This is a genomic window from Verrucomicrobiaceae bacterium (assembly GCA_016713035.1).
Classification (GTDB): Bacteria; Verrucomicrobiota; Verrucomicrobiia; order Verrucomicrobiales; family Verrucomicrobiaceae; genus Prosthecobacter.
The window spans coordinates 173,015-229,731 of the sequence record JADJPW010000007.1 but is presented as its reverse complement, the minus strand read 5'-3'; the positions used below and the strand labels follow the sequence as shown (position 1 = coordinate 229,731).

Annotated in this window: 51 protein-coding genes and 9 pseudogenes (2 of these 60 running past the window's edge); 24 read left to right on the top strand and 36 right to left on the bottom strand. The window is 60.0% G+C overall.

Annotated elements, in window-relative coordinates; translation table 11 throughout:
- From IPK32_20415 to IPK32_20400, 4 genes and pseudogenes are all read right to left on the bottom strand, one after another.
- A pseudogene (locus IPK32_20415) lies at positions 1-329 on the bottom strand (RidA family protein); it reaches 132 nt to the left of the window's first position.
- 6 nt (positions 330-335) lie between these two features.
- A complete protein-coding gene (gene pgsA / locus IPK32_20410; GenBank protein ID MBK8094255.1) occupies positions 336-929 on the bottom strand; it encodes a CDP-diacylglycerol--glycerol-3-phosphate 3-phosphatidyltransferase in 594 nt (197 codons plus the stop codon).
- Positions 926-1,156, bottom strand: coding sequence for a DUF1802 family protein (locus IPK32_20405; GenBank protein MBK8094254.1), 231 nt, complete (start codon positions 1,154-1,156; stop codon positions 926-928). The genes pgsA and IPK32_20405 overlap by 4 nt, the downstream gene beginning before the upstream one ends.
- Positions 1,153-1,499: pseudogene (locus IPK32_20400) on the bottom strand (DUF1802 family protein). The gene IPK32_20405 and the pseudogene IPK32_20400 overlap by 4 nt, the downstream one beginning before the upstream one ends.
- Positions 1,500-1,604: 105 nt before the next feature.
- Between IPK32_20400 and IPK32_20395 the strand changes: the two are divergent.
- Both IPK32_20395 and IPK32_20390 read left to right on the top strand, forming a co-directional pair.
- Positions 1,605-1,883, top strand: coding sequence for a hypothetical protein (locus tag IPK32_20395; protein MBK8094253.1), 279 nt, complete (start codon positions 1,605-1,607; stop codon positions 1,881-1,883).
- A 73-nt stretch (positions 1,884-1,956) separates the two neighbouring features.
- A pseudogene (locus IPK32_20390) lies at positions 1,957-2,509 on the top strand (hypothetical protein).
- Between the two features lie 616 nt (positions 2,510-3,125).
- Here IPK32_20390 and alr read toward each other — a convergent pair.
- The 4 genes and pseudogenes from alr to IPK32_20370 form a co-directional block, all read right to left on the bottom strand.
- Positions 3,126-3,926 carry an alanine racemase gene (gene alr, locus IPK32_20385; protein MBK8094252.1) on the bottom strand — a complete coding sequence of 267 codons (801 nt, stop codon included), beginning with the start codon at positions 3,924-3,926 and terminating at the stop codon, positions 3,126-3,128.
- Between the two features lie 53 nt (positions 3,927-3,979).
- Positions 3,980-4,204, bottom strand: coding sequence for an alanine racemase (locus tag IPK32_20380; protein ID MBK8094251.1), 225 nt, complete (start codon positions 4,202-4,204; stop codon positions 3,980-3,982).
- 155 nt (positions 4,205-4,359) lie between these two features.
- A pseudogene (locus IPK32_20375) lies at positions 4,360-6,525 on the bottom strand (heavy metal translocating P-type ATPase).
- 196 nt (positions 6,526-6,721) lie between these two features.
- Positions 6,722-6,949, bottom strand: a complete 228-nt coding sequence (locus IPK32_20370) for a hypothetical protein (protein MBK8094250.1) — start codon at positions 6,947-6,949, stop codon at positions 6,722-6,724.
- Positions 6,950-7,448: 499 nt separating this feature from the next.
- Here IPK32_20370 and IPK32_20365 point away from each other — a divergent pair.
- Positions 7,449-9,513: pseudogene (locus IPK32_20365) on the top strand (ATP-dependent RecD-like DNA helicase).
- A 20-nt stretch (positions 9,514-9,533) separates the two neighbouring features.
- On the opposite strand, the pseudogene pdxH reads toward IPK32_20365, so the two are convergent.
- Positions 9,534-10,182, bottom strand: a pseudogene (gene pdxH / locus IPK32_20360) (pyridoxamine 5'-phosphate oxidase).
- Between the two features lie 21 nt (positions 10,183-10,203).
- Here pdxH and IPK32_20355 point away from each other — a divergent pair.
- The 4 genes and pseudogenes from IPK32_20355 (at position 10,204) to IPK32_20340 (ending at position 12,778) form a co-directional block, all read left to right on the top strand.
- Positions 10,204-10,368 carry a hypothetical protein gene (locus IPK32_20355; GenBank protein MBK8094249.1) on the top strand — a complete coding sequence of 55 codons (165 nt, stop codon included), beginning with the start codon at positions 10,204-10,206 and terminating at the stop codon, positions 10,366-10,368.
- 29 nt (positions 10,369-10,397) lie between these two features.
- Positions 10,398-10,715 carry a hypothetical protein gene (locus tag IPK32_20350; protein MBK8094248.1) on the top strand — a complete coding sequence of 106 codons (318 nt, stop codon included), beginning with the start codon at positions 10,398-10,400 and terminating at the stop codon, positions 10,713-10,715.
- 94 nt (positions 10,716-10,809) lie between these two features.
- Positions 10,810-10,998 (top strand): MoaD/ThiS family protein, encoded by a 189-nt coding sequence (locus tag IPK32_20345; protein ID MBK8094247.1) that lies wholly within the window; start codon positions 10,810-10,812, stop codon positions 10,996-10,998.
- Positions 10,999-11,339: 341 nt separating this feature from the next.
- Positions 11,340-12,778: pseudogene (locus IPK32_20340) on the top strand (DUF1501 domain-containing protein).
- Here IPK32_20340 and IPK32_20335 read toward each other — a convergent pair.
- The 11 genes and pseudogenes from IPK32_20335 to IPK32_20285 all read right to left on the bottom strand — a co-directional run bounded on the left by IPK32_20335 (position 12,759) and on the right by IPK32_20285 (position 22,532).
- Positions 12,759-13,379, bottom strand: a complete 621-nt coding sequence (locus tag IPK32_20335) for a hypothetical protein (GenBank protein MBK8094246.1) — start codon at positions 13,377-13,379, stop codon at positions 12,759-12,761. The pseudogene IPK32_20340 and the gene IPK32_20335 overlap by 20 nt on opposite strands.
- A gap of 210 nt (positions 13,380-13,589) precedes the next feature.
- Positions 13,590-15,048 (bottom strand): annotated as a pseudogene (locus tag IPK32_20330) (sulfatase).
- Between the two features lie 10 nt (positions 15,049-15,058).
- A pseudogene (locus tag IPK32_20325) lies at positions 15,059-16,466 on the bottom strand (sulfatase-like hydrolase/transferase).
- Positions 16,467-16,520: 54 nt separating this feature from the next.
- Positions 16,521-16,685, bottom strand: a complete 165-nt coding sequence (locus IPK32_20320; protein MBK8094245.1) for a hypothetical protein — start codon at positions 16,683-16,685, stop codon at positions 16,521-16,523.
- On the bottom strand, positions 16,663-17,277 hold the full coding sequence (locus IPK32_20315) for a phytanoyl-CoA dioxygenase family protein (GenBank protein MBK8094244.1): 615 nt from the start codon (positions 17,275-17,277) through the stop codon (positions 16,663-16,665). Before IPK32_20315 ends, IPK32_20320 begins: the two co-directional genes overlap by 23 nt.
- Positions 17,278-17,410: 133 nt before the next feature.
- Positions 17,411-17,572, bottom strand: coding sequence for a hypothetical protein (locus IPK32_20310; protein MBK8094243.1), 162 nt, complete (start codon positions 17,570-17,572; stop codon positions 17,411-17,413).
- A 33-nt stretch (positions 17,573-17,605) separates the two neighbouring features.
- The gene (locus tag IPK32_20305) at positions 17,606-18,067 is read right to left on the bottom strand and encodes a PIN domain-containing protein (GenBank protein ID MBK8094242.1); all 462 of its coding nucleotides are present in this window, start codon (positions 18,065-18,067) and stop codon (positions 17,606-17,608) included.
- Entirely contained in the window at positions 18,064-18,312 is a 249-nt protein-coding gene (locus IPK32_20300) for an AbrB/MazE/SpoVT family DNA-binding domain-containing protein (protein ID MBK8094241.1), read from the bottom strand. The genes IPK32_20305 and IPK32_20300 overlap by 4 nt, the downstream gene beginning before the upstream one ends.
- A 66-nt stretch (positions 18,313-18,378) precedes the next feature.
- The gene (locus IPK32_20295) at positions 18,379-21,477 is read right to left on the bottom strand and encodes a DUF4838 domain-containing protein (GenBank protein ID MBK8094240.1); all 3,099 of its coding nucleotides are present in this window, start codon (positions 21,475-21,477) and stop codon (positions 18,379-18,381) included.
- 340 nt (positions 21,478-21,817) lie between these two features.
- Complete coding sequence (locus IPK32_20290) at positions 21,818-22,051, bottom strand: hypothetical protein (protein ID MBK8094239.1); 234 nt, start codon at positions 22,049-22,051, stop codon at positions 21,818-21,820.
- A gap of 55 nt (positions 22,052-22,106) precedes the next feature.
- Positions 22,107-22,532: a hypothetical protein gene (locus IPK32_20285; protein ID MBK8094238.1), complete on the bottom strand. Its 426-nt coding sequence runs from the start codon at positions 22,530-22,532 to the stop codon at positions 22,107-22,109.
- A gap of 80 nt (positions 22,533-22,612) precedes the next feature.
- Between IPK32_20285 and IPK32_20280 the strand changes: the two genes are divergently transcribed.
- The 4 genes from IPK32_20280 (at position 22,613) to IPK32_20265 (ending at position 25,054) form a co-directional block, all read left to right on the top strand.
- On the top strand, positions 22,613-22,891 hold the full coding sequence (locus IPK32_20280; protein MBK8094237.1) for a transposase family protein: 279 nt from the start codon (positions 22,613-22,615) through the stop codon (positions 22,889-22,891).
- Positions 22,816-23,844, top strand: a complete 1,029-nt coding sequence (locus IPK32_20275) for an ISL3 family transposase (GenBank protein ID MBK8094236.1) — start codon at positions 22,816-22,818, stop codon at positions 23,842-23,844. The genes IPK32_20280 and IPK32_20275 overlap by 76 nt, the downstream gene beginning before the upstream one ends.
- 611 nt (positions 23,845-24,455) lie before the next feature.
- Positions 24,456-24,671: a DUF2281 domain-containing protein gene (locus tag IPK32_20270; protein MBK8094235.1), complete on the top strand. Its 216-nt coding sequence runs from the start codon at positions 24,456-24,458 to the stop codon at positions 24,669-24,671.
- Positions 24,668-25,054, top strand: coding sequence for a type II toxin-antitoxin system VapC family toxin (locus tag IPK32_20265; GenBank protein ID MBK8094234.1), 387 nt, complete (start codon positions 24,668-24,670; stop codon positions 25,052-25,054). Before IPK32_20270 ends, IPK32_20265 begins: the two co-directional genes overlap by 4 nt.
- Before the next feature lie 117 nt (positions 25,055-25,171).
- Here the strand turns inward: IPK32_20265 and IPK32_20260 are convergent, their stop codons facing one another.
- From IPK32_20260 to IPK32_20245, 4 genes are read right to left on the bottom strand one after another with little or no spacing between them, the layout of a single operon-like run.
- Positions 25,172-25,966 carry an alpha/beta hydrolase gene (locus tag IPK32_20260; protein ID MBK8094233.1) on the bottom strand — a complete coding sequence of 265 codons (795 nt, stop codon included), beginning with the start codon at positions 25,964-25,966 and terminating at the stop codon, positions 25,172-25,174.
- A gap of 13 nt (positions 25,967-25,979) precedes the next feature.
- Positions 25,980-26,894, bottom strand: a complete 915-nt coding sequence (locus tag IPK32_20255) for a hypothetical protein (protein MBK8094232.1) — start codon at positions 26,892-26,894, stop codon at positions 25,980-25,982.
- 6 nt (positions 26,895-26,900) lie between these two features.
- The gene (locus IPK32_20250; protein ID MBK8094231.1) at positions 26,901-28,520 is read right to left on the bottom strand and encodes an exo-alpha-sialidase; all 1,620 of its coding nucleotides are present in this window, start codon (positions 28,518-28,520) and stop codon (positions 26,901-26,903) included.
- A gap of 5 nt (positions 28,521-28,525) precedes the next feature.
- On the bottom strand, positions 28,526-29,389 hold the full coding sequence (locus tag IPK32_20245) for a hypothetical protein (protein ID MBK8094230.1): 864 nt from the start codon (positions 29,387-29,389) through the stop codon (positions 28,526-28,528).
- Positions 29,390-29,525: 136 nt separating this feature from the next.
- Here IPK32_20245 and IPK32_20240 point away from each other — a divergent pair, with 136 nt between their 5' ends.
- From IPK32_20240 to IPK32_20215, 6 genes are all read left to right on the top strand, one after another.
- Complete coding sequence (locus IPK32_20240) at positions 29,526-30,314, top strand: SDR family NAD(P)-dependent oxidoreductase (GenBank protein ID MBK8094229.1); 789 nt, start codon at positions 29,526-29,528, stop codon at positions 30,312-30,314.
- A gap of 49 nt (positions 30,315-30,363) precedes the next feature.
- Positions 30,364-31,221 (top strand): fumarylacetoacetate hydrolase family protein, encoded by an 858-nt coding sequence (locus IPK32_20235; protein MBK8094228.1) that lies wholly within the window; start codon positions 30,364-30,366, stop codon positions 31,219-31,221.
- Between the two features lie 54 nt (positions 31,222-31,275).
- Positions 31,276-32,544 carry a hypothetical protein gene (locus tag IPK32_20230; GenBank protein ID MBK8094227.1) on the top strand — a complete coding sequence of 423 codons (1,269 nt, stop codon included), beginning with the start codon at positions 31,276-31,278 and terminating at the stop codon, positions 32,542-32,544.
- A 37-nt stretch (positions 32,545-32,581) separates the two neighbouring features.
- Positions 32,582-33,484 carry a PIG-L family deacetylase gene (locus IPK32_20225; protein ID MBK8094226.1) on the top strand — a complete coding sequence of 301 codons (903 nt, stop codon included), beginning with the start codon at positions 32,582-32,584 and terminating at the stop codon, positions 33,482-33,484.
- Positions 33,485-33,552: 68 nt separating this feature from the next.
- Positions 33,553-35,037: a lysine--tRNA ligase gene (lysS, locus tag IPK32_20220; GenBank protein ID MBK8094225.1), complete on the top strand. Its 1,485-nt coding sequence runs from the start codon at positions 33,553-33,555 to the stop codon at positions 35,035-35,037.
- Between the two features lie 255 nt (positions 35,038-35,292).
- Positions 35,293-36,549 carry a serpin family protein gene (locus tag IPK32_20215; protein MBK8094224.1) on the top strand — a complete coding sequence of 419 codons (1,257 nt, stop codon included), beginning with the start codon at positions 35,293-35,295 and terminating at the stop codon, positions 36,547-36,549.
- A gap of 10 nt (positions 36,550-36,559) precedes the next feature.
- On the opposite strand, the gene IPK32_20210 is transcribed toward IPK32_20215, so the two are convergent.
- Genes IPK32_20210 through IPK32_20195 form a run of 4 tightly spaced genes read right to left on the bottom strand, consistent with a single transcriptional unit; the run spans position 36,560 to position 40,096 of the window.
- A complete protein-coding gene (locus IPK32_20210) occupies positions 36,560-38,572 on the bottom strand; it encodes an arylsulfatase (GenBank protein ID MBK8094223.1) in 2,013 nt (670 codons plus the stop codon).
- 31 nt (positions 38,573-38,603) lie between these two features.
- Positions 38,604-39,296, bottom strand: a complete 693-nt coding sequence (locus IPK32_20205; protein MBK8094222.1) for a TrkA C-terminal domain-containing protein — start codon at positions 39,294-39,296, stop codon at positions 38,604-38,606.
- 24 nt (positions 39,297-39,320) lie between these two features.
- A complete protein-coding gene (locus tag IPK32_20200; protein ID MBK8094221.1) occupies positions 39,321-39,698 on the bottom strand; it encodes a hypothetical protein in 378 nt (125 codons plus the stop codon).
- A gap of 26 nt (positions 39,699-39,724) precedes the next feature.
- Positions 39,725-40,096 (bottom strand): metallopeptidase family protein, encoded by a 372-nt coding sequence (locus IPK32_20195; protein MBK8094220.1) that lies wholly within the window; start codon positions 40,094-40,096, stop codon positions 39,725-39,727.
- An 80-nt stretch (positions 40,097-40,176) separates the two neighbouring features.
- Between IPK32_20195 and IPK32_20190 the strand changes: the two genes are divergently transcribed.
- Together IPK32_20190 and IPK32_20185 are read left to right on the top strand one after the other, a co-directional pair.
- A complete protein-coding gene (locus IPK32_20190) occupies positions 40,177-42,123 on the top strand; it encodes a RecQ family ATP-dependent DNA helicase (protein ID MBK8094219.1) in 1,947 nt (648 codons plus the stop codon).
- Positions 42,124-42,180: 57 nt separating this feature from the next.
- Complete coding sequence (locus tag IPK32_20185) at positions 42,181-43,278, top strand: hypothetical protein (protein MBK8094218.1); 1,098 nt, start codon at positions 42,181-42,183, stop codon at positions 43,276-43,278.
- A 29-nt stretch (positions 43,279-43,307) separates the two neighbouring features.
- Here the strand turns inward: IPK32_20185 and IPK32_20180 are convergent, their stop codons facing one another.
- On the bottom strand, positions 43,308-43,823 hold the full coding sequence (locus tag IPK32_20180) for a VOC family protein (protein ID MBK8094217.1): 516 nt from the start codon (positions 43,821-43,823) through the stop codon (positions 43,308-43,310).
- Positions 43,824-44,191: 368 nt separating this feature from the next.
- Between IPK32_20180 and IPK32_20175 the strand changes: the two genes are divergently transcribed.
- A complete protein-coding gene (locus IPK32_20175; GenBank protein ID MBK8094216.1) occupies positions 44,192-45,034 on the top strand; it encodes a transposase in 843 nt (280 codons plus the stop codon).
- Positions 45,027-45,425 (top strand): transposase, encoded by a 399-nt coding sequence (locus tag IPK32_20170; protein MBK8094215.1) that lies wholly within the window; start codon positions 45,027-45,029, stop codon positions 45,423-45,425. The genes IPK32_20175 and IPK32_20170 overlap by 8 nt, the downstream gene beginning before the upstream one ends.
- A gap of 112 nt (positions 45,426-45,537) precedes the next feature.
- On the opposite strand, the gene IPK32_20165 is transcribed toward IPK32_20170, so the two are convergent.
- The 7 genes from IPK32_20165 to IPK32_20135 form a co-directional block, all read right to left on the bottom strand.
- Positions 45,538-46,701: a carboxypeptidase regulatory-like domain-containing protein gene (locus IPK32_20165; protein MBK8094214.1), complete on the bottom strand. Its 1,164-nt coding sequence runs from the start codon at positions 46,699-46,701 to the stop codon at positions 45,538-45,540.
- Between the two features lie 161 nt (positions 46,702-46,862).
- A complete protein-coding gene (locus tag IPK32_20160) occupies positions 46,863-48,200 on the bottom strand; it encodes a hypothetical protein (protein MBK8094213.1) in 1,338 nt (445 codons plus the stop codon).
- 120 nt (positions 48,201-48,320) lie between these two features.
- A complete protein-coding gene (locus IPK32_20155) occupies positions 48,321-49,388 on the bottom strand; it encodes an alkene reductase (GenBank protein ID MBK8094212.1) in 1,068 nt (355 codons plus the stop codon).
- 19 nt (positions 49,389-49,407) lie between these two features.
- A complete protein-coding gene (locus IPK32_20150; protein MBK8094211.1) occupies positions 49,408-50,304 on the bottom strand; it encodes a YceI family protein in 897 nt (298 codons plus the stop codon).
- Between the two features lie 22 nt (positions 50,305-50,326).
- On the bottom strand, positions 50,327-50,716 hold the full coding sequence (locus tag IPK32_20145) for a hypothetical protein (GenBank protein MBK8094210.1): 390 nt from the start codon (positions 50,714-50,716) through the stop codon (positions 50,327-50,329).
- 44 nt (positions 50,717-50,760) lie between these two features.
- Entirely contained in the window at positions 50,761-51,462 is a 702-nt protein-coding gene (locus tag IPK32_20140) for a pirin family protein (protein MBK8094209.1), read from the bottom strand.
- 168 nt (positions 51,463-51,630) lie between these two features.
- A complete protein-coding gene (locus IPK32_20135; GenBank protein MBK8094208.1) occupies positions 51,631-53,076 on the bottom strand; it encodes an ATPase in 1,446 nt (481 codons plus the stop codon).
- Between the two features lie 180 nt (positions 53,077-53,256).
- Here IPK32_20135 and IPK32_20130 point away from each other — a divergent pair, with 180 nt between their 5' ends.
- The 3 genes in view from IPK32_20130 to IPK32_20120 are tightly spaced (at most 29 nt apart) and all read left to right on the top strand, a layout consistent with a single transcriptional unit that may run on beyond the window.
- Entirely contained in the window at positions 53,257-54,156 is a 900-nt protein-coding gene (locus tag IPK32_20130; GenBank protein MBK8094207.1) for a LysR family transcriptional regulator, read from the top strand.
- 25 nt (positions 54,157-54,181) lie between these two features.
- Positions 54,182-55,615 carry a DUF1501 domain-containing protein gene (locus IPK32_20125; protein ID MBK8094206.1) on the top strand — a complete coding sequence of 478 codons (1,434 nt, stop codon included), beginning with the start codon at positions 54,182-54,184 and terminating at the stop codon, positions 55,613-55,615.
- A gap of 29 nt (positions 55,616-55,644) precedes the next feature.
- A protein-coding gene (locus IPK32_20120; GenBank protein ID MBK8094205.1) for a PSD1 domain-containing protein crosses the window boundary here: on the top strand, positions 55,645-56,717 show its beginning. It continues 1,783 nt past the right edge of the window; only the first 1,073 of its 2,856 coding nucleotides appear in the window; the start codon lies at positions 55,645-55,647; its stop codon lies off the right edge, out of view.

Sequence of the window (56,717 nt, the reverse complement as noted above, 5' to 3'; positions counted from 1 at the left end):
ATCACCTTCGGGTGATCGCCGAAGTCCGGCGTGCTATTGACCATGCCCAGCAGCTTCACCACACGCTTCACGCGGTCTAGGCTGCCTAGTTCCTTCTTCAGCGTTGCTAGCATTGCTAGGCCCACTTGCCGTGCGGCGGCCTTGCCCTCCTCCAGGCTCATATCAGCACCCACGCGGCCACAGATGTAGTCATCCGGGCCACGATACGGTCCATGACCCGAGACGTAGGCCACTTCGCCCACGATCACGACAGGCTTATACACACCCCCGCGCGGTGGTGCAGGTGGCAGAGTCAGACCGAGGGTGGAGATTTGCGATTCAGCATTCATGCGTCGTTAAAAGCGTGCGGTTTTTCCAAGTAGCTGAAGCCAGACACCAGCGTCAGCAGCGTGGTGAAATAAATCAGGAAGCTCGGCACCCAGGCCGGTGCATGCACATACAGCGGCTGCGCAAAGCCGAAGAGCGTCTCCTTCGATGCACGCTTCACCAGGAACCAGCTCACCGTGATGATCTGCCAGAGCATTTTGCTTCCCCCAGCCGCTCTGCGGCCAAAATCGCCCCTGACCCGCCGCGACGAGCCGGATGCCCGTCACACAAAACTCACGCGCCAGCACCACGATGGCGATCCACGCGGGCAGCTCGGCCTTTTCCACCAGCAGGATGAAAGCCGCCGCGATCAGCACCTTATCCGCCAGGGGATCGAAGAGCTTGCCGAAGTTCGTCACGATCCCGCGTTGCCGAGCGATCTTGCCATCAAAATAATCCGTGATCGAAGCCACACCGAAGATGAGCGCCGCGATGCTGATATGCTCTGGGAACGGCACACAAAAGCACACGACAAAAACCGCCGTGAGGATCAGGCGGGCGACGGTGAGCTTGTTCGGAGATTCATGCGCGGCGGTCTTTACGATGCTGGGGAGTAAAGTCAGCCCAAAATCGCTCGCAGTTTTGCTGCTGTTTCAGCAAAGGCCGCATCACTGAGTGCAGGCACTGCCTTCTCAGCCAGCGGCAGCCCCTCCTCCGGCAGCGTGATCCAGGAGCGGCAGCCGCCGTAGCTCTTCGCATAGGGGAAGTGCCAGCGCTGCGGCAGCTGGTAAGCACGCACTAGAGCCACATGCAGGCAACTTTCCTCATCATAGACGAAGCGTTCCTTCACCACGTCCTCATTCCAGATGTGCAGGGGGCTAGTGCGGCCACTTTTCCCCAATCCGTCACCTTCCACACCTGCTCCAGCGTCGCACAGCCATCGATGTCCACCGTCTGCCGCTGCTCCTCCGGCGGGAAATCACGCTGCGTGTTCTCCGGCGTCCAACTCAGCTTCTCCGCCTGATTGTGAAACCACGTCGGAAACAGCAAAAACTGCCGGTGCTTCCACTCAAAGCCGCCGCGCCCTCATGAATGCCGCCTTTGCGCAAAATGATGCTCCGCCGTCCCTGTGTCAGCGCATCGCAGACAAAGGACCATTCTTTAAAACCAATCGGGGCAGGGAGTGTGGGCATCTGCGCGGATACAACGCTGCGCCAGAGCCCGCAAGAGCGTGATGGAGCAGGCTAGCGCTAAAATCGCCCCACTTATTCACAAAATGCCATCATCCATCGCGAAGTGTGGCCCCGCGCTTGAATCCGCTGCATGCTGCGGTAACGGCAGACCACATGGAATGCCGCCAAACAGAAATCGTCACCAGCCTCATGGCCTCGTACTGCGAGGTAGGCGGCATCAATCACCTCGATTGCGGCGATTTGCCCTCCAAGCACGCCATCGCCACGCTGTGTGAGGACTTGCTCCACCTGCTCTTCCCGGCTTTTTCTCCGAAGAAGCCGTCTCCTCCAAGGAGCTCGGCCTCGTCACCAGTGAGCTCGTCGCCAGCATCCGTGAGCGGCTGAATGCAGAAGTCAGCCGCAGCATGCGGCTCAATGGCGGAGATGAATACAAAAACATCGACACCACCGCACTCGTCTGCCGCTTCATGCTCAGTCTGCCAGATGTCCGCGCCTTGCTCCCACCGATGTCGAGGCCGCTTTGCCGGAGATCCGCCGCACGCGGCTTGAGGAGATCATCCTGGCCTATCCGGGCCTGGAGGCCATCGCCATCCAGCGCACCGCGCATGTCTTGTACAAAGAAAACGTGCCGCTCATCCCCCGCATGATGACCGAGTGGGCCCATGGCCGCACCGGTATCGACATCCATCCTGGCGCAGAGATCGGCACCCACTTCTTCATCGACCACGGCACCGGCGTCGTCATCGGCGAGACCGCCCAGCTCGGCAACCATGTGAAACTCTACCAGGGCGTGGGCCTCGTCGCACGCTCACTCGCGGCTGGGCAGGCCCTGCGCGGGAAAAAGCGCCACCCCCACGCTCGAAGACCACGTCACCGTCTATGCCAATGCCACCATCGTCGGCGGTGACACCGTCATCGGAGCCCGCAGCACCATCGGCGCGAATGTTTTCATCCTCGAAAGCGTCCCGCCCGACATGCTCTACGCCCTCGGTCAGCAGGGCATCAGGTGAAGCCCAAAAGAAGCACTGACGCACCATGCCTCGGCCTCTCCCAGCTCTTTTTGACTTCACCGCCGCGCCGCAGTGGTCCCCGCTGCGCTCCCTGCGTGAAAACGCACCTCAGCCCGAGCCACCGGCCGAAACCAACGACGAACCCACCCGCGATGAGGCCCTGGAGGCAGCGCCCGTGGCTGGTTGGAAAACTCGAGCTCCCAGGCATGATGCGGCTGCTGCGCATCGAGTGGAATCCGCGCCTACGCAGCACCGCAGGCTACGCCCATTACGGCCAGTGCCGCATCGAGCTCAATCCACGCCTGCGAGTTCGATGGCCAGGTCGAGCGCACCCTGAAGCTGAGCTCGCCCATCCATCGCCCATCACCGCTGTGGACGCCGCCGCATCGAGCCCCACAGGCGCTGGCGTGCCGCCTGCGCAGATCTGGGCATCCCCGGCGAGCGGGCCCGCCACAGCCTGCCTTTCCCGCGCAACGAAGTCGAGCGCAAGCACTCTACGTCTGCCCCGGGTTGCCAATACACCGTGCGCAAAGTGCGGAAATTCCGTGGCCCCCCGCGCCTGCAACTGCTGCAAAGCCCACGCCGGCGGCAAATTCGACGCACGCTTCAAACTCCGCTACCTCAGCCCGAAAACTGAACTGAGAACAGCGAACCGAGAACCGCGAACAGGGAACAGGGAACCGAGAACCTCACCCCCCACATACACCCTCGGCACGCGTGCATGCACATTCGTCAGCACCTCGTAGGGGATCATACCGGCCCAGTCCGCCACATCTTGGGCGCTGATGCCATCACCGATCAGAGTCACGGCATCGCCATTGTAAGCGGTGCCCCATTCCAGGTTCACCATGAACTGGTCCATGCACACACGGCCCGCGATCGGGTGCCGCTCACCACGGATGACCACCTGGCCGCGATTCGATAGCGCACGGAAGTAGCCATCTCCGTAGCCCACGGGCACCGTCACCACCCGCACGGGGTGATCACTCTTCCAGGTGCCTCCATAGCTCACAGGATGCCCTGGCAGCACCACTTTGAAGAAAACCACCTGCGAGCGCCAACTCAGCACCGGCTGCACCTGCACCGACTGACGCGTCGCACGCGATGGATACACGCCGTAGAGCATGATTCCCGGCCTCACGAGATCCAGGTGACTCTGCGGCAAATTCAAAATACCGCCCGAATTCGCGATATGCCGCTGCGGCGTCGGTAGGCTGTGTTTGGGGTAAAAATCGAGTACCTCGTGAAATCGCGCCAACTGCTCCTCTGCGCGAAAAAGCTCCTCCGCGTCCGAAGTCGCGAAATGGGAGTAAATACCGGCCACATCGACGTTTTTCAGGCTCAGAGAGGCCTCCAGCAGCTTTTCGGCACTGTACCAATGCACGCCGATCCGCTCCATCCCGGTGTCGATTTTCAAATGCACGCGTGCGCGACTTCGCCGCTGCCGCAGCCTCATCGATCTGGCGCAGCTTATCGATGGAGGAGGCCGTCATCATCAGACCATGCGTGATGGATCGGGATCTGCCGCGTCGCCACACCGCCAAAAACCAGGATCGGCACCGTGATGCCCGCCTGCCGCAGCATCACCGCCTCCTCCAGCAGCGCCACGCCGCAGCATGTGGCACCCTGTTTCACCAGATGCTGCGCACACTCCACGATGCCATGCCCATACGCATTGGCCTTCACCACCGGCATCACCTACGACCTGCCCACATGCGCCTGTATCGCCGCAAAATTCTGCGCGAGCATGCTGAGATCGATTTCGACGTGGGTAGGGCGGATGGCATCCATGGAGAGCGCAGAACTGAGCACAGCCGCAGGAAAAATCACTCGGTCCGTGGAATGAATCGTCACTCCTTCTCAAACAGCAGGCGCAGGCTGTTCAGGCACACGATCACGGTGCTGCCCTCATGCGTCAGCACACCGAGCGTGAGCGGTACGATGCCGAATAAGGACGCCACCGCCATGATGATGACGCTGCCCAGTGAAATGACGACGTTTTGACGAATGATGCGCCGGGCGTGCTCACTGACGCGGCGGGCGGAGAGCAGTTTTTCGATCTTGTCCTGCATCAGCACCACATCGCTCTGCTCCAGTGCCGCATCACTGCCGCGTGCACCCATCGCCACACTGACGTAGGCGGCGGCGAGGCTGGGGCATCATTCACGCCATCACCGATCATGGCGACTTTTTTGCCTTCCAGCGTCAGCTCGCGGATGGCGGCCACTTTGTCCTCTGGGTGCAGCCCAGCGCGGACTTCTGCGATGCCGAGCTGTTTTGCGACCTCTGTGGCGGCGGCGCGGCGGTCTCCGGTGAGCATGATGGTGCGCACACCATCCGCCGCGAGGCGCTCCAGCACCGCACGGCTGCCTGGACGCACCTCATCTTTGAGCAAGATGCGGCCCACGATCTGCTCATGCAGCACCCACACCTCACTGAAGCCAAGTGGCGCATCTGGCACGCCTGCCAGTGCATCCCCGAGTGGGCTGCCCTGCACCAGCTCACGCCTACCGACGTAGCTGAGGCCCGCCTCAGTGCGGCCGCGTAGCCCCTGCCCGGCGATGGAGTGAAATTCCGCCAGCTTTCCGCTGCGATGCCCTGCGTCTGGCCAAACCGCGTGATGGCACGGGCGATGGGGTGGTTCGAGTTCGACTCCAGACTCACCGCGATGCGCAGCACGTCGCTCTCCGCGGCCTGCGGGAAGGATTCGATCTTCGTGACGCGCAGCTCCCCTTCGGTGAGCGTGCCGGTCTTATCCATCGCCACCACATCGACTTCTGCCAGCTTTTCGATGGCGGCACCTCCACGGAAGAGCACGCCGTGCCGCGCTCCCCATGCGATGGCAGCTAGAATGGCAGATGGGATCGACAAAACAGAGCGCACAGGGGGCTCATGACGACGAGCAGCGTCATCGCACGGTAAAAAGCCGATTTAGAGGCCTCCGTGTTCTCAAAGGGCGGAATGCCAAAACCCAGCCACCAGACAAAAACATCACCGCGACGATGCTGAGGGTCAAAAGCGTATCCGCGTGCCAAAGCGGTCTGTGAAGCGCTGGCTCGGTGCCCGCATTTTCTGAGCGCTCTGGATGAGGGAGATGATTTTTGCCAGGGAGCTCTGCGTCGCCAGTTTATCCACACGGACCTGCACGAGGCCCCAGAGATTCAGCGTGCCGCCGTGATCGCGGCACCTTTTTCTTTGGCTACGGGCAGTGATTCGCCCGTGAGGTGGATTCATCTGCGGCGGTGAGGCCAGTGAGCACGCTGCCATCGACTGGGAAGAGCTCATCCGGCTTTACGACGATGGTTTCACCCACGGAGCAACTGCACGGCACGGTCCTCCGTCGTCCATCCGCCAGCAGCACATGGGCGATTTTGGGAACGGTTTTCGTCAGCGCATTGATCTCCGGTGCGTGCGGTAGAGCACGAAATGCTCCAGCACCGCTGGTGGAGAAAAGGAACAGCAGCAGGGCACCCTCCTCCCACGCACCGATGGCCACAGCACCGAGAGCTACGGCGAGCATGAGGAAATGCACATCGAGCCGGCCCTCACGCAGGTTTTCCCACGCATCCTTCGCGGCATCCCAGCCACCCGCGACGAGTGAGATGATGAAAAGCGCCGGATGGCCGAAGAACCACCCCGCCGCGAGTGCCACGCCGCAGATCGCTGCCTGCACCGCGAGCATGCGCCACTCGTCCTCACTCTCTTGTTCGAGCTCATCCGACTCCGGCCACTCGAACTCGCGCCACTTCCAGAAAGTCAGCGCGGTGGGGCAGGTGGGTTTCTCGATCTGGGAGCACGCCGTTGCTCGGTTGGCTCACCCCCAGCATCGGTGTGTGGCCGGGGATGTCTTTGAGCCACTTCGCATCAATGCTACGCAGCACCTCGGCCAGCTTGGCCTGGAGTAAATCGCCATCCACGCGGCCGAGAGTGGCCATTTCGACCTTCCGGGACTGCGGATCGAGCCGAATGGCCTCTATGGAGGGCTCATCGAGCAAAAAAGACTCGATGGCGGTCATCCAGGCATTGTCGGAGGGCGCTGAGGTAGAAAAAGGCATTGATGCCATGCTTTACGGAGCCAGCGCATGGCTGACAAGCCGTTGTTCTCCCAGCGTGTGCGTCACTGGTTGCCGTCGTAAATGCTGCCAGGGTAGTTGGGCGTGGAAAGTGCCCCGCTACCATTATAGCTCCCGCCTGTATTGAGCTGGCTGCTGGTCATCGAGCTAGCGCCGCCGAGACCCGCTCGTGTTGTTGTATTGATTGAGCGAGGCGGTAGTTCGATGATCCGCCTGCACCGCCGCGCATGGCACTCGGAGCATTGAGCATCTGGGGTGCCGCTGGGGTGGGCACTCCCTGGGCGGCTCGCTCCAGCTCGGCCATCTGGTGTGACTCCCAGGCCAGGGTGTGCGCTTTCTGCACCACCCGCTCCTCCAGGCGGTTCACCTGCTCACTGTGTGTGCCTGTGTGAGAAAACCCGAGTCACGCTCGGTGATGAGGCGTGCATACTCACCCTGGAAGCTGCTGCGTGCGGCGTTCTTATACCGATTCCAGTTTTGCTTCATCAGGGACGGAGTCCATGGTGGAGGAGGTACATGCGCCCAGCAGCATGCAGGCAAGCAGGGCAGAGGTGGCGGAGCAAAGTGGACGATTTCATGATGGAGCGAGCGGGCGGCCGACAGAGTAACGTGCCGATTTCACTGTGGCAACGTCCGGTCTGTTCTGCTCCGCAGGGTCTTATCGTTCAAAATTTGCGGCGTATGCCGCGCCGTTCTGCTGCACGCGCGGTGCCGTGAGTCTTCTTGTTGCGAGCCCTTCATGGCACGGCCTATCTTTCCGCATATGCCGCCACCACGCCCCAACCACCAAATCCGAAGTCCTTCGCGGATTCGTGGAGCGCGTGGTGTTTCACAATGAGGACAACGGCTACTGCATCCTCAAAGTGATGCCGGAGGGCAAACGCGACACCGTCAGCCTGCTCGGCAAAGCACCGCGTGTCGTCACGGGCGAGGAATTTGAAGCACGCGGCACCTGGGAGCCGAATCGCGACTTCGGGCCGCAGTTCAAAGCGGATGAATTGAAGCTGAAAAGGCCCGATTCGCTCAACGGCATCGAGCGCTACCTCGGCAGCGGTTTGATCGACGGCATCGGCCCGGCGTATGCGAAGCGCATCGTCGAAAAATTCGGCCCGAAGGTGTTTGAGATCATCGAAAACGACTCGAAGCGGCTGGAGGACGTGGAAGGCGTGGGCCAAAAACGACGCGTCGAAATCCGCGAGTCGTGGATGACGCAAAAGGCCGTTCACGGCCTCATGCTCTTCCTCCACCAGCACGGCATCAGCTCCGCCCGTGCGCTGCGCATCTACAAGACTTACGGTGCTGAAGCGCAGGCCATCTTGAAGGAAAACCCGTATCGGCTGGCGCAGGACATTCGCGGCATCGGCTTCAAAACGGCGGATGACATCGCCTACCAGCTCGGAGTGGCCGCAGATGCCCCGCAGCGAATCAAAGCGGCCATTTTGCATGTTTTGGAAACAGCGGCCCAAAGTGGCCACTGCTGCTTCCCAGAGGCCAAATTGGCCGAAAAAGCCATCGCGCTGCTCCAGGCGGATGCGCTCGTCCCACCGCAGATCGAGGCCCTGATCGCCGAAAGCCAAATCGAGCGTCATGGCGACTTTTTACCTGCCCAAGCTCCGCGCCGCTGAGCAAAGCATCGCCGCGAATGTGAAGTCACTCGCCCCATTGCCCGCTGGACTATCCCCCGATCGACGTGGAGGCCGCTTTTACCTGGGTTATGAAAAAAACCGGCAAAGAACTCGCTCCCAGCCAGCAGCAGGCCGTGCGGGAGGCTTTGAAGCACCGCATGCTCATCATCACCGGCGGACCCGGCGTGGGCAAGACGACGATCCTGCGCAGCATCCTCATGATTTTGGACAGCAAAGGCGTGAAGCTCGTGCTCGCCGCGCCGACAGGCCGTGCGGCGAAGCGCCTCAGCGAAAGCACCGGCATGGAGGCGAAGACGATGCACCGCCTGCTCGAATTCCAAGGCGAAGGCCAATGGGGACGCCACCGTGGCAAGCCGCTCGTCGGCAACCTCTTCGTGCTCGATGAGGCCAGCATGATCGACGCACCGCTCATGGCGCAGTTCCTCGCCGCATTGCCGAGCGGAGCGCACTTGCTCATCGTGGGTGATGCCGATCAGCTCCCCTCCGTCGGCCCCGGCATGGTTTTGAATGACCTCATCGCCAGCGGCGCGGTGCCCTGCGTGAAACTCACGGAAATCTTCCGCCAGGCCGCCACCAGCCGCATCATCACCACCGCGCATGCCATCAATCGCGGTCAGGTGCCGGAGCTGTGGCCGGTGAAGAACAGCGACTTCTTTTTCCTCGAAGCCGCCACGCCCGACGACATCCGCGCCACCATCGTGCAGCTCGCCCACACACGACTGCCGAATCGCTATGGTTTTGACCCCATCCGCGACATCCAGGTGCTCACGCCGATGAATCGCCACCTGCTCGGCACGCAGTCGCTCAATGAAGCCCTGCAACTCGCCCTCAATCCGCCCAATGAGCTGAAATTCGAGATCGAGCGCTTTCAGACCACCTTCCGCGTCGGCGACAAAGTCATCCAAACCGCCAACAACTACGACAAAGACGTCTTCAACGGCGACATCGGCCACATCGCCTCCATCGACACCGACCCACTCCAAAGTGCAGGTGCGCTATGAAGCCGACCGCCTCGTCGCCTACGAACCCGGCGGCGAGCTCGATGGTTCAACCAACTCGCCTACGCTTTGACCATTCATAAGAGCCAAGGCAGCGAATTCCCCTGCGTCATCATCCCCGTGAGCACGCAGCACTACGTCCTGCTCGAGCGCAGCCTCATCTACACCGCCATCACCCGTGCGAAGCGCCTCTGCATCCTCGTCGGCGATGACAAAGCGCTCGCTTTGGCCGTCAGCCGCCAAGAAAGCCGCAAACGCCACACACCGGGCTGCGTGAGCTGCTGTGAGGCTACTTTTTTGCGGGGACTCATGGACTCACGCGCTTCTTCACCCAGGCTCCATTTTCACGGATGTAGAGAAGGCGATCATGCAGGCGGCTCGTGCGGCCTTGCCAGAACTCGATCTCACTCGGCAGCAGCGTGTATCCGCCCCAAAAAGGCGGGCAGGGCACCTCTTGGCCGAATTTGGCTGTGAACTCCGCAGCGCGGCCTCCAGCCACTGGCGGTCAGGATGATCTGGCTCTGCGCGGAGGCCCAGGCACCGATCTGGTGCCCCTGCGGTCGCGTGGCGAAGTAGGCCTGCGCCTCCTCATGCGGCAGCTTGCTCACAGTGCCGCGCACGATGGCCTGGCGGTGCCGCTCATTCCATAGGAAGCAGGCTGCGGCGCGGGGATTGGCGGCCAGCTCGCGGCCTTTGGCGCTTTCGTAGTTCGTGAAAAACTGAAAGCCTCGTGCGTCGATGCCTTTGAGCAAAACGGTGCGCACATTCGGCATGCCATCCGCTGTGGCGGTAGCGAGCTGCATGGCATTCGGCTCTGGGAGCTGGTGGGCTAGCGCATCATGAAACCAGAGCTGAAAAAGCTCCACGGGATCAGCAGGCGTGTTCTGTTCCGTCAGGGTATCCAGATCGTAGCTGACGCGGAGGTCTTGGAGGTTGAGTTTGTCAGGGGTGGACATCGCGTTATAAAGGAGCACACCATGCCATCGCCTGTCACCGGAGTTTTAGCGGATCTTGAACGTATTTTGCTCTCCGCAGAGCAAATCCAGACACGTGTCGCCGCGATGGCTGGGACGCTGAATGCCGCCTACGCGGGCAAAACCGTGAGCGTACTGGCGCTGATGGATGGCTCCCTGTTCTTGTAGCAGATCTGCTGCGGCATCTGGAGGTGCCTGTGCGGCTCTACACACTGAGCGCGAGCAGTTATCATGGTGGCACCTCCAGCAGCGGTGAGGTTCAGATGAACTGGCCACCGGGGCTCGATTTCCGTGACCAAGACGTGCTGCTGCTCGATGACATCCTCGATACCGGCCTCACACTGAGTGTGCTGCGGGGGAAAATCGCCGCGCAAAATCCCACGACGCTGCGCACAGCCGTGCTGCTGGCCAAAAAGCGCGAGCGTGTGTGTGAGGTCGCCGGAGGACATCGGCTTCGAGATCGAGGACGAGTTCGTCGTCGGATACGGCATGGATTACCAGGGCCGCTTCCGTAATCTGCCCTGCATCGGCATTCTGAACCCTGCGTGACCGACATGACTGTGCGAGTGCTGTTTTTTTCTGTCCTCGGGACATCACAATGTGGCTGAGATGCCGCTGGAGTGCCCCCAGGGCATGCGGATGGCCGATTTGCTGGAAAACCTCTATCAGCGCTGGCCGCGACTGCGTGAGTGGGATGGCAGCGTGCTCCTCGCTCTCGATCAAACGTATGTGAAGCGTGATGCCACACTGCATGAAGGCGCGGAGGTGGCGATCATGCCGCCCGTGCAGGGCGGGTGAGGTCCATCAGGCGCGGCGGCCCCGCTTTTGCGCACAGGTTCTGGTGCCAGCGTCATCTGCGGCGTGACGCGGATGCCCATGCGCTTGTAGTAATCCAACATCTTCGCCGTGGCGACTCGGCTGGCCTCGAGTCCGATACGGACCATCTCCGACATTTCGCGGGGCGGAGCTTCCTGGAGCGTGGATGGAGTGAGCATGGCTCGGAGTTGGTCTGAAGTGTAGGCGCTGCTGTCAGCGACCTGTCGCAGTGGCGGCACTGCATTTTCCCATAGGCCCCATTCATCTGCAAGTGGCAGGTAGTCATCCAGCAGATGACTGCGGCGAAGGACATACCAGCAAGGATGCCGAAGCGCTGGCGTTGTTCTACTGCAAACATGCACGCACTCACTCGACGTCAGATTTTACAGCAGGCCGGGGCCGGATTCGGTTCACTGGCGCTGCAATCCCTGCTGGGTGCAGAGGGAGTGCTCAGCCCAGCGAATCCGCTGGCACCACGGATGCCCCATTTCGCTCCCAAGGCGAAATCGGTGATCTTCCTCTTCATGTATGGCGGGCCGTCGCACGTCGATTTGTTCGATCCGAAACCCGAGCTGGCCAAATGGCACGGCAAAGCCATCCCCGTGTGGAAGCCCGAGGATGCCTTCATGGGCCGAAAGACTAAAAATGTCGCCATGCAGAGCTACTACCGCTTTGCGAAGCATGGACAGGCCGGCATCGACATGGCGGAGACGTTTCCGAATCTGGCGCGGCATGCCGATGATCTCTGCGTGATCCGCAGCATGCACGCAGAGCAGCAACCACGGCCCCGCCATCTTCCAGATGAATACCGGCTTCATCCTACCTGGCAGGCCGTGCATGGGCTCCTGGGTGACGTATGGCCTAGGCAGTGAAAGTGAGAATCTGCCTGCCTTTGTCGTGCTCCTGGATCATCAGGGTGCACCGGTGAATGGAGCGCTGAATTGGTCGAACGGCTTCATGCCAGCAGCGTATCAAGGCGTGCCCTTCCGCAGCACCGGTGAGCCCATCGCCTACCTCACGCGCCGAAAGGCGTCGCGTGCGCAGCAGCGTGCACGCCTGGACTTGCTGAAGCAGTGGAACACCGAATTCGCCGCTGCAAACCCGGCAGAGACACAGCTCGCCGCCCGCATCAACACCTACGAGCTCGCCTTTCGCATGCAGATGAGTGCCAGCGAGTGCACCGACCTCTCTAGTGAGCCAGAAAGCGTGCGCAAAATGTACGGCCTCGATCACCAGACCACCTCACACTTTGGGAAGAATTGCCTACTCGCACGGCGGCTGGTGGAGCGCGGTGTGCGCTTCGTCCAGGTCTATAGCGGTGGCAATGAGGGCCCGAAGGCCTGGGATGCCCATGATGATCTGAAAAAAAAACCACGACCTCCACTGCGCCGAGACGGATGGCCCCATCGCCGCGCTGCTCGATGATCTGAAAATCAGCGGCATGCTCGACAGCACGCTCGTGGTCTGGGGTGGTGAGTTCGGTCGCTCGCCCGTGGCGGAGAATGGCAAGGGCCGCGATCACCATCCGAAGGGCTTCACCATGTGGATGGCCGGTGGCGGCATCAAAGGTGGCCAAATGTACGGCGCGACAGATGAATTCGGCTACTCCGCCGTGGAGAATCGCGTCTCCGTGCAGGATCTGCACGCCACCATGCTCCACCAGCTCGGCTTTGATCACGAGCAGCTCACCTACCGCTTCCAGGGCCGTGATTACCGCCTTACCGATGTCAGTGGCGAGGTGGTCAAGGCGCTACTGGCGTGATGCGATTCACGGCATCCTCTGGACCTGAAAGCGGCTGAACTCTGCCCACATCGCGTGATGGGGCCCAGCTCGCATCACTGCCGCCGTGGAAGGTATTGAACAGCAGCGAATCGACGCCGTAGCTCGCGCTCTCACGCCATTGCAGGTTCTTTTTCTCCACCATGAGCTGATCATCGGCCCACACACGCAGGCTGCCATCACGCTGTCCGGCATGATTCATCACCACCTGCATGCGGATAGCGACCGGCTTTCCCGGCACAAAGCGGAATGCCTCTGGGAAGTCGAATTCATCCCCATACTTCGATGGCTGGTGCATGTGATACACATAGGCCTGCCCACGGCCATCACGCCGCCACATCACGCGTGCGGAGAAGCCATCACGCCCATTCACCGCATCTCCGCCGGTGATCGTTTTCGGGCCACCGCACAGCCCCGGTAGCTTGCCGCCTTTGACAAAGTCGAACGCTTCCTGGAACTGCACCGTGTAGCGCAGCTCGGCGGCCTCCACACGGCCAAAAGGGCAGCGCCAGCCTGCTCCACCCGCGTCTGAGCCGTGACTGCCGGCTGGATAGAGCACCCCGCAGCCAGGGCTCCTGCCCATGCCGTATCAGCGTCACGCGGCCTTCCTTCACGCCATCCTCGAATTCGCAGCCCGGCCAGTCCTTCTTCCACTGCGTCACGGAATAGACTTGGCCGGCTTTTCCGCCTAGATGGATGTCCAGCAGGCTCTGGGCCTGCAAAGTAACTGCGCAGAGAAGGAAACAAATCGCGTCACGGATCATGCTGCCCTTTGAGCGATGCGAGCCGCTTGTCAACGTGCCTCCGGGTGCCGTGCGAGGATGGCGCGGAGTGATTTCACCACCTCGGGCTGCTCTGCCGCGAGATTCCGCGTCTCCCAGCGGGTCCTGGGCATAGTCATAAAGCTCTAGCTCCGCTGTTTCAGGTGCCGCACCGGCTTTTTTCCACTCCACCAGCCGATAGCGCTCGGTGCGGATAGCGCGGCCCATTTTTTGCTTTGGGAAACAATGAAACGCGTGATCTCGCACTCGGGCCTGTGGATCACGCAGCACTGGCACCAGGCTCACTCCGTCGATGCGCTGTGCTCCAGCGGGCGCGGGCAGTCCAGCCAGCTCAGCGAGAGTGGGAAAGACATCCACACTCTCTGCCAGTTGCCGCGTGCTGCTCCCAGCCTGCGTCACACCAGGTGCGATGATCAGCAGTGGGATGCGGTTCGCTTGCTCATAGTTCGTGTGCTTCGTCCAGATGCCCAGATCACCCAGATGAAAGCCATGATCGCCCCACAGCACGATGATCGTGTCCTGCGCCAGTCCTAGTCGATCCAGCTTTCATCCAGCACACGGCCGATCTGCGTATCCACGTAGCTCGTGGCAAAGAGCAGTAGCCGTGGATGAGCTTCTGTTTCACGGTCGAAGGGCTCATCCAGCGCATACGCCACGATCTCGCCGCCGCGCTTCTTTGCCACGGTGGGCGATCCAGCGGGCATTTTTTCAAAAACGGGCATCGGTAGCGCTTTCGCATCGTGCAGGTCCCAATACTTCTTCGGAGCACAGAATGGCAGATGCGGCCGCACAAAGCCCGCTGCGATGAAAAACGGCTTTTGGGCCTTTTGCAGCCGTTTGATCGTCTCTGCCGCCACGCGACCATCCGCGTAGGCATCATCCGGTGCCTCAGGTGCCTCGAAGGCAGCTCCACGCGGCAGATCACGGATGCGGTCGAGCTTTTGATTCGTGAACAAGGCCTCCTCCCGCGTGAGCTGGCCGCCCTGCGTGCTCGCAGGGTCGAGATACTCGATCACCTTGTCTTTGAAGTGCGGGACGCTGAACGACTGCGGATCACCCCTGATTGCCATGGCCGATGTGGAAGACCTTGCCGATCGATTCGGTGATGTAGCCGCCGTGTTTCGCGAAGTGCTGCGGCAGCGTCACAGCATCTGGCAGTTTGGCCCTCAATCGACTGCTCAGGTCATACAGGCCCGTCGTGGTCGAGTGTGCACCCAGCATCAGCGTGAAGCGTGACGGCGCACACACCGCCTGATTGCAATACGCCATGTCAAAGCGCATCCCCCCGCGCCGCCAGCCGGTCGATGTGGGCGTCTTCGCCAGCGGATCGCCATAGCAGCCGAGCGCGGGCTTCAGATCATCGACGAGGATGAGCAGGACATCTGGCGCTGCGGCCTCACACAGCACCGTGCCGATGATGCAGAGCAGCAGTGTGAGCGTGCCGCGTGGGAAGAAGGAGAGAGTCTGCATGTGCCGTGGATTACTTCTTGGCTCCTGGGGCAGAGGTTGCACCCAGAGCGGCTCCATTGTCCGCAGGCATGGAGCGGTGCCAGGCGAGGAGCTGCTGCGTCATGCGCAGCACGGTGTCTGGCTGCTGAGTGGCCAGATTGGTCCTTTCGCCGCGATCTTTTGCCAAATCATAGAGCTGTGGCTGCGTGCCATCGTATTCGCACAGCAGCTTCCAGCGTCCATCACGCATCGCTAGATCCGGCAGACGCTCGGTGAGCTTCGCGGATGCGGTTTTGCGATCTGGTGGGCGTCGCCAGAAGATCGGCTTGGCACGCGAGACTTGCTTTTGCCCGAGCAGGGCAGGGGAGATGTCTTCACCATCAAAGTCCGTGTCTGTGGGCTCGATCTGCGCGATGGAGAGTAACGAAGGCGCGATGTCGAAGGCTGCAAAGACGGATTCTGCATTCACAGAGCCCGCGGCTGCCTTTTCATGGAGGCCCGGGCCCCAGACGATCAGCGGTGAACGCGTGCCGCCCTCGTAAAGCGTGGTCTTCGTGCCACGGAATGGCCCCGCACTGCCTGCGCCGGGCTCTGGGCCATTGTCCGAGCAGATCAGCAACAGCGTGTTTTCACGCAAGGCAGCATCCGAGCGCAGGTGATCGAAAAGTTTGCCAAACTGGCGATCCATGGCCTCCAGCACGGCGTGATACATCTCACGCTTTGTTTTGCCCCACTTCTCCACCGGCGGCCACCACGGGCTATGCGTCATCGGGCCAAGGTTCACAAAAATGGCTTTTCGCGGCCTGCGCTCGGTCGATGAATTTCAGCGCCGCATCCACAAAGCCCGTCGTGATCTCACTGCGCTGCATCCACGTCACGGGAGAGCCCAGATTCACCGCATCGCCCCAGATTTTCCCCGGTTCGGCATCGCCGGGTTTGAGCGTGAGTGGCAGCAGCTTCGCTCCCATGCCCTCAAAGTTCGTCAGGGACTCATCAAAGCCATACGCCGTGATCGGCGGCGCATCTGCGACATCACGCTGGCCACCGAGGTGCCACTTCCCGAAGTGGCCAGTCGCGTAGCCATGGCTCTGGAGCACACGGGCCAGTGTGGGAGCCTGTGGATCGAGCCAGTCTGCCACACCGCGCCGGGCATTGTCCGCACGATTGTTCAGATAGGAGTGGATGCGCCACCGCTGCGGATACTGCCCTGTCGTCAGCGCACAGCGTGAGGGCGAGCAGATGGGCGAGTTCACATGAAACTGCTCAAAGCGGATACCCTCGGCCGCGATGCGGTCGATGTTGGGTGTTTGCGCCTCTTGATTGCCAAAGCACGAGAAGTCGCCCCAGCCCATGTCATCAATGAATACCATGATGAAATTCGGAGGTGCTGCATGCAGCACCGGACAGAGAGCGAGGACGAGAAAGAGCCTTTTGAGCATCCCAAGCAAACGCGACGGCTTCACCAACCTAACACTCGGAATTGCGCCAGCGCATCACGCTGGCGGTGTCGCAGTGACAGCCGCCGCGTAGGCCGCTTTCAGTGCAGCATCCGTCTGCGTGTGCTTTCCACGATACACGAGCAGCAGCCCCAGGCGCGGGAAGTCACTCCGATTCGGCGCAGAGTGGTGAATCGTCTCACACCTGATGGATGAGCGCATCTCCCGGCTCCAGCAGGCCACAGAACTGCTCCTCCAGGGGCACGCTGGGTGCCTCTGCTAGACCGATGGAGTTCCCCTTCACGCCAGAGGGCTTGGTGGGCAGCATTCCATTCCTTTGAGAGCCACGCACATAGTACACAGGGCCATTCTCCATCGTCACGGGGTCCATCGCGATCCAGATGGTCAGCATATCCGGTGGAGTCTGGCAAAAGTAGGCATTGTCCTGGTGGTAGGGCACCCCAGAGCCGATCCGTGCGGGTTTATTGAACGTCTCCACGCCGACGAGCTGCGGCTCGCCATGCACGAGCCTCGAAACGAGCTCGATGATCTCCGGCTTCTCCACCATCGGCAGCATAGCGGGATGATGCACCTCCAATCGCCACAGGTTGCGCACGGTTTCGCCATCGGCCTCGAGCGTGCGTGCATCCACAGGCTTCGATGGCAGATCATCACGCATGAAGCGCTCCAGCTCACGACGGATCGCCGCCACCTCCGTGCTGCTGAACAAGCTAGGCACGCGAATGACACCATCCCGCTCATAGTCATCGATCAAAGTGGAAGAGTTGTTTGGGAGAAGGGATGGCGGGCTCATGCTCTATCTACGAAAAGAGTGCTCCACCTCTGGCTCCGATTCGGATGGATGCCTCAGCTAACAGTGCAGATGGCTACTTCCGCGCGGCTTTCACGACTTCGATGGCTTTCTCGATGTTTGATCTGCTCCCAAGTCATGCAATGGTCTTTTCCAGGAGGAACCCAAAACCCATCCGTGATGAAGAACGTGGCAGGCACGCCACCGAATCATCAAACGTGAGCACCACGAGTTTGTCCGGTACCGGTTCAGCACGTAGCGCAGTGGCGAGGAGCAGGGAAAAGAGAAGGCGTTTCATGTGGACGGAGGGAACGCTGCTGGCATGTGATTCTTAAACCACAGACCAGCTCTCACTTGGCAGGCCCCGCACGCGCTTGAACTCGTTGAGATTGTGCGTCACCAGTTTCGCCGAGAGAGCCATCGCATGAGCTGCGATCAAAAGATCGTTTGGGCCGATCAATTTGCCTTTGAGTTCCAACTCGCTCCGGATCTCACCGTATCGCCGGGCCGGATCACCTGCCTGGAAATCAAACTTCGCAAAAGGAGCCAGGATGCGCTGCATCCGCGCCCGCTCGGCAGTCGGGTCATCTGCTCCGCAGGCTCCGTATTCCAGTTCAGCCAGCGTGATGGCGGATAGACCGATCACATGACCTTCAGCCGCATGTTGCCGGCACTTGGCCAGAATGCGCCTGCCTGTTTCCTGCCTCTGGCGTTGTTTCTCAGACTTCGGCTCCAGGATGCTCAAGCCGCGCATCATCAGGATCGTGGTGTCGGTGTCGAGCAGGTAGATCATGCGTCATCGCTCCAGGCGCGTTTTTCGAGCTTCAATTGCTTCCGTCGGCCTTCCACCGTCTTGAAGAATGACTCCGAAAGCCCCTGGCAGGCCTCTTCGCAGGCATCCCAGGGATCACTCTCAGTGATCAAAATGCCTTCCGGCACCCGGCGAAGCGTCACCACACCTCCGCTGAAGCGGAAATCCTTCGGCAGCCGGATGGCCTGACTGCGCCCATTCATGAAAACCTTGGCTCTCGAACTCATGACGTGGTCTATACCATTTGGTAGAGCCAAACGCGAGAGGAATGTTTGCCTGCCAGAAGCCAAACTCTACTTCCTCGCGGCTTTCACGGCTTCGATGGCCTTGAGGACGTTCGTCTTCGAGATGCCTTGTAGCTTGTCGGGTTTGGATTTGTTCAAGGCGGCCAGTGCTTCGTCATAGCGACCGAGTTTGGTCAGTAGGCGCGAGACTCCGAGAAGAGCGGAGAAATCATCGGAGCTGCTAAGCTGTGTTTTGCCCTCGATCACGGCCTGATAGGCGGCGAGCGTCTTCGCGTCGTCGTGGAGATGCATTTCGCGATTCAGACCCAGGCGCAGCATCGCGGTGTCGCGTGCGCGTGGATCACTGATCCACTCCACAGCGGCGCTAAAGTCGGCTTCGGCCTTGGCACCGTCATGGGTGACGAAGTAGGCGCGGCCACGGGCATGGAAACCATCGCCACGCTTCCAGAAAGGCCATTTCATGATGTCTTCATTGCCGTATTTTGCCATGATTTGGACGGCGTCGAAGTTGGCCATCAGGTGTTGAATCTCCGCCGTTTTGCGCACGGCTTCGATGGGGATTTGGTCGATGTAGGTCGCATCTTTGTCGAGCAATGCCGCCTGCTCCAGTGCAGCGGATTTTTGGAAGTCGGTGATCTTATCGCCTTGAGCGAGCGCGAGGAATCCAGCGGCTTTGCGCTGCTGCGTGGCATTGCGGAAACCGATCACGAAGTCGGTCACGCTGGGATCTGCATCGAAGACGTGCGAGCGACCATCGTAGAAATGGGCGAACTTCATCGGCTCGTGGAAGCCTTCCGTGCTGGTGGGCGAGAGGGCGCTGACTTCTTGGCCATCCTCGCGAATGCGCTGGCGGCAGAGATTGATGTGCCAGGGAAGGCTCTGCGTGGGTTTGCGGCCGATGACTTGATGCAGCGGATCATTTTCATCCTGCGTGACGGGGATGCGGATCTCGACGGTCCAGTGATCGTCGGCGATGTGCGTGGCCACTTCCGCCTTGGAATCCCAGGTGAACCACTGACTGCGCGGCGCTCCGCGATCCAGATCGACGATGTGGCCGCTGGGGCTGATGCCGATGGAGTAATAGGAGTGCGTCTCCGTAGCCAGCTCGATCTCGATGACATCGCCATGCCATAGCGCCTGATCGTCGTCGCGTGTGGTGGTGATGTTGAGCTTTTCACCACGGCGCTCATCACAACGAATCGCAAAACACACACTGCTGCCCTGCCAGCCCGCTTTGAAACTCGTGCCCAAAGTGGGCACGCGACCTGTCTGCAGCTCGCGGAACTTACCCGTGGCCGCCACGGGGCAGTTTTGCCAGTATTCATCATCGAGTTTGCCATCGATGATGACGCCCTTCGCATCACCGACGAGTCGCACGGTGGGCACGGGGCCGCGCTTCTGGCCGAGCTGCTGCGACTTCATGCGCAGGCCTTTGAGGAAGTCGTCGATGAGGGCGATGCGTTTGCCAAACACGCTCGCGGCATCGACTTTCGTTTTCGCTTTCTCAAAAAGGGCGAGCGCTTCGTCGGCTTTCGCTTTGTCTTCATCCATCACCTTCCAGTTGGCTTCACAGTGCGTGAAAAAGGTGTGCATCTCGCTCTCCGCAGGGCCGTAGAAGAGGCGGCAATACTCGCGCAGCGCCGCCGCTGGCTCGTAGCCGGGCCAGTAGGCGCGGGCGGTGAAATAGACGAGGAAGTGATTAAAGCCGATGCCGACTTTATTAAAATCCTGCCGCACCGTGAGCCAGATATCCTCGCCCTGCGACAATCCTTTGGTGGCCAGCACCGTGTCGCCCATCGACTGCGAGGCAAAGGCGGGCAGATACCAACCGCGATCCGTGAACGGATAGTTTTCGAAGTTGAGGATCGGGTTGTTTGTCTTCTTCGCCCATGCGGCACGCAGCGCCTCCGGCGCGGCTTCGCCTTCGGCCTTGTTGCCTGCTTTATTCATCGGCCGACGCCCACCGACGATGCCCACGAGCACATTCGGCTCCAGTTTGTCGATCTTCAGCGGCGGCAGCATATAGACGCCATACGCACAGTTCAGCACCTTCGCGTGAGGATGCGTTTTGCCGACCTCCTTGGCCACGCGATTGACGAAGTCCCACACATAGTCACTGAGCAGGCCGCGCTCGATGCGCTCGGGCGAGTCCTTGCCTTTGCACTTCTCGCATTGGCAAATGGAGGTGTAGCCATCGGGCGGCATGATGGAGACGCTTTCAAAGTGGAAGGTGTCGAGCTGCGCCCGCGCATTGCGCACCGTCTCGCGGAAGAGCTCTTCGTTCGAGTAGCAGAGCTGGCACTTCGAGTCGCCAGGCTTGAAATCGGGCTTGCCGCCGTAGATCGCGAACCACTCGGGATGTGCATCGAACACCGGCAGGCGATTCGTCATGTTCGCCATGCCATGAGCGATTTGCAGACGCTCATCATTCCGAATGCCGAGCCGCATGGCCCATAGCGATGTGTCCGGCCCGCAGGTCGCGAAGCGGAAGTTGAACTGCCGCAGCGCAAACTCAGGCTTCACCGTTTCATCCAGCCTCGGAAGCTCGATCGTTTTCAACTTCGGCAGCACCTCGCCGAGTTCACCCGGCAGATACCAGCGTGCACCGAGCTTCTGCAAAAACGCCGTCACCGCATTGAAGCTACCGCGTTCATCCAGACCCCAAACATCGAGCGTCTCACCATCCAGCGTGACTTTGGACCGGTGTTTATACAAACCGGGATTCGGCAAGCCATACGGTGCCTCCACGATTTTTTCCCACTCCGCCTGCGCCCTCGGGATGTCGCCATTGTTCCGCGCAAACGGCCCCACCGGCTCGAAGTCCGCATCATCGCCGATCAAGGCCAACCAATCCGCCCCGCTCGCGATGCGATACGCACCATCCTTGAGGCCCTCTGCCTTCACCGGGCAGTTTTCGCTCTCGCCGATGAAAACTTTCACCGCTTGGCCCGAAGGCTTCGTCACGATGGTCAGCCGTGCGCCGCTGATCTTCTCGATCTGCTGCCGAAACTCATGCGCCGCCACTCGCTGCATGCGGGAAGGCTTTTCCGCGATGATGATCTCCGCACGCGGCTGGCCGTTTTCGACGAGGAAGGGCTGGGCGATGGCTGAGGAGGTGAGGAGTAGAAAGAAAATGGGGCGAACCATGCTTTCAAAACGAGAGCCGAGTGCGTTTCACACACGGCAGGTGGACGGACATGCTGTGAAAGGTGATTTTCCAAGAGTCTATTGGCAGAAGAATGAAGGCAGGAGAATGGCGCTATTCTTCTGCATCATGATTTGTGAATCCATGAGATGAAGGCGGGGGAATCTAAACCGCTTATATGACGCTAATTTAACGCTGATATTTGGTTTGGGATTAGCGTCAGGTCAGCGTCGAATTAGCGGTTAAAAAGTCACAAAACCTCACGACGCGAAGCATAACTCCAATCCCGCAGCTTCATGACCTCCACACCGCTCTTCTGCGCCAAAACCGAGTTCCCAAGCATCAACGCCGGTTTGGACCCATCACGCTCCTTTTCACGCAAAATGGCGATCTCCGCCTTGTTCGCCAAAACGCCGTCTGGAGCAGCCGCGCCGTCTGCTGAAGACTCGCGTCGATGGCCGGAGTCGGCACCGCATCCGGCAACACGATCTGGTAGTCTGTTTTGCCTGCGTCGAGCAAGGTGAGGGCCGAAGCGGGAGCCATGCAGGTCAGGAGGATGAGCAGCGTAAGTTTCATTCACTGCTGCATACGGTGTGGAAGGAGCCGCCTTTTGAGGCGGCGAAGAATGAGTCTATTTTTTGCCGAGTGCGAGGCTTAGCTCATGGGCCGTTCGGATACACTTGAGGGTGTCACGGGTTACCTTGGCACTTCGCTCTGCGAACCTGACCGCAGAAAGCCTCTGTTTCGCTGTTTCAGCATCCCGAAAATATTTTGCCCATGCGAAAGCATTGGCGCGATAGGTTTGGAAAAGCGGTTCGGTGATTTTTAGCAGTTCGCGCTCGGATGAGATGTTACGCATTTCAAGCCAGGCTTGCTGGAATTCGTCGGGCTGATGAATGATACCGCGAGACTCAAGCGATTCGACCTCACGGAAACTCTGAAAATCAACCAGCTTTCGCAGTGCTGCTCGGAGCCAATACTTGTCATCTCGAATTGGCCTTTCGTCATACCAATCTCGCCTAACCCTGTAATCGAAGGCGAGCAAAATTAGGTTCATCCGGGAAGTTGGTGCGGAGGGGGGCGTGACGATGGCAAAAGGGCAGGATGAGCCAGAGTTTGCTATATCACGCGTTTGGCGTGCGCGAAGGATACGAGTATCGCAGCACGAAGTATGTGGAGGGCCGGGTGGAGTTCCATCTAGCGGTCAAGGATCAGCACATTGAGTGCCCGCACTGCCAGGGGCGGGAGTATTGGAGGCGCGGCAAAAGACAGCGGCGCATCAACACCCTGCCCATCGGCCCGAAGGAGGTGGTGCTTGTGGTGGAGGTGCCCAAATGCGAATGCCGGGGCTGTGGCAAAAGCTTCGAGCACTCCCCCCCTTTGCTCCCGCCTACAGCCACCACAGCCGCGCCCTAGCTCGATTCGTCTGCGAGCTGAGCCGCTTCATGAGCCTGCAAGACGTGGCACGCTTCACACACCTGGGTTGGGACACGGTCAAAAGCATTGTGAAGGCCGATTTGGCACGGCGCTTTGAGAAGGTGGAAATGCGCGAAGTCAGGCGCATCGGCGTGGACGAAAACTACCTTGGCAAGAAGGCCAAATACGTCACCCTGGTGGTCGATCTGGAAAGCGGACGCGTGCTTTGGGTGGGCAAAGGACGCGGCAAGGAGGCCCTGGAGGGCTTCTGGGAGCGGCTGCGGCGCAGCGGTGCCCACATTGAGGCGGTGGCCTGCGACATGAGCGGAGCTTACTGGAGCGCCATCAACGAGCACCTGCCTGACGCTGCGTTAGTCTTCGACCACTTCCACATCATCAAGCTCGCCAACGAGAAGATCGACGAGATACGGCGCGGTCTGCAGCGCACACTAGAGCTCACCGGACAGAAGTTCATTAAAGGCACGCGCTACCTGCTGCTCTACGGCAGGGAGAATCTGCCGCCGGACAAGCGCCCGAAATTGGAGGAAGCCCTCGCCTACAACGAGCCGCTCTCCAAAGCCTACTATCTCAAAGAGGAGCTACGCCAGCTATGGAACCAGCCGGGCAAGGAGGCAGCGCAAAAGTATCTGCAAGAGTGGATACTCAAAGCCTACGCCACGGCCATCGGGCCGCTCAAGCAGCTCGCCAACACGATGCTGACGCACGCGCGGCAAATACTCAGCTACTTCGACCATCCGATCAGGCTCCGGCATCATGGAGGGCCTCAACAACAAAATCGGCCGCCTCACGCGCCTAGCCTACGGCTACCGCGATGTGGACTTCCTCCACCTACGCATCTACGCGCTCCACGAGTCAAAAGACATACTCACCGGCACTTGAATGCCGCACCAACTTCCCGGATGAACCCAAAATTAGTCCGATCGCTCGGTTAAAATACCAGTCAGCAGTGATCAACTTTGAGAGACGATATAGACGCTTAGATTGAGCTGATGAAAGTGGTCCAAATATTTCAAAATAAAGCGAGGTGGGCAATCCTCGCTCGAATAGGTAAGCTGTATCTGCTGAGTTGTGTCGCTTTTTTGCATTGAAGGTATGCGACGCGCACACTCCATTTTCTTCATTAGATGCTCCACCTCGTGCGGATGGCCGAACGTGATCTGCCCAATCTCTCTGATAGCCAGGTCTCAGTGGGGCATCAAGCAGCCAAAGGTTCGCGCCGGAAAAACAGCAAGTAGCTCTGTCTCGAGCAAAGAATTTGGCTTTCTGGATGTCTGTGAACTCTTTTCGAATAGTTGCCATGGGATTACTTAATCGTCGTGAGGGCAAGTAGTCTCACAAGCTCACGCTGATTCACCATTCCAGGCCTTCCAGCCACTCAGAAAACAAGCGGAGCCTCATCGACAGAAGAATGGGGACAAAAGAATCAGGCCAATCCATTCTCCTGTCCCCATGCTTCTGTCGAATCCGGGTTCATGGGCATTCTCTCAACCCAGGGCCTGAAAGCGAGCTTGGCAGGCGGCGTGGGATGCGGTAAAACTGCGACATGTCGATACAGCAACTTCTCATCTCCGAAGTCTCCCAGCTGCCGGAACCGCTGCTGCGCGAGGTCTTGCACTACCTGCACTTTCTGAAGGGAAAGGCGAAAGATGAGCATCAAGCCGCACCGAAGACGCGTCCAGGTTTCGGGTCCGTTCCCGGCATCAAGCTGGCGGATGATTTTGATACCCCGCTCGAAGCCTTTGCCGACTACCAGCCATGAACCTGCTGCTGGATGCTCATACACTGCTTTGGTTTCTGGCCGGTAGCAGTCAGCTAAGCGCCAAGGCGCTCTCATGCATCCAAGATGTGCGGAACACAATCTTTGTGAGTCCTGCGACTCTGTGGGAGATCGGCATCAAGGACTCGCTGGGTAAGCTCACCTTGCCAATGCCTTTCGAGCAACTCTTTCCTGCTCGTCTGGACGCCTCGAGCATCTTGATTTTGCCCATCCTCGTCCCGCATCTCCATGAGCATCGACGGCTGCCTTTTCATCACAACGACCCCTTTGACCGTTTGGTGATCGCCCAAGCCCTGGTGGAGGATCTGACCTTGGTGAGCTGTGATTCCGAGTTCGCGACGTATGGCGTGAAGCTGCTGTGGTGAGCGGTTGGCACCTGCGAATGGCCGAGACGGATGCTCACATGTAAAAGAATCGGCGAAAACTTAACACTTCGTGAGCCATGCCTAAAGAAAGTCGGCATTCTTTGACAGGTCGGCACGCTACTTCTTCTCCAGTGTTTCCAGCCACTCGACGAGCATCTTCGGCCACTGGGCGCCGGGGAAGTTGTGTTGTACGCGGGTGGGGATGAGATTGCCGACGCCGTGGCCGCCTTCTTCGTGGAGATCGAGGCGGGCGGGGACTCCGAGCTTCTTCAAGTCGGCCACGATGTTCGTGGCGATCTCGACTGGCTTGTCGGTGGTGGCGTGGACGAGAAAAACGGGCGGCGAGTTCGCTTTGAAGACGAAAGGGTTCTCCGGCTTCCGCCAATGCCACGTCCCGAGGCCCACGGCGAAGTCGGGACGGCTGCTGAGGCGGTCGATGGGATCGGTGGCCTGCGGATCACCGAGGTCGAAGTTCGCGGCGAGATTCATCGCGAGGTTCGCGCCTGCGGAATAGCCAGCGACACCGATTTTCGCCGGATCGATGCCCCATTCACCAGCGCGATGGCGGACGAGGCGCATGGCGCGTTTCGCATCGATCAAGGTGAGGGCCTGAATGCCTGCATTGTCGAGTTTGTGCGGCGGACGCGTGCGGTATTTGAGACCGATGACGGCGATGCCCATGGGATTGAAGACCTGAGCGGCATACACGACGTGCGTCTTCCATGCGTGACCACCATAGCCGCCACCTGCGCACACGACGAGGGCCATGCCGCTGCGCTTTTCCGCTGGTGGCAGATAAGGCGTGATCGTCGGCAAGGAGACGCTTTGGATGGTCTGGTTGTCCTTGATGACTTCCGGCGCGGCGTTTTCCAGGAACTGCGGCGGTTTGCCTGACCAAAGCAGGTGTTTCATCTGGGATGCGTGCTCAGGGTTTGATCACCGCATCAGGGGCCTTCGCAGATCCAGATGGCATTAATGCGGTGCTTAGCTCTTGAGCGGCCTTTTGCCAGCATGCGGCATCGCTGGCTCCGAAGGCAGTCACCATGCTCCAGGTGCCTTCGAATCCGGCGGGGACGGTGGCTTTGTCGAAGCACTTCAGATAAAATTTGCGGTAGGAGCCGGGCACGTTCCAGATCATCGCGATGTGGCTGCCTGCCTCGGGCGCAGCAAGAAGGCGTGAGACGGCGAATTGGCTGCTTTTCGGCTCGAAGACGGCCATCCAGTCGATGCGCTGGTTGATGAAAAACTTCCGCGCCGTGTCATCGCCATCATTCAGAGGTCCGGAGAGGTTTTGGCCGGGTGCGGCATCGCTTCCGGCGCAAAAAGCCGACACGCTGGGTGCCCAAGCATGCATGAAGTGATACACGAGTTTCAGCGGCACGGCCTTGGCGGTGCGGACAGTGGTGGTTTCGTAAAGGCGGTCGTTTTTTAGCTCAATGAGGCAGGTGAGGTCAAAGTCACGGATGCGGGATTTTCGCTCAAAACGAAAGGTCTGGCCTTTCAGCACTGCGGTGGGTTTTTCGAGCGGTTTTCCATCTAGGATGAAGGTCAGCGATTGCAGCGGCTCGGGCTCGTTTTCCAGATGACCGGTGCCGATGAAGCCGCAGTCGGGAAATGAGAACACGGTGCCGTAGGCACTGCGCTCGGTCGTCATCGCATGACCACGGTAGTCGATGCGGCCCGGTGTCCACTGTGAAGCCTGCCGCAGCAGCAGAGACACCTCACCACAGGTCGCAGTGATCGCAGGTAGCTCGGGGCCGAGATTTGGCACAAAGGGCGTGGCCGCGTGGATGGCGGAAACGCATAGGAGGGCCGAGAGGTGTTTGAGGTGAGAGAGCATGGTGTCCTACTTACGCGGCTCTACTTCGATCATCATCGCATTCATTTTCGGAGCATCATGGATGTAGAGGAGCTTGCCGGGGCTGATCTCGCGGATGCTGGTGTAGTTGAAGCCGACTTTGTCGGAGATGACGTGATGCTGGGGCCACGTTTGGCCTCCATCGAGGCTGAACATGAGGCAGCTCGCGGGGCGACCGTAGCTACAGGCGAGGACGCCATTGCTCATGAGGCAGAGATCGGGCAGGACGCGGCCGACTTCGAGTTCGATGGGCTTTGACCATGTCTTACCGGCGTCGTGGGAGAACATCTGCTTCATGCAGGAATTCCGATCACCACGGATGACGGCGACTTGCTCGGTGGCGCTGAGGCGGCAGACGGCGGGCTCACCACCAGGGCCAATGGTGCTGAAGTAGGTCCATGTTTTGCCCTCATCGGTGCTGCGCATGAGGTGGGACATGCGCACGGTGTTGTTGCGCCCATCGGGCAGCTTCACGGCCTTGCGGCTCCACACGACCATCGTCGCGCCGCCGTCGGCATCGTTCCAAATATGGCGCTCGCAGATGATTTGATCGCCTTTGGCCTCATTGGTGAATTCTTTGGGCAATTGGATCTCGTTGTCGATCATCTCAAAGCTCGTCGCATCGGCGTTGAGGTGCACGGTTTTGCCGACCACGCGTCCATCCGGCTGGGTGCGTGTCCAGCGTGAGATGGCGAGGATTTTTCCATCGGGACGGCGCAGACATGGCAGCGGTGTGGTGTCGAGCTTGTCGAGTCCGGGGATGGGCGTCCATGTCTTGCCTGCATCGGTCGATTTGAGCAGGCCATACGGCTCATAAAAAGCATCTGGTCCCTGCGCCACACTCATGAGCAGCAGGCCGCTGCCCATGTCGTAGAGATAGGGCCGCGTCTGGCGGATGTCGTCGCGCTTGATCTCCCAGGGTTCGCTCACGGTGATCTTGAGAGGTGCGGCTGGCAAAGTGGTGGTCGCTTTGCGAGTGCCGAGCTTCACCGACTGCCAGATCGCCTCGCCCGTGGCGGTCTTGGCGCTCGATCCGAATTGAATAAAGGCCTCCGGCGAGTCGGCGGGCTTCCAGAAGGCTCCCTGGCCCTCCACTTTCTTCACGCCATCGACAAACATCTGCATGTCCGTGCCGCGAATGATGAGGCGGTAGGCGTGAAAGCGGCCCGTCGTGTCCATCGGGATGAAGCGATCCGTGTGGCTCGCTGCTTGATTGGCAAAGAGCACGAGCCCTTCCTGATGCCGGCCATCACTGACGAGCACGGACACAGGCGCACCATCACGCCACGGCCACAGCGAGGCAGAGGTTTTGTCCTTCACACCGCCCGTGGTGGAGATCACCTTCACCACGGCATCGACGATGATTTCGCTATCCGCCTCCGGTTTGAACGCGGAGCGGAAGTGCGCGAATTCTTTGCCGTCATCGCTCAAGCGCAGCCCGTCGGTTTCGAGCTGGGTTTTGGGTGTGCCAGTGACTTGCCACTCTCCGCTCGGCAGTGATTTGGCATCGTAGTTCACCAGCCAAGTGATGCCTGAGTCGTCTGCATGGGCCCAGGAGCCGATGGAGGCCAAAAGAGCGAAAAACTGGACCGTGCGTCGAGCGAGCATGATGGTTATTTCTTGGGTGCAGTTTTGGCTTTTGCCTTGGCTTTCGCAGCGGCGGCTTTGGCGCGGTCTTCGGCCTGTTTTTTGGCAAATTCGACTGCGGCGGCTTCCAGCGGTGCCCAGGAGGCTTTCGCCTTCTCGATTTCAGCATCGCTGAGGCCGAAGGCCTTCAGCACGCCGATGGCCATGAGCTTGTTGCCTTCGGTATTCATGTGCACGCCGTCGCTGGTGAGCACTTTGGCCTTCGGTTTGTTTTCGGCTTTGATGCGTTCTTCAAACAGGGCGTATAGATCGGCCATGGGCACGTTTTTATCCTTCGCAAGCTGGCGGAGGAAGTCGTTGTAGGGCGCGAGGAGGCCGTTTTCTTTGCTGGCGAGGTTTTCTTGGATCACGGTGGCCGTCAGCATCACGGGCTTTACGCCAGCAGCTTGCGCTTGGTCGATGATGGCGGTGATGTTTTTCTTGTAGGTGCCGCGTGTGGCCACCTTGTCGTCGTAGGTGCCGTTTTTGGCCATGGCATCATCCAGCGGCACGCCGCGTGGGCCGTGCCACACGTCGTTCACACCGCAGCTCAGGGTCATCCACTGCGGTTTTTTGCTGAGCACATCTTTGTCGAGCCGGGCGAGCATTTGGTCCGATTTATGGCCGCCGATGCCAGCGGGGACGGGCTCGGCCTGGACGCCATTGGCCGCTAATCCAGCGATGACGAGCCTCACATAGCCTGCGGGATTGCCCCAGCCTTGTTGCGTGATGGAGTCACCGAGGAAGGCGATCTTTTCACCGCTCTTTACAGCGATTTCTGCGTGAGTGATGGCAGGAGCGATGAAAGCGGCAGCGAGGGCTGGAAGGAGGCGGAGGGTGTGGAGATTCATGAGGAGTGAAGGCAAACGGGCAGACCTACGTGACCTTTCGCTCTGTGAATGTCACAAAAAGCGGCAGAGACGGTCTTGAGAGTGCAGTGCGGCTCGCCATAGCAGATGGCTTTACGAACCCCAAAAAGCTCTCCCCATGCGACTCCAAGACCAAGTCATCCTCATCACTGGCAGTACCACAGGCATCGGCGAGCACATGGCGCGGCGATTTGTGAAGGAGGGGGCGAAAGTCATCTTGCATGGTCGCGATGCGGCTCGTGGTGAGGCTTTGAGAAATGAGCTCGGAGCTGACAGGGCTGCTTTTTGCCAGGGGGACCTCGCACAGGCGGATTTCCCCGCAAAATTGGCCGCAGAGGCACTCGCTGCATTTGGCCGTATCGATGCGCTGGTGAACAATGCGGCCATCACTAGCCGGGGACGCATCGCGGAGACGGATGCTGCGTTTTTTGATCGCATGATGGCCGTGAATGCCCGTGCGCCGATGCTGCTGATTCGGGCCTTGTTTGCTGAGCTGAAGAAGAACCAGGGCGTCGTGCTGAACATCGGCTCCGTGCTCGCTCACTGCGGTCAGGCCAATATGCTGGCCTACTCGATGTCCAAAGGAGCGCTCATGACGATGACGCGGAATCTGGCCGACTCGCTCGGCATGGATCGCGTGCGGGTGAATCAGCTCAATGTCGGCTGGACGCTCTCGGACAATGAATACCAAGTGAAGCTGGGCGACGGGCTCGGTGAAGGCTGGCCGGAGCGTCTGCCCGCGCAAGTCGTGCCGATGGGCCGCCTTTTGATGCCCGAGGACATCGCCGCCGCTGCGGTGTATTGGGTCGGTCGCGAAAGCTTCCCCGTCACCGGCACCGTGGCCGAGCTAGAGCAGTATCCGATCATCGGCCGCTATGTGAACGCCGAAGGCGACGAAAAGAATTAACGATCTCAAACCAAGAACCAAGAACCAGGAACAACGCACAAAAAACACCATGAAACTCATCCGCTTCGGCAACCCAGGAGAAGAAAAACCCGGCCTGCAACTCGACGATGGCCGCCGCATCGACGCCAGCAGCTTTGGCAGCGACTATGATGAAGCCTTCTTCGGTGGCGATGGACTGGAGCGCCTCGCCGCGTGGGCAAAGGCGAACGCCGCGAGTGCTCCGAGCGTGGGTGCCGATGTCCGCCTCGGGCCCTGCATCGCACGGCCCAGCAAGCTCATCTGCATCGGTCTGAACTACGTCGATCACGCCAAAGAGAGCGGCATGCCCATCCCGGCAGAGCCCATCGTCTTTTTCAAGGCCACCAGCGCCATCGTCGGCCCGAATGATGATGTGGTGATCCCCAAGAACTCCAAGAAGACCGACTGGGAAGTGGAGCTGGCCTTTGTCATCGGCAAAAAAGCCAGCTACGTCAGCGAAGAAGACGCCATGAGCCACGTCGCCGGATACGCCGTGCATAATGACTACAGCGAGCGCGAGTGGCAGCTGGAGCGCGGCGGCCAGTGGGTCAAAGGCAAGAGCTGTGACACCTTTGCCCCCATCGGCCCCTTCCTCGCCACACGCGATGAAGTCGCTGATCCGCAGAATTTGAAACTCTGGCTGAAGCTCAATGGCAAGACCATCCAGAATAGCAGCACCGCGCAGATGATCTTCGGCGTGAAGAAGCTCGTGAGCTACCTCAGCCAGTTCATGACGCTGCTCCCTGGCGATGTCATCACCACCGGCACACCTCCAGGCGTGGGGCTCGGCTTCAAGCCCGATCCGCTCTTTCTCAAGGCTGGCGACGTCGTCGAGCTTGGCGTGGAAGGCCTCGGAGAGCAGAAGCAGACCGCCGTGGCCTGGAAGTGAAAGCGCAGGCGGGGTGAACTTTTCTGCGCATCCTGCGTCTGAAAGGGCCCCGCCATGCTGCGTCACCTCCTCTGCACCCTGACTCTACTCCTCTGCGCCCCAGCGTTGCGGGCGGAGCAGTGCCTCGTGCTCGGTGACAGCCTCAGCAAAGAATACGAGGCGGAATTCCCCGGCCTCTTCCCCCAAAACCCCGCCGCATGGCAGGCGCGGAATTGGATCGAGATCCTGCACCAGCACCGCACCGACTGGTTCGACACCGGCACCTGGGATGCCTATGCCGACATCCGCCTCACCGGCCATGCGCATAACTGGGCCATGCCCGGCGCCACCACGGCAGAGATCAAGTCCATGCTCACCAGCCTGCTCAACCAATGGTGGGTCAGCTCGCTCAAAAATCACATCCGCTACGATGTCGAGCGAGTCGTCATCTTCGCCGGTGGCAATGACGCAGATAGTTACTACGCGGGCCTCTACAATGGCTTCGTCGGCCCAGAGGTCACAGCTCCCACTTTGGCGAATCTGCAATGGCTCGTCTCCTGGGTGCGGGCGCTGAAGCCCAGCATCCCCATCGTGCTCGTCAGCGTGCCGCATGTGGGCTGCACACCGAAGATCCAGCAAGGCTACCCCACCGATGCCGTGAAAACCGCACGCGTCACCGCCGCCATGGATGCACTGAATGCCAGCCTCGCCACCTGGGCCACGCAGCAGGGCATCGGCTTTGTCCCCGGCGTGTATGAATTCACCCGCGCCATCATCACCCAGCCCTACCGCATCGGCGGCATCGAGTTCTACCGCGTCGCAGATGCAGACTCCCGCACGCGGTATGTCTTTAGCGGCGATGGCTTTCATCCCATCACCTCCGCGCATGCACGCATCGCCCAGCTCATCGTTGCAGCCTTTCAGGCCAGCTATTCGGCGACACCGATCCCTTCACTCACGGATGATGAGCTCATCACCCAGGTGCTCGGACTCGACCCCGACATCCCATTTCACGAATGGATGGCCTCCCAGGGCACCAGCGGCACCCTCACTGGCGATGCCGACCAGGACGGCGTGCCGAATCTGATCGAGTTCGCCCTGGAAGGCGTCACCCATGCCGCCAGCATGCCGCAGCCCACTTTTCAAAATGGAGCCCTGACCATGAACTACCGCCTACGCACCGTCTTCAGCGAATGGGGCAGCCTCACACCCCAAAAATCCGCCGATCTACACACCTGGACCGATCTCCCCGCCAGCGAGATCCACCCGCAGCCCGATGGCAGCATCACCATCGCCGTCCCTGGCACGGAAAAGGCCTTTCTCCGCCTCCGAGCCACCCGCTGAACGACATCCACCGCGCAGGGCGTAGTGAGAGGCTGCCATGATCCGCACCCTACTCACCGCACTCACCCTCAGCCTCGTCCCCACGCTGCTCCACGCCCAGGAGAGCGATGGAAAGCTCCGCATCATCGTCTTTGGAGCCCACCCCGATGACGCCGAGTATAAAACCGCTGGCACTGCGGTGAAATGGGCGCGGCAGGGGCACCATGTGAAACTCGTCTCCGTCACCAATGGCGACATCGGTCACTGGAAGGAAGCTGGCGGCCCGCTCGCCCAGCGCCGCGCGGCAGAAGCTGCCGCCTGCGCGAAAAAACTCGGCGTCACCTCCCAGGTGCTCGACATCCATGATGGCGAGCTTTTGCCCACGCTGGAGAACCGCAAGCTCATCACCCGCGTCATCCGCGAGTGGCGTGCAGACATCGTCATCGCCCACCGGCCCTGGGATTATCATCCTGACCATCGCTACGTCGGCGTGCTCATCCAGGACGCCGCCTTCATGGTCACAGTCCCCTTCATCGTGCCAGATGTGCCACCGCTGAAAAAGAACCCCGTTTTCCTCTACTCCAGCGATGGCTTCCAAAAACCCTATCCCTTCACCCCAGACATCGCCGTCAGTGTGGACGACTCCTTTGACCAAAAACTCGATGGCATCCACGAGCTCACCTCCCAGCACTACGAAGGCGGTGCCAATGGCTCCGAAGAGCATGTCAAAAACGTCCCACCCGCCAGCGACGAGGCCGCACGCCGCGCCTGGCTCAAACGCCGCTGGGGTGCCCGCCAAGGCAGCGAAGCCGACAAATACCGCGACCTCCTCATCAAGCTCTACGGCCCCGAAAAAGGCAAAGCCGTGAAATACGCCGAAACCTTCGAAATCTGCGAATACGGCCGCCGCCCGTCCCTGGAGGAGATCAAGACGCTGTTTCCGTTTTATGATGAGAAGTGACCGCCAGGTGCCAAAGCGGCATTTGCAGTGGCAATACACGCCTACATGGCTAAATGCACGCCCCCATCATGCAGCCGAACACGCCACCGCCAGCCGCCCCCGAACATTCTGAGTCCGAACTCCTCGCCATCCGTCGCACCAAACTCGACGATTTGGTCAAAGCGGGTGTGGATGCCTTTGGCGGTCGTTTTGACACTACGCATCAGCCAGGGGCGCTGAAGGCTGCGTTCGAGGAAAACCTCACCGTGAGCGTTGCGGGCCGCATTTTGAGCCGTCGCGAGATGGGGAAGGCCACCTTCTTTGACCTTGGCGACATCTCCGGGCGCATGCAGTGCTACTTGAGCAAGTCCGACGTGGGTGATGAGGCCTACGCTCAGTTCACAGGCCTCGTGGACATCGGCGACTTCGTCGGCGTGGAAGGTTTCACCTTCATCACCAAGCGCGGGGAGAAATCCATCCACATCAAGAAGCTCACGCCGCTGTCCAAGGCGCTGCGTCCGCTGCCGGACAAGTGGCACGGCGTTGCCGACAAGGAGATCAAATACCGCCAGCGCTACCTCGATCTCATTTCCAATGACCGCAGCCGCGAGATCTTCGTCACGCGCAGCAAGATGGTCGCCGCCATCCGCAATTACATGCAGGAGCGCGGCTTCATGGAAGTCGAGACGCCGATGATGCAGGACGTGCCCGGCGGCGCGGCCGCAAAGCCCTTCGAGACTTTCTTCCATGCGCTGAACCAGCCGATGTTCCTGCGCATCGCGCCGGAGCTGTATTTGAAGCGCCTGCTCGTGGCCGGCTTCACGCAGATCTTCGAATTGAACCGCAACTTCCGCAACGAAGGCCTCAGCCGCCGTCACAATCCGGAGTTCACCATGCTGGAGGCCTACTGGGCCTACGCCGACTTCGAAAAGATGGCCGACCTCGTCGAAGGCATGATCTGCCATCTCGCCGAAAACTTCTGCGGCGGCCTCAAGATCGAGCACAAGGACGAAGAAGGCAATGTCACCAAGACCATCAACCTCGCCCGCCCGTGGAAGCGTGCTCGCTACACCGATCTGCTCAAAAGCATCGACCCGAAATGGTATGACTACACGCCCGAGGAGCGCAAAGCCCGCGCCAAGGAACTCGGCGTCGAGATCGGAGCGAACTTCGAAGACTACGAGGTCACGCAGCATGTCTTCGAGCGCCTCATCGAGGCGAAGCAGTTCGATCCGCTTTACGTCACCCATTGCCCGAAGGAACTCGTGCCTTTGGCGAAGCAAAACGCCGACGATGACAGCATCGTCGATGTCTATGAGCTCGTCATCAACGGCCAGGAGATCAGCCCCGGTTACTCCGAGCTGAACAACCCCATCGTCCAGCGTGAACGCCTGGAGCACCAGGCCGGTGAGGAGACGCAAAAGATCGACGAGGAGTTCATCCTCGCCCTCGAGCACGGCATGCCGCCCGCCGGTGGCATCGGCATCGGCATCGACCGCCTTATCATGATGCTCACTGGCGCCGAAAGCATCCGTGACGTGATCCTCTTCCCGCAGTTGAAGCGGAAGGACTAGGCTGTGTCTGAAAACGTGCCAGCTTCGATCAGGCGAAGCAAAGTGGCCATCTCGCTCCGCGAGATGAGCAAACGACTCTCACGAGCATGTTGGCTTCCGCTTACTCGTAAACTGGGGGCTTTGAGAAGCGTCCAGCTCATCTCGTCGGAGCGAGATGGCTACCGTGCTGACGCAACATTCGAGTGCCCCAGGTGGTTTTCAAACACAGTCTAGAATCAACTGGTCGTCACCCGCGTGTTCTGACAAAATGAGGCCATGAAGCGCCTCACCTTCGCCCTGTTGTCGTCACTCGCCGTCTCTGCCTCCGCTGCCACACCTGAAACGGCCGCTCAGGCCGTCAATGCTCTCGGGCTCGATCTGCACCGGCAGATGCCAAAGGAGGGGAATGTGTGTCTTTCGCCGTACTCGATCCAGTCGGCGCTGGGGATGACGTATCTCGGGGCGAGTGGTGTGACGCAGGAGGAGATGGCGCGGGTGCTGCATTTGCCAAAGGACAAAGCAGCGATCGGAGAGTCGTTTGCGGCGCTGAATAAGGCTTTGGAAGAGGCGCGGGAGAATTCGGCGAAGGAGGTGGAGCAGTCGAAGAAGTATGGCGGGCCTGCGGAGGCGCTGAAGCTGAGTGTGGCGAATCGGCTTTTCGGCCAAAAGGGCTATGAATTCCGCCCAGCGTTCCTTTCGGGCGTGAAGAGCCACTTTGGAGCACCGATGGAGCTCATGAACTTCATCAAGGACCACGATGGTTCGCGGCGGGAGATCAATGGCTGGGTGGAAAAGCAGACGCAGAAGCGGATTCGCGACTTGATCCCCCAACGAGGCCTCAGTGCGGATACGCGGCTCGTTTTGGTGAATGCGCTCTATTTCAAAGCGGCTTGGTCAGATGACTTCAACGAGCAGGCGACGGCTCCGATGCCGTTTCACGCGAATGGAGCCAAATCGACGATCCAAGTGCCGACGATGGGCAAACAGCAGCACATTCAGTATTTGAACGGAAGCGGCTTCCAAGCGGTGACGCTGCCGTATGCGGGCAATGACCTGCATTTCCTGCTCATCGTGCCAGATGACATCAACGGCGTGTCAGCCGTGGAGAAGAAGTTAACGCCGGAAACGCTGCTGGCCTGCGCGAAAGCCGAGTATCGCGAGGTGATCCTGCATCTGCCGAAATTCAAGATCACCCCGCCCACGGTGCCGCTGGGCGAGGTGTTGCAAAAGATGGGCATGACGACCGCTTTCGACAAACCGACAGGAAGTGCGGATTTCGACGCGATGGCTCCCAAGAAGACGGACGACTACCTCTGCATCTCCGAGGTCTTCCACAAGACCTTCATCGAACTCGATGAAAAAGGCACCGAGGCCGCCGCAGCGACCGCAGTGGTGATGATGGTTGTGTCAGCAGCACCCATGGAGAAGCCAAAACCCATCGAACTCAAAGCCGACCGTCCGTTCCTCTTTGCCATCCAGCATGCAGCGAGTGGTGCGTGCCTCTTTTTCGGTCGAGTGAGTGATCCGAGCTGAGCAGATCGGATCAGGGAGCTGAGGGGCTGATGCGGGCGTTTCGCAGGCCGACTTCGCCTTCGAAGGCGATGAAGTTGAGCTGGGCTTTGGCGGCGGCGAGGATGGGGTGCTTGGCTTTTAGCGTTGTGCCGACAAATTGGGCGGTGAGTTCTTCGCCGTGGAAGGTGAGGCGCAAGGTCTGCCAGTCGCTGGATTTGAACTTCACTCGCTGTTTGGCGAGCTGGATGGTGTCTTGGTCTTTGGCGGGCGGATTGATGGCGATGTCGAGCTGAGCGTGTGAGAGCACGATGCGGAAGCTGTGGGCATTTCCTGCGGTGTGGATGCGCAAGGAGTGCCGATCGGCGTCGCCGAGGAGGATCTGGAACTCGATCACGCCGTCTGTGAAGGTGGTAGGGACGGTGAGGGTGGCTCCTTTGGTGTCTGCTTTGCCAAATAGGGCTCCTTCGCGGGGAGTCCAGCCTTTGCCTTTGTAGGAGCTGATGTCGATGGGCTCGGCGTGGGCGAGTGGTGGGAGCTCGGGGATGCGTGGCTTGGGCTTCACGTCGGCTGGTGGCATCTCGCGGCTGTAGCCGCCGTCGCGATAGCGCTGGAGCAGGGTGGCGAGCTCTTGGGCGATGGCGGGATGCTGGGCGGAGATTTCGGTCGCTTCGGCGATGTCTTTTTGCAGGTCGTAGAGCTGGGGTTTGAACTGGATGGCGTGGGCTTTTTTGGCTGCGGGCCGTATGTCATCTGCGGGGATGCCTTCGATCCATTTGTGGCTGCCTTTGCGGATGGCGAAGTTGCCATCGGCGCTGTGGACGATGACATCGGGGCGGATGGGTGTGGGATGCGGGGCTGCGAGCCAGGCCTTGGAGACATCATGGCTGTCTTCGGCGGCTTCGCTGGCTTTTGGCAAGGATGCACCAGTGATAGCGGCGATGCTGGCGAGTGTATCGACGATGCTGATGGTCTCATCGCAGATGGTGCCTGCGGGGATGTGGCCGGGCCAGCGGATGAGGTAGGGCACGCGGAAGCCGCCCTCCCACACATCATGCTTCCCACCACGGAAGGGGCCCACGGGCTTCAATCCGGCTTTCTGCGCATCGGTTTGCACGAGGTTGGCGTTCTCTGGCTTGTTCACGCCGCCGTTGTCGCTGCTGAAGAGGACGAGGGTGTTTTGCGTGAGGCCTCGTTGATCGAGCGCATCGAGTACACGGCCGACACTGAGGTCTAAATCGCCGATGAAGTCACAAAACGGCCCGCCTTTGCTTTTGCCCGCTGCTTGCTTGGAAGGCGTGATGGGATTGTGCACGGCGACGGGGGTGAAATAGACGAAAAAGGGCTTCTCCGTGCTCTGTTGGCCGATCCAATCCACCAGCTTGTCGGTGAGGGTTTCCATGACGTTTTCATCGACTCGCTTGGGGGCATTGAGATCGAGTGTTTTGACGCTTTTGCCCTTTTGTTGGCCCATGGTGATGTAAGGCGGGCTAGGCGAGGAGGGGCTTTGTTTGTCCAAGCCATAAACCCAGTGATCCTCGACATAGACGCCGCTGAGATCACCGTGATTGGCCGGGACGCCGAAGTGGTAATCGAAGCCGATTTCCAGTGGGCCGGGCTTGAGCTCCTGGGTGTAATCACACTTCTCTGCGGTGCCGTAGCCGAGATGCCACTTGCCGATGGCGGCGCTGGTGTAGCCCTGGTTTTTGAGCAGGGAGGCTATGGTGAGTCGCGTGGTCTCGATGTGCAGTGGCGCGGTGGTGCCCAGCACCTCGCTGATCAAGGAGGTGCGCCAGCAGTAGCGACCCGTCATGAGTGCGTAGCGTGTGGGTGAGCAGACGGAGGAGGTCGTGTTCGCATCCGTGAAGCGGCGGCCCTCTTTGGCGAGGCGGTCGATGTTTGGCGTGCTGACGAGCGCTGGGTCGGCACCGTAGCAGCCCACACTGCCCCAGCCGAGATCGTCACTGAGGATGATGACGACGTTTGGCCGCTCGGCAGCGAGCAGCGATGAAGTGAGTGCGAGGCAGAGGGCGAAAAAGCGAGACATGCGGCGGAGAACGAGCTGCACCGGCAGCATCTCACGCCTCTTTTTTGGTCCTACATTCCGTCATGGCGCGGAGATGGTCCTCTTTGCCGTAGGCAGTAAGTACATCGCCGGGGAGGATCATGTCCTCACGACCAGGGATGCCATGCCGAGTCTGCCCTTCACGCTTGATCGCGAGGATGACGACACCTTTATCCCAGGGGCGTGTCTCACTGAGCATGCGGCCGGCGAGGCAGGTGTCTGGCAGCACCTCGATCTCGGAGACGACATAGCCGTGCTGGATGCGCAGCAGCAGCTCGTAATCGAGCACCCGCACGATGCCCGCACGCTCGAGGGTGTGGCGGATGACGTGATCGAGCGCCTTCTGCACCCAGCCCATGCGTGCGATGAGATAGAGAGCTAGCAGGCCACCGATCAGCCACGCCAGCATCTGGAGTGTATCGCCCTGAGAGCCACTTTGCACCAGCGTGACGATGAGAGTGGCTAGCGCGGAGGTGAGGCCGATGTTGCCCGCGAGAATGAGATCACGGATGATGCGGCGGCGCACGGGGTGATTGACCACCATCTCGGCCTCCTTGGTGGTGAATCCGACGCCGAAGAATGCGGAGTAGCTCTGAAAGCTGGCCGTATCCCAGCTCAGTCCCGTCATCATCAGCGCGGTGGAGCCTACACGCACCGCGAGCAGTGAAATGAGCGCGATGACGAGTAGGGCAATGATGGGGGCCATGAGGGAAGGTGGAGCTGCGCTGGGTTAGAAGTGTTTTTCACTCACGGAGACGTCGTGATCGTACATTTGCTCTTTGGTGAGCTTGCCCTTCATGTCCCAGTAGCGGTTCAGGCCGTGGCGCTGGCCGTTGGCGAAATTCGTTTCCGCGCTGGGTTGGCCGTTGTCCCACCATTCCTTCATCACTCCATGCATCTTGCCGTTGATGTAGGGGTATTCGCCAGCAGCTTTGCCGTTGCTGTGTGTGCGGCGGATCATGCCGGTGTAGGGACGTGATTTGTAGCGGGCAGTTTTACCGTCATCGAGCATCTCGATGTTCGCATCGGTGAAGGCGACCTCAGCAGGCGGTTTTTCACATGCGGTGAGGAGTAGGAGAGTGAGGAGGACGGCAGCAGCGTGTCTCATGCCATGAAGGTGAAGCGCAAGCCCGCTCAAGCAAGCCCCAGCGCCGCGACTTGTGCCTCATCGAGCCCGAGATAGTGCCCTAGCTCATGCAGCAGAGTGATGCGCACCTCTTCGCGAAAGGTTTCCAGGTGGCCCTCGCTTTCGTCCCATAAGTTATCGAGGAAAAGGCGGATGCGCGGCATCTCATTTGGCGCGGCAGGCAGGGGATCGCAGCGTGCATTCCCCTCAAAGAGGCCGAGCAGATCTGGATCGAGGTCGTCTTCGGCATCGAGTGCCTCCGCCATGTCCACCAGGTCGATGCGGCATGCATCCGCCTCCTGCCGGATCACAGGCGGCAGACTCGTGAGCGTATCCCGCACGATGCGTGATGCGATGGATTCCAGGCGGGCAATGGTCATGCTCGTGACATGGGCAGATTCATGCAGGCTGCACGGCGTTTCTTGCGTGTGGGAGTAGGCGGTCCACTATCTGCACACACATGCCACACGACCTCCACGCCACCCTCCGCCAGTATTTTGGTCATGCGGATTTCCGCCCTGGGCAGCAGCAGGTCATGGAGGCTCTGCTAGCCGGGCGCAGTGCGCTGGCGCTGTTCCCGACAAGCGCTGGAAAATCACTCTGCTATCAGCTTCCCGCACTGCTCATGGATGGTGTGACGCTGGTCATCTCACCACTCATCGCTCTGATGAAGGACCAAGTGCAGGCGCTGAAGGCACGCGGCATCGCCGCTGCACGGCTGGATTCCTCTTTGAGCCAGGATGAGGCTGCGGAGGTCTTTGATGGCATGCGCAATGGCACGCTGAAGCTGCTCTACATCGCCCCGGAGCGGCTCATGAATGAAAACTTCGTCGAGCGGCTCAAACGCCTGCGCATTTCGATGATGGCGGTCGATGAAGCGCACTGCATCTCCGAGTGGGGGCATAATTTCCGGCCGGAATACCTGCGCTTGGCCCATGTGGCCCGCGAGCTGGGCATCAGGCCTGTTTTGGCCCTCACCGCCACCGCGACTCCCTCCGTGGCGGCAGACATCCGCACGGCATTTTCCATCGCACAGGCGGATCATGTGCAGACCTCCTTCCGCAGGGCGAATCTGCATTATCGCGTCACGCCCTGCACAGCGGCGCAGCGGTTGCCAAAACTCACCGCGCTGCTGCTGAAGCGCAAGGTGCCCTCCATCGTCTATGTGACGCTGCAAAACACCGCCGAGCACGTCGCCACGCATTTGCAGAAGAGCGGTGTCAATGCGCTCGCCTATCACGCTGGCCTCGCAGACGAGCATCGCCACGCGGCGCAGGATGCCTTCATGAGCGGAAAGACGGATGTCATCGTCGCGACCATCGCCTTTGGCATGGGCATCGACAAGGCAGACACCCGCGCCGTTTATCATTACAACCTGCCCAAGACGCTGGAAAACTACGCCCAGGAAACAGGCCGCGCCGGACGCGATGGCAAAACCTCCGCCTGCGAGCTGCTCGCCTGTGCAGATGACTGCATCACGCTGGAAAATTTCACCTTTGGTGACACACCCACGCCACAGGCCATCCGCCAACTGCTCGATCACCTGCTCCTCAGTGGCACGGAGTTCGATGTGTCGATGTACGATCTCTCACACGCCACCGACATCCGCCCGCTGGTCATCGAGACAGTCATCACGAATCTGGAGCTCGATGGTGTGCTGCGCCCACTCGGCTCCTTTTACGCCAGCTACCAGTTCCGCTTTCTCCAGCCGGAGCAGCGCATCCTCAGCGGCCATAAAGCGGAGCGGCAGGCCTTTTTGCGCCGCCTTTTCGGCGCGGGGAAGCGCGGCACGAAGTGGATCACCCTCAATCCAGACGAAGCCGCCGCTGCGCTGGAGGAACCACGCGAGCGCATCCTCAAAGCACTCACCTGGCTCCAGGAAAGTGGTGACATCGAGATGAAACCGAGCGGCAGCCGCCAGAAGTACCGCCTGGCCGAAGATGCCCACCGCCGCGACGCCAAAGAGCTCACGCTGAAGATGCAAAACCTCTTCGCCGACCGCGAGCGGCGCGATGTGGAGCGGCTGCATCAGGTGCTGGAGTTTGCCCAGCATCGTGGCTGCCTCACAAAATGGCTGCTCCACTACTTCGGCGAAGAAATGCCAGAGGACTGTGGCATCTGCACGAGCTGCAAAGAGCGCGAAAAAGGCCAGCAAGCCGACGCACCGCGTGAAATCCCGCAAAGCCCCGCGCCACCCATCACCACCGAGCACGTCGCCGCCATCCGCGAGCTACAAAATGAGCGCCACGCCTCCCTGCGCACCGCACGGCAGCTCGCCCGCTTCCTCTGTGGCCTCACCAGTCCCGCTACCAGTCGCGAACGCCTCGGCAGGCATGACAGCTTTGGGCTGCTAGAGCGCATCCCCTTTGCCGATGTGCTAGCGCAGACAGAATCCATGGGCCGGTGAAAGTGTGCTCGCTGTCGGCTTGTTATCCCCCGCATTCACTGCTTCCATGCTCCCTCCATGAAACCGCTCCTCGCCCTCTTCATCATCGCATCCGCTGCATCTGCCCACAGCGCGGAGCTTCCATCTTCCATCGACGCCATCCGTGCGGTGCAGCGTGAAGGTCAGGGAAATGAAGCTGCTGCAAAAGCTTGGCAGGACATCGTGAAAGCTGATTCCGCCGATCTACCCAGCGTGCTCGCTGGGATGAATGGCGCCAATCCATTGGCGGAAAACTGGCTGCGTGCAGCCGTCGGCGTCATCGCGGATCGAGCGCTGGAGGCCAAGAAACTCGATGTCGGCGTGCTGGTGACTTTTTTGAAGGACACCAAAAACAGCCCCGGAGCCCGCACACTGGCCTTTGACCTCATCCAGCGTGCCGATGCGGCGGAGGCAGAAAAACTCACGCCCATGCTGCTGGAAGATGTGAGCTCCGAGCTGCGCCGCCATCCCGTGAAAAAGCTCATCGCGGCTGGAGAAGCCCTTAGTGACAAAAAACTCGCCGCAGAGATGTATTCCAAGGCCCTGAAGGCCGCACGCGATGAAGACCAGATCAAAGACCTGAGCAAAAAACTCCGCGATCTCGGTGAAAAAGTCGATCTACCAGCCCACTTCGGCTTTTTGATGAACTGGAAGCTCATCGCCGCCTTCAGCAACGCGGACCGTGCTGGTTATGACACCGTGTATCCGCCGGAAAAGGAGCTGAAATACGACGCCAGCTACGAAGGCAAAAGCAAACCGGCCAAGTGGATCGACTTCACCAGCAAGGACGAGTACGGCAAGATCGACTTCAACAAGCCCTTTGGCATGGAAAAGAGCGCCGTAGGCTATGCCGCGACGGATTTCATGAGCAGCGAAGACCGCGCCGCAGAAATCCGCATCGGCTGCAAAAACGGCTGGAAAGTCTGGCTCAATGGTGAGCTCCTCTTCGCCCGTGATGAGTACCACCGTGGTGCCAAGCTCGATCAATACAAGTTGCCCTGTCAGCTCAAGAAGGGCAAAAACACCCTACTGGTGAAATGCTGCCAAAACGAGCAAACCGAGTCCTGGACCGTCGAGTGGGAATTCCAGCTCCGCATCTGCGATGCCACCGGCACCGCCATCATCGCCGCGAAATGAGGCCCTTTTGATTTAAACGCAGCCCTATCCTACTCGCCACTCGTCTGAAGTGATCTACCGCTGATACCTACAAGGGCCAGCGCCTCCAGATTGAGCGGCCCAGTGGTCATTTCGAGTTCACCTTTTGAGTTACGCGGCCAGTCGGCGGGATCGCGGTCCACATAAAGTTCGAGGCCGTTGCCGTCGGGGTCTTGGAGGTAGAGGGCTTCGCTGACGCCGTGATCGGCGGCTCCATCGAGCGGGATTTGATGCTCGATGAGGCGGCGCAGGGCATCGGCGAGTGATGCGCGGTCCGGGTAGAGGATGGCGGCGTGGTAGAGACCGGTGTTGCCGGGCGGCGGGGCTTTGCCACCACGGCTTTCCCAGGTGTTCAGGCCGATGTGGTGATGGTAGCCGCCCGCAGAGACGAAGGCCGCTCCGGGTCCGTAGCGCTGCGTGAGCTGAAAGCCGAGCACGCCGCAGTAAAAGGCGAGCGAGCGCTCGAGATCGGCCACTTTCAAGTGAACGTGGCCGATGCGGACGCCGGGATGGATGGGTGTGCTCATGGCATCGCTGGATAGTCGGTGTAGCCTTCGGGGCCGGGGGAGTAGAACCGCGCGGGGTTCGGCGAACTGAGCCTAAAAAGGGGAATGGAAGTTGTCCACGAAGTGAAATTCGAAATATTCGAGAGAGTCCATTTTCGTCGCTTCATGATGAGGTTTTCTCCTTCGTTCAGAGCCCCTTGAGGCCGACAGGATCGCTGTCGAGCATGCTGTTGTAGCTGTTCAGCGGCCAGATGCGCAGGTCGGCGCGGTCCGCGCCCCAGACGCTGATGCAGGTATCGGGCATTAACCTGGATAATGCAATAGAGTAGCTGGAGTGAAGCGAAGGGGTGTTACTACGAGGGATTGACGCGTGTGGCAGAATCACCGTGATGGTGAATCTACCGATTGAATACTCCGACAAGCCTGTGACGCCCTTTGGCGGCATGGCGTTGATGAAGCGTTTTGTGGATCAGACTGGTATCCGCGAACATCTGGCCACCTTGGATCTGCCTCAAGGCGGGTCGAATCGAGCGTATGATCCGGTGCAGATCATTGAAAGCTTTTGGCTTGGCATCTGGACGGGGGCTAGCCGCTACATCCACTGCGATTGGTTGCGCCAGGATCAAACGCTTGCAGCCATTTTTGGCTATGAGAGCCTGCCAAGCCAAAGCACCTACAGCCGGTTCTTCGGCAAGTTCTCTCATGCGCGCAACACGGTGGTGTTCCCAGCCTTACAGAAGTGGTTCTTTGCGCAAATCAACGTGGGAGCAGTGACGGTGGACTTCGACAGCACGGTCATCACGCGCGATGGCAGCCAGGAAGGCGCTGCCAGGGGCTACAACCCCAACCGCAAAGGGCGCAACTCGCACCATCCGCTCATGGCCTTCATCAGTCAGACACGGATGGTGGCCAATGCGTGGCTGCGCCCGGGCAACACGGCAGCGTGCTCCAATTGCGTCGAGTTCATGCGCGAGACTTTCGATGAGGCGCTCGCGGGAGTGAAGGTGGGCCTCGTGCGTGGCGACAGCGGTTTTTATACTGACGAAATCCTGAGCGCGTTGGAAGAGCGCAGCCTCAAATATCATCGCCGCGCGGGCCTACTCCAACATCAAGAACGAGGTCCACGGCATGAAGGACTGGGTGGAAATCTGCCCTGGCATCGCAGTCAAAGAGTGGCGGCATCAGCCAGCCGATTCGAAGGCCAAGGCGCGTCGGCACATTGTGGTGCGTAAGCAGATCAGTCGCCGTCCACAGGCCGGAGGCAAGCTGCTCTTCGACGACCTGCCCGACTACCGCTTTAGCCTGTATGTGACCAATCTCGACCTGCCGCTCGATCAGATATGGAACATCTACAACACTCGGGCCGACTGCGAGAACAGGATCAAAGAGTTGAAGCAAGACTTCGGCCTCGACGCGTTCTGCCTGCAGGACTTTTGGGCGACGGAGGCCTCGTTCCGCTTCATCATGGTAGCCTATAATCTGATGAGTCTGTTCCGGCATTTTGGACTCAACAGTCACAATCAAGCCACCTTGGCGACGCTGCGATCCTATTGCTTTGCAATAGGCGGTTGGGTCAGACAACACGCTCGAAAGCGAGTGCTCAAGCTCTCACTGCCTGGCTAAAACGTCCCTGGATGGACGCTATCTTCCGCCAAATCGAGGCTCGCCCACCGCCGTTCGCTTACTCAATTGCATAATCCGGGATTAATCGGATTCGATTCACAATCTAATCGACTCACGGTTTCGCCGCTTTTAGCGCGGTGGAGGAAGCTTTCTCCCAATCATGGCCGCTGGAGAGGATGCGGCCGTCTTTGCCGATGACGACGTAGGTCGGGATGCCGCGCACTTGATAGGCCTCAGCATCTTTTTCTTCGGTGTGACCGATGGCCATGGGGAAATGGAGATCGGGATGACGCTTCAAATACTCTCGCACTTCTTGCTCGGGATAAAAACCGGAGCTGAGGGCGAGGAGTTCGATACCGTCCTGCTGATGCTCCTGCCAAAACTTTTGCAGCTTCGGAAAGCCCGCGAGGCACGGGGCGCACTCCATGCCCCAAAAGTCTAGGATGCGCACTTTCCCGCCCGCTTTGGCCGCTAGCGGCTCGGTATGAATCCAGGTGGCGACGTGAATTTCTGGCGCAGGCTTGCCCGTGAGGTCAATGGATGCCGCAGAAGTATAGCGTGAGTCATCTGCTGTGGCGGGGAGTGTCAGTTTGAGCTGCATCATGCCCGTTTTGGCGCGGAAGTCTTTTTCGAGCCGCGTGCCGTCCGGTAGCCGCGATTTCACGTCGAGACTAAACCAGCCGAATTCGAGTCCACTGAGGTCAAAATATCCCGTTTTGTCCGTCACGGTCTTTCTGTCGCGTGAATAGGATTGCACTTCTGCGCCAGCGACGGGCTTGCCTGTGTGATCGAGCACGACGCCGGAGACTTTGCCCTCGGCGTCCGGCAAAACGAGGCGCAGATCACTCTGCGGGGCTTTGGCGTCGATCCAGGTGTCGCGGCTGAAATCAGGCGTCTTTTGCTTCGCGGTCACACGCACCGGGCCTGCGGCCAGTTTGTCGATGCGGAAGCGGCCTTGGGCATCGGTGCGGGTGAGTTTCACATTCGTTGGCTGTCCGTCGCCGGAGATGCGGATTTCTGCACCTGCCACGGCGGCTCCCTTTTTATCCACCACGGTGCCTTCGACGAATTCGCTCGTCGTTTTCAGCACGGGGTTCCATTCAAAGGTTTCGCCGGGCTTCAACGAATGGTCACGCAAAGAGGCGGAAGCGTAGCCATCTGCATAGGCAAACATCGTCACCTCTTTAACGGAGCGCGGGATCACCGGCACGGAGAAGCGCCCATCCGCTTCGACTTGCCGAAACCCCTGGAGCGGGCCGCTCGGGATGGAGTCCAAACTATCGCAGCTGAATTGGAATGTAGCCCCCTTGATTGGCTTGCCTTGTTCATCGCAAATGACACCTCGGATCGCGGCGAGTCCCTGGCTTTGCAGGGAAAGCGTCACGCTACCGCCACGTTTCAATTCCACGACCTCCGAGATGGCCTTTTCACTCCAGGCTAGCACGGCGAGGCCTTTTGTTGCTCTACCTCGTCATCGCAAATAGATGGAAACGAAAAATCGTCATCGCCGAGCAACTGCACCAAGGCACCAGCGGCAGGTTTTCCTGCTTCATCGAGCACGATGCCGCGGGCCAAGTTTTCCGCTTTTTGCGGCTTCAGTCGGAACTCGACGCTCTTTTGCTCACCTGCGGCCACTTGTACCGAGAGAGCGTCATCCCGCCCAGGCGGGAGATGCGTGGCTGGCACGACACGCTGCGAGCGGTAGTACAATTGATGAGTGCCCGCTTTGAGATGAAACAAGATCGGCTTCTCGATCTCCTTGCCGGTCTCCGCATCGAGCACCCGGGCCGTCACTACGGCCGTGGGAGAGAGCTTCAAGTCGCCCACATCCGTTGTTTTACCCGCCTGCACGGGCTGCTGAGGGAGCGTGTCGCCGATCCAGCGTGCCTCGTCTTTTTCGGGGCCACGATAAGAGACCTTATAGCTCGACGGTGGCACCTGGCGGAACTGAAACCGGCCCTCCGCATCGACGCGGAGCTGCTCACCATAGGCTGTGACATACGGATGCTCCTCCAGCAGATAAACGGCCCCGCCTTTCACCGGCGTGCCATCCGGCAACGAGATGCGGCCACGCAAACTGCCCGCCGCGACGAGTCGGTGCTCACTCTCCTCGCCGAGTGCTCGCGGAGCATCTTTGAAGTGCCCCATGTAGCGACCTGGGAGCTGTGCCATGTCCTCAGCATCATGTCGCAGATACAAAAAGGCCCCGCTCGGCAGGTTCGGGATCACGTAGCGGCCTTCATGATCAGTGATGCCCCGCCAGCCGATCTCCGGCAGGTTTGGCAGCAGATAATTCGCTGTGTACATAAAGCCGCGACTGTCCTCAGGCATCGTGCATTGATCCACCCGCAGCTTCACACCCGCCGCCGGGCTGCCATCCGGCCGCAGCAGCCGTACGCGGCACTCCGCTGCCGGAAAGAGCTTCACGCTCAGCTTTGCCAGCTTGCCATCCGGCCTCACAAAAGCGGCCGCAACGCCTCCGATGCCCACGTCAGTCTTTGAAGCGAGCACCGTGCCGTATTTCATCGCTTCCACCGCACGATCCGGCAGTGTCATGCGAAAGACACCTGCCGCGTCTGTGCTGCCTGTGGCGAGTATTTCGTCCTTCTCCGCTTCTTGGTTGTAGTTTGGCCGCAGGATGAACGTCACCTCCGCGCCTGCCACGGGCTCGTCTTTCGGGGAGAGCACTGTGCATTCGATGGGTAACGGTGCAGCGCCCTGTGAGCTAAGCACGCCAAAGCCGACGACGAAGATGAAAGCGAAGATGGATTTCATGCCGTGAGTTTAGTGGAACGGCATGGCATGTGTCATCGGAAAAGCTTGCGTAGATTCGAGTGTCACTCGCATCCGACCCACCCCAGGCCTTCAATCCAATGATTCGATTCCCAATCGAATCTACGCGGCAATCACGGGATAGTCGGTGTAGCCCTCAGGGCCGGGGGAGTAGAACCGTGCGGGGTTCGGCGCATTGAGCGGAGCCTTCGCAGCGATGCGGGCGGGCAGATCAGGATTGGCGAGGAAGCTGGTGCCAAAGGCGACGGCGTCGAGCTTGCCCTCGGTGATGGCTTGTTCGGCCTCGTCGGCGGTGTAGCCCATGTTGCTGATGAGCGTGCCTTTGAAGTGCAGGCGGGCAGGCGTCATGACATCGCCTTGCTGAGCTTGGAAGAAATCGGCACGCATCAGGTGCAGGTAGGCGATGCCGCGCGTGGAGCATTGCTGAGCGATGTAGGTGGTGACGCCGACGGGATCGCTGTCGATCATGCTGTTGTAGCTGTTGAGCGGCGAGATGCGCAATCCGACGCGATCCGCGCCCCAGACGCTGATGACGGCATCGAGCACTTCGAGCATCAAACGAGCGCGATTCTCGATGGAGCCGCCGTAGGGGCCGCTGCGCTTGTTGGCACCGTCGCGGAGGAATTCGTCGAGCAGGTAGCCATTGGCTCCGTGGACCTCGACGCCGTCAAAACCGGCCGCTTTGGCATTTTCGGCAGCCTTTTTGAAACCGGCGACGATGCCAGGGATTTCGTCGTCGCGGAGTTCGCGAGGCGTGACGTAGGGTTTCTTGCCTTCGGGCGTGTGGACTTCATCGCCGGTGATCGGAATGGCGCTCGGGGCGACGGGTTGGGCTCCGCCATTGAGCAGCGGATGGCAGGCACGACCGCCGTGCCAGAGCTGGAGCACAATTTGACCACCTTTGGCGTGCACGGCATCGGTGACGGCTTTCCAGCCTTTCACTTGAGCGTCGGAGTAGATGCCGGGTTCCATCCAGAAGGATGAATTGCCCTCCATGACCATGGTGGCCTCTGCGATGATCAAACCGGCGCTGGCACGCTGCGCGTAGTATTCCGCCATGAGCGGTGTGGGATTGTGATCGGCATCGGCACGGCAACGCGTGAGCGGGGCCATGAGGACGCGGTTTTTGAGCTGGAAAGCGCCGGCGGTGAGTGGGGAGAGGAGCTGCATGGGATTTACGATTTTTGATTTATGATTTCAGGTCGGCGTGGAGCTTGATGTGCAGGTGGATGTGGTCGTTGACGATGTGTTTGCCGAGGAAGCGGAAGAGTCGGCCGGAGCCATAGACGCTGCCGAACTGGGTGCGGTCGAGATCGAGCACGCCCTGTGCTGTGAGGCGCTGGCCATCGGCGGTGGCGACGAGGATGGGGAACTCGATCTCGCGGGTGATCCCGCGCAGGCTGAACTGGCCGCGCAGGAGGTGATTCGGCGTGCCGTCGGTGCAGGTGGCGAGGGGCGTGATGCTTTCTGCGATGAACTCGGCCACGGGATGTTGCGCGACATCGAAGAAGTCATCGCTGTGTAGATGGGCGATGAGCATTTGGTTCATCGCGGAGTCGCTGATGTCCTCGCAGGCGATGCTGTCCATCGCGATGCGGAAGCGGGCGGCCACGAGCGCGTTGTCGCGCAGCGTGATCTCGCCCTCGGCGAGGCGCACGGTGCCGCTGTGATGGTTGAAGAGATTGCGCCCGGTCCAGCGGATGAGGCTTTGCTCCGTGTCCGCATGGAAGGTGCCGCTGAGTGAAGGCGCGGCGGGCAATGCGCCCTCGCCTTCCAGCGGCAATCCGGCGGCACTCCACGCATCGAGACCGCCTTCGAAAGCCGTCACGTTCGTAAAACCAGCCGCCCTGAGCTTTTCAGCCGCCACCTTGGCATCGAGCGAGCCGCTGCCCGCGCCATACACGATGATGGCGCGGGCTTTGTCAGTGGTGAGAGCGGCGATTTGATCAAAGAAGGCCACCTCATACACACAAGCCTGCTTTGAGCCGGGAATGCGCTTCGCGGCGAAGACCTCCTCCGGCAGCACCTGCACGAGCAACGGCGCGTTCGCGGAGGCGAGGAGGGTTTGGAATTCGTGGGCAGTCATGGCGATGAGGTGGTGTGATGGATCACTTCACGAGGCCGAGCCAAGCTTTGCGCTCCGTGAAGAGGAGGAAGGCGGAGAGGACGCCGATGACGAGGATGGGCGGATCGGTGAGGCCGGCGCCTTTGGTGAGGAAGACGTGGAAGGCGACGATGTTCACGATGATCGGCCCGAGCACGAGGAGGCCGATGTTACGAGTTTTTGGCAGAGCGACGAGCAGGCCGCCGAGGATCTCCAGCACCTTCACGAAGGCGAGGTAGCCGGTGGGGAACATCGCGGCCATGAAGAGCTTGTGCGGTGCATCGGCCGGAGATGGATCGGCAGGCATCGGGATGAAGTTCAGGAAGAAGTTCGCGCCAAAGGTGATGAAGGCGAGACCGAGGAGGATGGAGGCGAGGGTGGGTGCGTGTTTCATGGTTTTATGACTTAGGATTTCTGATTTACGATTTGGGGGAGTGTTTAGGCGAGGTCGAAGAGAAGGGCTTCGGCGTCTTCGCTGGCGGTGAGCGTCAACGTGCCGGAGTCGTCGGTACTAGCGGCATCACCGGGGTTGAGGGTGGTGTCGTTGAGGGTGACGCTGCCTTTGATGAGCTGGAACCAGGCTCCGTGTCCAGCTTTGACTTCATGCGTGGTGGATTTACCAGCGGCGAGGCGCACGCGGTAGATGTCCGCATCTTGATGGATGGTGGCCGAGCCTTCCCGGCCATCGGGCGAGATGACGAGCACCTTTTCCGCGCTGTCGTGTTCGGGCTTCGGATGCCACTCGGTGTAGCTCGGCTTCAAGCCCGCTTCGCGGGGACGAATCCAGATTTGCAGCAGCGAGGCACCTTCCGTCTTCGAGGGGTTGAACTCGCTGTGAGTCACACCTTTGCCTGCGCTCATGAGCTGGATCTGGCCTGGCTCTAGCGTGCGACCATTGCCCATGCTGTCTTTGTGCGCCAGCGCACCCCAGAGGATGTAGCTAAAGATCTCCATGTCCCGGTGCGGATGCGTGGGGAAACCAGCTCCAGGAGCAATGACGTCCTGATTGATCACCCGCAGGCTGCGGAAGCCCATGTGCGCCGGATCATAGTAATCAGCGAAAGAGAAGGTGTGATAGCTGTCGAGCCAGCCGTGGTTGGCGTGGCCGCGTTCGTCGGATTTGCGAAGGGTGAGTTTCATGGTTTGCGAATGGTTAGGAGACACACAGCCCGCGAGTGGAAGCGCGAGCGCTGCCTGAGCGATGAACTGGCGTCGTTTGGATTTCATAACACCACGATACTTCCGTATCACCGTGCCTTCAGCCAATGCCGATGCGGAAGGAAGTTCATGCCGGGAGGTAATGAAGTCTCACGCCTCAAACAGCTTCTCAAACGGCACGAGGTAGTCGAAGAAGTCCTCGTCGGGGATGCTGGGATCGAGCTGGCCCTGATAGACGAGGACGCTGCGGCAGGGCGTGCCTTTGGGGAGCTTCAGTTTGCGGATTTTTTCCTGCACGGCGGTGATGCAGTCGTGGGTGATCTTTTCCCGCAGCTTGATCTCGATGACGTAGAGCGACTTCTTCGTGCGCAGCAGCATGTCGATCTGGCAGGCCTCGGTGCGTAGCGTTTTGGCTTGGAAATACGGCCCGGCGTTGAGGATGGGTGTGTTGGCGAGCTCGATGTGGCGCAGGAGGGCGTCGCGGTTGCTGATGACGAGGTTTTCAAACTGGAGGCCCATGATAGTGTCCCACTGTGGCAGCGTTTCGAGCGCACGCGTGCGGTAGAGGCCCTTCTGGATGCGCATTTTCTCAGGCTCGATGTAGCGGAGGTAAAAGCGGCTGTAGTTATCGCTGAGGCGATACTTCGCGGTGCGCTTCTCCGTGCCGCCGAGAGGTGAAAAAGGCAGGTCGCAGGTGATGAAGCCCGCGCTTTCTAGCTCGGTGAGCGCCTCGGTGACGATGCCACCGCGGCCGATTTGCAGTTCCTTCGTGATCTCGGTCATGGTGCGGGCGGGGCCGCTCAAAACGCGGCAGATGTCGCGGTAGCGATCTGCGCGGCGGTTGAAGACGCTGCTGAAAAGATCCTCGAACTCGCGGAAGAGCAGCCCGCCGGGGTCAAAGCAGAGGCGATGGATGTTTTGTTCCGCTGTCTGCGAAGGATCGATCTCCTCCAGGTAACGTGGCACGCCACCAGTGACGGCGAGGGTCTTGATTTTCTCCAGCACGGGAATGCGCGGGGCTTTGGCTCGCCAAAAGGGCACGCACTCCGGCAGCGGCATCGGCGGCATGGTGAAGACCCAACTCGTGCGGCCGACGAATCCAGCGCTTTTGAGCAGGTTCGCCTCAATCCATGAGGAGACGGAGCCGCAGAGCACGACGACGAGGTGGTTTCGCACGCTGAAAAGATTGTCCCACGCCACTTTGAGATGCCCGGCGAAATCCGTCGAGCCTGTGGCCATCCAGGAAATTTCATCGAGCAGCAGCACGACCTTTCCTTTTGCCGGAAGCGCCTGAGCGAGCATCTGAAAGGCCTGCGGCCATGATTCGAGCGTGACACGCGGCACCTTTGTCTGCGCGGCGAGCTGCTCCGCGAAGGCGGCGAGTTGCTCCACCGCACTGATGCCTTCACGCGGGCCGAGACCCTCGAGCTTGATGAAGTGATCCGCAAACGTCCGCCCGCAGTGTGTGACGAAGGCACTCTTGCCGATGCGCCGTCGTCCCTGTACGACGACGAGGGAGGCTTTCGGCTTGCGAAACAGACGCTCAAACTGGTCCGCTAGGAACTGGCGACCATGGAAAGGAGACAAGATAGGCATGCTGACAAAGGGAGCACGAAATCGACATTTCGTCAATTTGGTGCTCCTAATTAGAGAATAAAACAGAGCACGAAATCGACATGGTGTCGTTTTGGTGCTCTCTCAATCGTGAAAAAGGGAGCACGAAATCGACATGCGTCATTCTGGTTTCGTCCTTCGGCAGGCCGCGTAGGCTACTGCATGGAATTTCATCAACTGCGCTACTTCACCGCTGCGGCGGAGGACATGAGCATCTCGCGGGCGGCGCAGAGGCTGCATGTCACGCAGCCAGCGCTGAGTCGTCAAATCGCCGCACTGGAGGCGGAGCTGGGAGTGGCGCTGTTTGATCGGGTGAAGAAGCGCATCGTGCTGACGGACGCGGGGCGTTTTTTCCTGCCGAAGGCCCGCCAGATCATCTGCGATGCGGAAACCTCCGCGCAGCAGCTCCGCGAGCAGTTTGGCGATGCTCCACGCACGCTGCGGCTGGGTTTTCTCTCGATCTTTCTCGATGATCTGGTGGCTCCAGCGATGCGAGAGTTCCGCCAGCGGCATCCAAAGGCCCGCCTGAGCCTCTTTGAGCTGCCGCCGCGTGCGCAGCTCGACCGACTGCGCAGTCACGAGCTGGACGCGGCGATCTTAGGCAATATCGAGGAGGCTGATCGGCAGCTTTTCGCCGTGCGGCGGCTTTCGTGGCACAAGATGGCCGCCGTGGTGCCAGAGCACCATGCGCTGGCAAAGAAGAAAACGATCAAACTGGCCGCACTGGCCCGCGAATCATGGATTTCACTCAGCGATGCGGTTTTTCCTGGGAGACGGGAATTCCTGCGCGGCATCTGTGGCGCGGCGGGTTTTGAGCCGCAGATCGTGAGTGAGGTGGATTCACTCTCGCTGATGCTGGCGGCAGTCGCCGGGGGTGATGGTGTCGCTTTGATGCCGGAGCATGCGCGAAAGATCCCGCACTCAGGAGCGGCGTTCGTGAGGCTGACTGCGCCTGTGCCGACGACGGAACTGCTTCTGGTGCAACCGAAGGCAAAACCGAGCGCCGAAATGGCCACACTGGCGGAACTGATCGCAGAAAGGGCGACAAGGGTGCCGGAGTGAAGTGCGTATTTGTTTTTCAGATCGCATGCTTTCACGCCGCCAGCTTTTACAGACCACCGGACAAGGTTTCGGCTCCCTCGCCTTTGCCTCAATGCAGGCCGCTGAGACGCAGCACCGCTCGCAGACCATCGCACCGAAGGCAAAACGCGTCGTGCAGCTCTTCATGGGCGGCGCGGCGAGCCACATCGACCTTTTCGATTTCAAACCGGCGCTAGTGAAGCATCACGGCGAGGAGTCGAACTTCGGCGAGACGGTGGAGGCCTTTCAAAACGGTCTCGGGCCGTGGAAGAAGCCCGTGTGGGACTTCAAAGCCTACGGACAGAGTGGCAAGATGCTCAGCGAGGCCGTGGCACCGCTCGGAGCGTGTGCGGATGACATGGCCTTCGTGCACAACATGGTCGGAAAGACCGGTGTGCATTCACAGGGCACACTTTTGCAGGCCACGGGATTCAATTTGCCCGGTTTTCCCGGCATGGGCTGCTGGGTGAGCTATGCGCTGGGCTCGATCAGCGACAATTTGCCGACCTTTGTCGTGCTGCCGGATCATCGAGGTTTTGCCTCAAATGGGCCGAAGAACTGGGATTCGGCCTTTTTGCCCTCGCAGCATGCCGGAACGATCATTTATCCCGGCGCGGAGGTTCCGATCGCGGACCTGTTTCCGCACAAAAACGGCCGCTACATCTCGACGAGGTCGGATCGCGGTGGTTTTGAGCTTTTGGAGCAGTTGAATCGCAAACACGCCGCGCTGCGCGAGGAGGACTCGCGACTCGAAAGCCGCATCCAGAGCTATGAACTGGCCGCGAAGATGCAGCTCGCCGCGCCGGAGGCTCTCGACATCTCGAAGGAATCCGCCGCGATGAAAGCCATGTATGGCATCCAGGAGCATCGCAAAGTCTGGCCCACGGAGATCAATCCCGAGGAAGAAGCCGATTACATGGGCCGCAAATGTCTCGCGGCGCGTCGCTTGCTCGAACGCGGCGTGCGTTTCGTGCAAATCTGGAGCGGTAATGATAATGGGTTCCCGCGTCGGAACTGGGACAGCCACGAAGATGTCGAGCGTGACCACGGTCCGCTGGCCTGGGGCATGGCGAAGGCGGTTTCAGCGCTGATTCTCGATTTGAAGCAGCGCGGCCTGCTCGACGAGACGATCATTTTATGGACGACGGAGTTTGGCCGCATGCCGAGCACGCAGGGCGGCAAGGGCCGCGACCACAATCCGTATGTTTTTACGAACTGGCTCTGCGGCGGCGGCATCAAAGGTGGCGTGTTGGCCGGTGAGAGCGATCAGTGGGGCTACAAACCGATCGACCGCGCCAATCCCACGACCTGCTATGACATCCACGCCACGATGATGCACCTCCTCGGCATCGACCACGAAAAGCTCACCGTCCGCCACAACGGCATCGACCGCCGGCTCACGGATGTTCACGGGCATGTGATCCGCGATTTGGTGGCATGAGCTGGCTGCCGCGCCGCGTATGACGGGAGATGCTTTTTCGTCTTTGCTTACTCTCATTCACCACGCTGGCTGGCGCGGCGGAGCTGTCGTTCAACCGCGACATCCGCCCGATCCTCAGTGACAACTGCTTTTACTGCCACGGACCGGACAAAAACAATCGCAAGGGCGATCTGCGGCTCGATGTGCGGGAGGAACTGATCAAGCTGGGGCCGCAGACTTTGATCGAACGCATCCACACCGCCGATGCCGATGATCTGATGCCGCCGGCGAATTCGCACAAGAAGCTCTCGGCCAAGCAAAAGGACACGCTGAAGCAATGGGTCGCCCAAGGAGCGAAGTATGAGCCGCATTGGGCCTTCGTGCCGCCGGTGAAATCGAAAGCGGGCAAGTCCATCGACGACTTCATCCGGGCTGAGTTGAAGAAGCATGGGCTTCAGCCTGCGCCAAAGGCTTCGCGGGAGACGCTTATCCGCCGCCTCTCGCTCGACCTCACGGGCTTGCCGCCGAAGGCATTGGCCCCATCCGACCTATCGGCCCTATCCGACTACATCGACCACCTTCTCAACTCTCCGCACTACGGCGAGCACATGGCGGTTGCGTGGCTGGATGCGGCGCGGTTTGCGGATACAAATGGCTACCAGGTGGATCGTGATCGCGAGCTATGGCCGTGGCGGGACTGGGTGATTCGTGCGTTCAATGAGAACATGCCGTTCGATCGGTTCTCCATCGAGCAGCTCGCGGGTGATTTCCTGCCGGGTGCCACGCTGGATCAAAAGATCGCCACCGGCTTTCATCGCAATCACATGCTCAACGAGGAAGGCGGCATCATCGCGGAGGAGTTTTTGGCCGAATACACGGCCGATCGCGTGGAGACGACGGCTGCTGTGTGGATGGGACAGACCTTCAACTGCTGCCGTTGTCACGATCATAAGTTCGATCCCTTCACGCAGCAGGACTTCTACGCGATGAAGGCCTTCTTCCACAATGTGCCGGAACGCGGCGTGGGCCTTTACAGCAATCCGGTGCGCACCAATGCGCCGCCTTTTGTGAAACTGCCAGCTCCGGAGCTGGAAGCGAAGATCGCGGCATTGAACGCGAAGCT

What these genes read in the sequence shown, in the direction of transcription:
- IPK32_20135 (MBK8094208.1), bottom strand. Translation starts at nt 53,076, where the DNA reads ATGCCTATCTTGTCTCCTTTCCATGGTCGCCAGTTCCTAGCGGACCAG.
- IPK32_20315 (MBK8094244.1), bottom strand. Translation starts at nt 17,277, where the DNA reads ATGAGCCCGCCATCCCTTCTCCCAAACAACTCTTCCACTTTGATCGAT.
- IPK32_20285 (MBK8094238.1), bottom strand. Translation starts at nt 22,532, where the DNA reads ATGAACCTAATTTTGCTCGCCTTCGATTACAGGGTTAGGCGAGATTGG.
- IPK32_20160 (MBK8094213.1), bottom strand. Translation starts at nt 48,200, where the DNA reads ATGAAATCCATCTTCGCTTTCATCTTCGTCGTCGGCTTTGGCGTGCTT.
- IPK32_20145 (MBK8094210.1), bottom strand. Translation starts at nt 50,716, where the DNA reads ATGAAACACGCACCCACCCTCGCCTCCATCCTCCTCGGTCTCGCCTTC.
- IPK32_20260 (MBK8094233.1), bottom strand. Translation starts at nt 25,966, where the DNA reads ATGAAACACCTGCTTTGGTCAGGCAAACCGCCGCAGTTCCTGGAAAAC.
- IPK32_20205 (MBK8094222.1), bottom strand. Translation starts at nt 39,296, where the DNA reads ATGGCCCCCATCATTGCCCTACTCGTCATCGCGCTCATTTCACTGCTC.
- IPK32_20235 (MBK8094228.1), top strand. Translation starts at nt 30,364, where the DNA reads ATGAAACTCATCCGCTTCGGCAACCCAGGAGAAGAAAAACCCGGCCTG.
- IPK32_20335 (MBK8094246.1), bottom strand. Translation starts at nt 13,379, where the DNA reads ATGGGCAGGAGCCCTGGCTGCGGGGTGCTCTATCCAGCCGGCAGTCAC.
- IPK32_20245 (MBK8094230.1), bottom strand. Translation starts at nt 29,389, where the DNA reads ATGAATCTCCACACCCTCCGCCTCCTTCCAGCCCTCGCTGCCGCTTTC.
- IPK32_20125 (MBK8094206.1), top strand. Translation starts at nt 54,182, where the DNA reads ATGCTTTCACGCCGCCAGCTTTTACAGACCACCGGACAAGGTTTCGGC.
- IPK32_20240 (MBK8094229.1), top strand. Translation starts at nt 29,526, where the DNA reads ATGCGACTCCAAGACCAAGTCATCCTCATCACTGGCAGTACCACAGGC.
- IPK32_20310 (MBK8094243.1), bottom strand. Translation starts at nt 17,572, where the DNA reads ATGAAACGCCTTCTCTTTTCCCTGCTCCTCGCCACTGCGCTACGTGCT.
- IPK32_20140 (MBK8094209.1), bottom strand. Translation starts at nt 51,462, where the DNA reads ATGAAACTCACCCTTCGCAAATCCGACGAACGCGGCCACGCCAACCAC.
- IPK32_20275 (MBK8094236.1), top strand. Translation starts at nt 22,816, where the DNA reads ATGCCGGGGCTGTGGCAAAAGCTTCGAGCACTCCCCCCCTTTGCTCCC.
- IPK32_20195 (MBK8094220.1), bottom strand. Translation starts at nt 40,096, where the DNA reads ATGACCATTGCCCGCCTGGAATCCATCGCATCACGCATCGTGCGGGAT.
- IPK32_20180 (MBK8094217.1), bottom strand. Translation starts at nt 43,823, where the DNA reads ATGAGCACACCCATCCATCCCGGCGTCCGCATCGGCCACGTTCACTTG.
- IPK32_20380 (MBK8094251.1), bottom strand. Translation starts at nt 4,204, where the DNA reads ATGCCGGTGGTGAAGGCCAATGCGTATGGGCATGGCATCGTGGAGTGT.
- IPK32_20295 (MBK8094240.1), bottom strand. Translation starts at nt 21,477, where the DNA reads ATGGTTCGCCCCATTTTCTTTCTACTCCTCACCTCCTCAGCCATCGCC.
- IPK32_20355 (MBK8094249.1), top strand. Translation starts at nt 10,204, where the DNA reads ATGCCATCGCCTGTCACCGGAGTTTTAGCGGATCTTGAACGTATTTTG.
- IPK32_20175 (MBK8094216.1), top strand. Translation starts at nt 44,192, where the DNA reads ATGGTGAATCTACCGATTGAATACTCCGACAAGCCTGTGACGCCCTTT.
- IPK32_20155 (MBK8094212.1), bottom strand. Translation starts at nt 49,388, where the DNA reads ATGCAGCTCCTCTCCCCACTCACCGCCGGCGCTTTCCAGCTCAAAAAC.
- IPK32_20215 (MBK8094224.1), top strand. Translation starts at nt 35,293, where the DNA reads ATGAAGCGCCTCACCTTCGCCCTGTTGTCGTCACTCGCCGTCTCTGCC.
- IPK32_20185 (MBK8094218.1), top strand. Translation starts at nt 42,181, where the DNA reads ATGAAACCGCTCCTCGCCCTCTTCATCATCGCATCCGCTGCATCTGCC.
- IPK32_20345 (MBK8094247.1), top strand. Translation starts at nt 10,810, where the DNA reads ATGCCGCTGGAGTGCCCCCAGGGCATGCGGATGGCCGATTTGCTGGAA.
- IPK32_20210 (MBK8094223.1), bottom strand. Translation starts at nt 38,572, where the DNA reads ATGTCTCGCTTTTTCGCCCTCTGCCTCGCACTCACTTCATCGCTGCTC.
- IPK32_20250 (MBK8094231.1), bottom strand. Translation starts at nt 28,520, where the DNA reads ATGCTCGCTCGACGCACGGTCCAGTTTTTCGCTCTTTTGGCCTCCATC.
- IPK32_20305 (MBK8094242.1), bottom strand. Translation starts at nt 18,067, where the DNA reads ATGATCTACCTGCTCGACACCGACACCACGATCCTGATGATGCGCGGC.
- IPK32_20255 (MBK8094232.1), bottom strand. Translation starts at nt 26,894, where the DNA reads ATGCTCTCTCACCTCAAACACCTCTCGGCCCTCCTATGCGTTTCCGCC.
- lysS (MBK8094225.1), top strand. Translation starts at nt 33,553, where the DNA reads ATGCAGCCGAACACGCCACCGCCAGCCGCCCCCGAACATTCTGAGTCC.
- IPK32_20150 (MBK8094211.1), bottom strand. Translation starts at nt 50,304, where the DNA reads ATGACTGCCCACGAATTCCAAACCCTCCTCGCCTCCGCGAACGCGCCG.
- IPK32_20130 (MBK8094207.1), top strand. Translation starts at nt 53,257, where the DNA reads ATGGAATTTCATCAACTGCGCTACTTCACCGCTGCGGCGGAGGACATG.
- IPK32_20230 (MBK8094227.1), top strand. Translation starts at nt 31,276, where the DNA reads ATGCTGCGTCACCTCCTCTGCACCCTGACTCTACTCCTCTGCGCCCCA.
- IPK32_20270 (MBK8094235.1), top strand. Translation starts at nt 24,456, where the DNA reads ATGTCGATACAGCAACTTCTCATCTCCGAAGTCTCCCAGCTGCCGGAA.
- IPK32_20300 (MBK8094241.1), bottom strand. Translation starts at nt 18,312, where the DNA reads ATGAGTTCGAGAGCCAAGGTTTTCATGAATGGGCGCAGTCAGGCCATC.
- IPK32_20225 (MBK8094226.1), top strand. Translation starts at nt 32,582, where the DNA reads ATGATCCGCACCCTACTCACCGCACTCACCCTCAGCCTCGTCCCCACG.
- IPK32_20265 (MBK8094234.1), top strand. Translation starts at nt 24,668, where the DNA reads ATGAACCTGCTGCTGGATGCTCATACACTGCTTTGGTTTCTGGCCGGT.
- IPK32_20320 (MBK8094245.1), bottom strand. Translation starts at nt 16,685, where the DNA reads ATGCGCTCATCCATCAGGTGTGAGACGATTCACCACTCTGCGCCGAAT.
- IPK32_20200 (MBK8094221.1), bottom strand. Translation starts at nt 39,698, where the DNA reads ATGAGACACGCTGCTGCCGTCCTCCTCACTCTCCTACTCCTCACCGCA.
- IPK32_20190 (MBK8094219.1), top strand. Translation starts at nt 40,177, where the DNA reads ATGCCACACGACCTCCACGCCACCCTCCGCCAGTATTTTGGTCATGCG.
- IPK32_20290 (MBK8094239.1), bottom strand. Translation starts at nt 22,051, where the DNA reads ATGAAACTTACGCTGCTCATCCTCCTGACCTGCATGGCTCCCGCTTCG.